Origin of the sequence: Corallococcus terminator (assembly GCF_049194865.1) — a bacterium.
In the GTDB taxonomy this organism is placed as follows: domain Bacteria; phylum Myxococcota; class Myxococcia; order Myxococcales; family Myxococcaceae; genus Myxococcus; species Myxococcus terminator_A.
The window spans coordinates 1-57,671 of sequence record NZ_JBLZWL010000037.1 but is presented as its reverse complement, the minus strand read 5'-3'; the positions used below and the strand labels follow the sequence as shown (position 1 = coordinate 57,671).

46 protein-coding genes (1 of these 46 running past the window's edge) are annotated in these 57,671 nt (G+C 69.4%); 28 read left to right on the top strand and 18 right to left on the bottom strand.

Annotation, left to right across the window (positions count from 1 at the left end):
• The 3 genes from ACN469_RS13895 to ACN469_RS13885 form a co-directional block, all read left to right on the top strand.
• Positions 1-198, top strand: partial view of a DUF2378 family protein gene (locus ACN469_RS13895; protein WP_498767983.1) — the final stretch only. It extends 360 nt beyond the left edge of the window; the window shows 198 of its 558 coding nt (coding positions 361-558); its start codon lies off the left edge, out of view; the stop codon is at positions 196-198.
• The gene (locus ACN469_RS13890; RefSeq protein WP_498767981.1) at positions 182-670 is read left to right on the top strand and encodes a hypothetical protein; all 489 of its coding nucleotides are present in this window, start codon (positions 182-184) and stop codon (positions 668-670) included. Before ACN469_RS13895 ends, ACN469_RS13890 begins: the two co-directional genes overlap by 17 nt.
• A gap of 70 nt (positions 671-740) precedes the next feature.
• Positions 741-1,217 carry an NUDIX hydrolase gene (locus tag ACN469_RS13885; protein ID WP_498767979.1) on the top strand — a complete coding sequence of 159 codons (477 nt, stop codon included), beginning with the start codon at positions 741-743 and terminating at the stop codon, positions 1,215-1,217.
• A 155-nt stretch (positions 1,218-1,372) separates the two neighbouring features.
• Here ACN469_RS13885 and ACN469_RS13880 read toward each other — a convergent pair whose 3' ends face one another.
• The 3 genes from ACN469_RS13880 to ACN469_RS13870 form a co-directional block, all read right to left on the bottom strand.
• Complete coding sequence (locus ACN469_RS13880) at positions 1,373-1,792, bottom strand: hypothetical protein (RefSeq protein WP_498767977.1); 420 nt, start codon at positions 1,790-1,792, stop codon at positions 1,373-1,375.
• 205 nt (positions 1,793-1,997) lie between these two features.
• Positions 1,998-2,564, bottom strand: a complete 567-nt coding sequence (locus ACN469_RS13875; protein WP_498767975.1) for an endonuclease dU — start codon at positions 2,562-2,564, stop codon at positions 1,998-2,000.
• Positions 2,565-2,670: 106 nt separating this feature from the next.
• Entirely contained in the window at positions 2,671-2,874 is a 204-nt protein-coding gene (locus tag ACN469_RS13870) for a cold-shock protein (protein ID WP_046710823.1), read from the bottom strand.
• A 280-nt stretch (positions 2,875-3,154) separates the two neighbouring features.
• Between ACN469_RS13870 and ACN469_RS13865 the strand changes: the two genes are divergently transcribed.
• A complete protein-coding gene (locus tag ACN469_RS13865) occupies positions 3,155-3,631 on the top strand; it encodes a hypothetical protein (RefSeq protein WP_498767972.1) in 477 nt (158 codons plus the stop codon).
• 70 nt (positions 3,632-3,701) lie between these two features.
• Here the strand turns inward: ACN469_RS13865 and ACN469_RS13860 are convergent, their stop codons facing one another.
• Together ACN469_RS13860 and ACN469_RS13855 are read right to left on the bottom strand one after the other, a co-directional pair.
• Entirely contained in the window at positions 3,702-6,224 is a 2,523-nt protein-coding gene (locus ACN469_RS13860) for a sodium-translocating pyrophosphatase (protein ID WP_498767970.1), read from the bottom strand.
• Between the two features lie 292 nt (positions 6,225-6,516).
• Positions 6,517-7,599 carry a hypothetical protein gene (locus tag ACN469_RS13855; protein ID WP_498767968.1) on the bottom strand — a complete coding sequence of 361 codons (1,083 nt, stop codon included), beginning with the start codon at positions 7,597-7,599 and terminating at the stop codon, positions 6,517-6,519.
• A gap of 840 nt (positions 7,600-8,439) precedes the next feature.
• Between ACN469_RS13855 and ACN469_RS13850 the strand changes: the two genes are divergently transcribed.
• The 5 genes from ACN469_RS13850 (at position 8,440) to ACN469_RS13830 (ending at position 18,023) form a co-directional block, all read left to right on the top strand.
• Positions 8,440-9,579: a PstS family phosphate ABC transporter substrate-binding protein gene (locus ACN469_RS13850; protein ID WP_498767966.1), complete on the top strand. Its 1,140-nt coding sequence runs from the start codon at positions 8,440-8,442 to the stop codon at positions 9,577-9,579.
• Between the two features lie 134 nt (positions 9,580-9,713).
• Positions 9,714-10,754 (top strand): Vgb family protein, encoded by a 1,041-nt coding sequence (locus ACN469_RS13845; RefSeq protein ID WP_498767964.1) that lies wholly within the window; start codon positions 9,714-9,716, stop codon positions 10,752-10,754.
• Between the two features lie 198 nt (positions 10,755-10,952).
• On the top strand, positions 10,953-13,727 hold the full coding sequence (locus ACN469_RS13840; protein WP_498767962.1) for a c-type cytochrome: 2,775 nt from the start codon (positions 10,953-10,955) through the stop codon (positions 13,725-13,727).
• A 53-nt stretch (positions 13,728-13,780) separates the two neighbouring features.
• Complete coding sequence (locus tag ACN469_RS13835) at positions 13,781-15,562, top strand: DUF4397 domain-containing protein (RefSeq protein ID WP_498767960.1); 1,782 nt, start codon at positions 13,781-13,783, stop codon at positions 15,560-15,562.
• Positions 15,563-16,436: 874 nt separating this feature from the next.
• A complete protein-coding gene (locus ACN469_RS13830) occupies positions 16,437-18,023 on the top strand; it encodes an IS1182 family transposase (RefSeq protein ID WP_498767958.1) in 1,587 nt (528 codons plus the stop codon).
• 362 nt (positions 18,024-18,385) lie between these two features.
• Here ACN469_RS13830 and ACN469_RS13825 read toward each other — a convergent pair whose 3' ends face one another.
• From ACN469_RS13825 to ACN469_RS13810, 4 genes are all read right to left on the bottom strand, one after another.
• Positions 18,386-18,709 carry a hypothetical protein gene (locus ACN469_RS13825; RefSeq protein WP_498767956.1) on the bottom strand — a complete coding sequence of 108 codons (324 nt, stop codon included), beginning with the start codon at positions 18,707-18,709 and terminating at the stop codon, positions 18,386-18,388.
• 46 nt (positions 18,710-18,755) lie between these two features.
• Positions 18,756-19,265 carry a hypothetical protein gene (locus ACN469_RS13820; protein ID WP_498767954.1) on the bottom strand — a complete coding sequence of 170 codons (510 nt, stop codon included), beginning with the start codon at positions 19,263-19,265 and terminating at the stop codon, positions 18,756-18,758.
• Between the two features lie 92 nt (positions 19,266-19,357).
• Positions 19,358-20,701 (bottom strand): short-chain fatty acid transporter, encoded by a 1,344-nt coding sequence (locus tag ACN469_RS13815; RefSeq protein ID WP_498767952.1) that lies wholly within the window; start codon positions 20,699-20,701, stop codon positions 19,358-19,360.
• Positions 20,702-20,794: 93 nt separating this feature from the next.
• Positions 20,795-21,508, bottom strand: a complete 714-nt coding sequence (locus ACN469_RS13810; RefSeq protein WP_498767951.1) for a hypothetical protein — start codon at positions 21,506-21,508, stop codon at positions 20,795-20,797.
• A gap of 175 nt (positions 21,509-21,683) precedes the next feature.
• On the opposite strand from ACN469_RS13810, the gene ACN469_RS13805 reads away from it, so the two are divergent.
• Positions 21,684-22,787 carry a hypothetical protein gene (locus ACN469_RS13805; protein WP_498767950.1) on the top strand — a complete coding sequence of 368 codons (1,104 nt, stop codon included), beginning with the start codon at positions 21,684-21,686 and terminating at the stop codon, positions 22,785-22,787.
• A gap of 95 nt (positions 22,788-22,882) precedes the next feature.
• Here the strand turns inward: ACN469_RS13805 and ACN469_RS13800 are convergent, their stop codons facing one another.
• The 6 genes from ACN469_RS13800 to ACN469_RS13775 form a co-directional block, all read right to left on the bottom strand.
• Positions 22,883-23,650 carry a DUF5131 family protein gene (locus ACN469_RS13800; RefSeq protein ID WP_498767948.1) on the bottom strand — a complete coding sequence of 256 codons (768 nt, stop codon included), beginning with the start codon at positions 23,648-23,650 and terminating at the stop codon, positions 22,883-22,885.
• A complete protein-coding gene (locus tag ACN469_RS13795; RefSeq protein ID WP_498767946.1) occupies positions 23,650-24,582 on the bottom strand; it encodes a three-Cys-motif partner protein TcmP in 933 nt (310 codons plus the stop codon). Before ACN469_RS13795 ends, ACN469_RS13800 begins: the two co-directional genes overlap by 1 nt.
• 121 nt (positions 24,583-24,703) lie before the next feature.
• Positions 24,704-26,134, bottom strand: a complete 1,431-nt coding sequence (locus tag ACN469_RS13790) for a proton-conducting transporter transmembrane domain-containing protein (protein WP_498767944.1) — start codon at positions 26,132-26,134, stop codon at positions 24,704-24,706.
• Entirely contained in the window at positions 26,131-27,513 is a 1,383-nt protein-coding gene (locus tag ACN469_RS13785) for a proton-conducting transporter transmembrane domain-containing protein (RefSeq protein WP_498767942.1), read from the bottom strand. Before ACN469_RS13785 ends, ACN469_RS13790 begins: the two co-directional genes overlap by 4 nt.
• Positions 27,500-30,706 carry a YbcC family protein gene (locus ACN469_RS13780; RefSeq protein ID WP_498767940.1) on the bottom strand — a complete coding sequence of 1,069 codons (3,207 nt, stop codon included), beginning with the start codon at positions 30,704-30,706 and terminating at the stop codon, positions 27,500-27,502. The genes ACN469_RS13785 and ACN469_RS13780 overlap by 14 nt, the downstream gene beginning before the upstream one ends.
• A 9-nt stretch (positions 30,707-30,715) precedes the next feature.
• Positions 30,716-32,362, bottom strand: coding sequence for a SulP family inorganic anion transporter (locus ACN469_RS13775; protein WP_498767938.1), 1,647 nt, complete (start codon positions 32,360-32,362; stop codon positions 30,716-30,718).
• Positions 32,363-32,466: 104 nt separating this feature from the next.
• On the opposite strand from ACN469_RS13775, the gene ACN469_RS13770 reads away from it, so the two are divergent.
• The 5 genes from ACN469_RS13770 (at position 32,467) to ACN469_RS13750 (ending at position 36,469) form a co-directional block, all read left to right on the top strand.
• On the top strand, positions 32,467-33,063 hold the full coding sequence (locus tag ACN469_RS13770) for an RNA polymerase sigma factor (protein ID WP_498767936.1): 597 nt from the start codon (positions 32,467-32,469) through the stop codon (positions 33,061-33,063).
• Entirely contained in the window at positions 33,060-33,674 is a 615-nt protein-coding gene (locus ACN469_RS13765) for a hypothetical protein (RefSeq protein ID WP_498767934.1), read from the top strand. The genes ACN469_RS13770 and ACN469_RS13765 overlap by 4 nt, the downstream gene beginning before the upstream one ends.
• 113 nt (positions 33,675-33,787) lie before the next feature.
• A complete protein-coding gene (locus ACN469_RS13760) occupies positions 33,788-35,224 on the top strand; it encodes a DUF7125 family protein (protein ID WP_498767932.1) in 1,437 nt (478 codons plus the stop codon).
• 25 nt (positions 35,225-35,249) lie between these two features.
• On the top strand, positions 35,250-35,624 hold the full coding sequence (locus ACN469_RS13755; RefSeq protein ID WP_498767930.1) for a response regulator: 375 nt from the start codon (positions 35,250-35,252) through the stop codon (positions 35,622-35,624).
• Positions 35,625-35,647: 23 nt separating this feature from the next.
• Positions 35,648-36,469, top strand: coding sequence for a hypothetical protein (locus ACN469_RS13750; RefSeq protein WP_498767928.1), 822 nt, complete (start codon positions 35,648-35,650; stop codon positions 36,467-36,469).
• Positions 36,470-36,471: 2 nt separating this feature from the next.
• Here ACN469_RS13750 and ACN469_RS13745 read toward each other — a convergent pair whose 3' ends face one another.
• A complete protein-coding gene (locus ACN469_RS13745; protein ID WP_498767926.1) occupies positions 36,472-37,878 on the bottom strand; it encodes an FHA and sigma-54 interaction domain-containing protein in 1,407 nt (468 codons plus the stop codon).
• Positions 37,879-38,071: 193 nt separating this feature from the next.
• Between ACN469_RS13745 and ACN469_RS13740 the strand changes: the two genes are divergently transcribed.
• Positions 38,072-39,193 carry an ADYC domain-containing protein gene (locus tag ACN469_RS13740; RefSeq protein ID WP_498767924.1) on the top strand — a complete coding sequence of 374 codons (1,122 nt, stop codon included), beginning with the start codon at positions 38,072-38,074 and terminating at the stop codon, positions 39,191-39,193.
• Here ACN469_RS13740 and ACN469_RS13735 read toward each other — a convergent pair.
• Positions 39,182-42,454, bottom strand: a complete 3,273-nt coding sequence (locus ACN469_RS13735; RefSeq protein ID WP_498767922.1) for a protein kinase domain-containing protein — start codon at positions 42,452-42,454, stop codon at positions 39,182-39,184. The two genes, ACN469_RS13740 and ACN469_RS13735, sit on opposite strands and share 12 nt — an antisense overlap.
• A gap of 45 nt (positions 42,455-42,499) precedes the next feature.
• On the opposite strand from ACN469_RS13735, the gene ACN469_RS13730 reads away from it, so the two are divergent.
• The 12 genes from ACN469_RS13730 (at position 42,500) to ACN469_RS13675 (ending at position 57,472) form a co-directional block, all read left to right on the top strand.
• On the top strand, positions 42,500-42,685 hold the full coding sequence (locus tag ACN469_RS13730; RefSeq protein WP_498767920.1) for a hypothetical protein: 186 nt from the start codon (positions 42,500-42,502) through the stop codon (positions 42,683-42,685).
• Between the two features lie 43 nt (positions 42,686-42,728).
• Positions 42,729-43,529, top strand: coding sequence for a hypothetical protein (locus tag ACN469_RS13725; RefSeq protein WP_498767918.1), 801 nt, complete (start codon positions 42,729-42,731; stop codon positions 43,527-43,529).
• A 260-nt stretch (positions 43,530-43,789) separates the two neighbouring features.
• Entirely contained in the window at positions 43,790-49,144 is a 5,355-nt protein-coding gene (locus tag ACN469_RS13720) for a HAMP domain-containing protein (protein ID WP_498767916.1), read from the top strand.
• Positions 49,141-49,974: a CheR family methyltransferase gene (locus tag ACN469_RS13715; RefSeq protein WP_498767914.1), complete on the top strand. Its 834-nt coding sequence runs from the start codon at positions 49,141-49,143 to the stop codon at positions 49,972-49,974. Before ACN469_RS13720 ends, ACN469_RS13715 begins: the two co-directional genes overlap by 4 nt.
• Positions 49,971-50,525, top strand: a complete 555-nt coding sequence (locus ACN469_RS13710; RefSeq protein ID WP_498767912.1) for a chemotaxis protein CheB — start codon at positions 49,971-49,973, stop codon at positions 50,523-50,525. The genes ACN469_RS13715 and ACN469_RS13710 overlap by 4 nt, the downstream gene beginning before the upstream one ends.
• A complete protein-coding gene (locus ACN469_RS13705) occupies positions 50,522-51,622 on the top strand; it encodes a response regulator (protein ID WP_498767910.1) in 1,101 nt (366 codons plus the stop codon). Before ACN469_RS13710 ends, ACN469_RS13705 begins: the two co-directional genes overlap by 4 nt.
• Positions 51,623-51,652: 30 nt before the next feature.
• On the top strand, positions 51,653-52,057 hold the full coding sequence (locus ACN469_RS13700) for a hypothetical protein (RefSeq protein ID WP_498767909.1): 405 nt from the start codon (positions 51,653-51,655) through the stop codon (positions 52,055-52,057).
• A complete protein-coding gene (locus ACN469_RS13695; RefSeq protein WP_498767907.1) occupies positions 52,050-52,310 on the top strand; it encodes a DUF5985 family protein in 261 nt (86 codons plus the stop codon). The genes ACN469_RS13700 and ACN469_RS13695 overlap by 8 nt, the downstream gene beginning before the upstream one ends.
• A gap of 17 nt (positions 52,311-52,327) precedes the next feature.
• Positions 52,328-52,594 (top strand): DUF5985 family protein, encoded by a 267-nt coding sequence (locus ACN469_RS13690; RefSeq protein WP_498767906.1) that lies wholly within the window; start codon positions 52,328-52,330, stop codon positions 52,592-52,594.
• Positions 52,595-52,677: 83 nt separating this feature from the next.
• The gene (locus ACN469_RS13685) at positions 52,678-53,847 is read left to right on the top strand and encodes an alkaline phosphatase PhoX (protein WP_498767904.1); all 1,170 of its coding nucleotides are present in this window, start codon (positions 52,678-52,680) and stop codon (positions 53,845-53,847) included.
• Between the two features lie 57 nt (positions 53,848-53,904).
• Complete coding sequence (locus tag ACN469_RS13680) at positions 53,905-54,843, top strand: aldo/keto reductase (protein ID WP_498767902.1); 939 nt, start codon at positions 53,905-53,907, stop codon at positions 54,841-54,843.
• 202 nt (positions 54,844-55,045) lie between these two features.
• A complete protein-coding gene (locus ACN469_RS13675) occupies positions 55,046-57,472 on the top strand; it encodes a sensor histidine kinase (protein WP_498767900.1) in 2,427 nt (808 codons plus the stop codon).
• Here ACN469_RS13675 and ACN469_RS13670 read toward each other — a convergent pair.
• Positions 57,441-57,671, bottom strand: a 231-nt coding sequence (locus tag ACN469_RS13670) for a hypothetical protein (RefSeq protein WP_498767898.1), incomplete at its 5' end; no start/stop codon positions are given. The two genes, ACN469_RS13675 and ACN469_RS13670, sit on opposite strands and share 32 nt — an antisense overlap.

The window sequence follows — 57,671 nt, the reverse complement described above, 5'->3', positions numbered from 1 at the left end:
GCCCGCGTCGCCGACGTGTCCTCCGCCGAGGTCGACCTCTGGATGAACGAGGCCGGCCCCATCCGCTACTTCACCCAGGGCGCCGTGCTCGCGGGCCTGCGCGCCACCGGCGCCATCCAGCCCGTCGTCACCGTGCGCGACTTCTCCTCCGCCGACGTCACCTACCGCTGCACCTGGCGCGATGGGCTCGACGCCTGAGTCGCCCGGCCTGCTCGCCGTGGACCTGGGCCTGCGCTCGGGCCTGGCCCTCTACGGCCGCGACGGCCGCCTGCGCACGTACCGCTCCCAGAACTTCGGCAGCCAGTCCCGACTGAAGCGCGCGGTGCCCGCCGTGCTCGCGGACACCGGACCCCTGTCCTTCCTGGTGCTGGAGGGCGGCGGACCCGTCGCCGACGTCTGGGAGCGCGAGGCCTCCCGTCGCGCGCTGCCCGTGCTGCGCGTCTCCGCCGAGGACTGGCGGGAGCGGCTGCTCTACGCGCGAGAGCAACGCAGTGGAGGCCAGGCCAAGGACGCCGCGGACGGCCTGGCCCGCAAGGTCATCGACTGGTCCCACGCCCCCAGGCCTACGTCGCTGCGCCATGACGCCGCGGAGGCCATCCTGCTGGGCCTGTGGGGCGTGCTGGAGGTGGGCTGGCTCCCCCAGGTCCCCGCCGAGGTGCGGGCTCGTTAGGAAGGCCCCTCGCGCCGCGCGCCGCCGTCTCCTGGTATGACAGCCAGATGCCCTGGACCTGGAGCCGCCGGTGAAGCGTTGGGTGGATGCGCTCGCCCGCACGGGCTACCGAGGTGCGTACACGCTGGCACGGGTGTACTGGTTCGTGCGCAACCCCCGGACGCAGGGCGTCTTCGTGGGCGTCTGGCACGAGGGCCGGGTGCTGCTCCTCCAGAACTCCTACAAGCAGCAGCTCAGCATGCCGGGCGGCGGCATGGAGCGGGACGAGTCCCCCGCCGAAGCCGGCGCGCGCGAGCTCCACGAGGAGGTGGGCGTGCGCGTGGACCCCGCGTCGCTGCGGCCCGCCTTCGAGGCGGTGGGCACCTCCGAGAACAAGGAGGACCATGTCCGCTTCCTGGAACTGGACGTGGACTCCGAGCCCACGCTCACCATTGATGACCGTGAAGTCACGTGGGCCGCGTTCATCGACCTGGACACCGCCCTGAGACTTCCTGTCTCTCCGCTGGTGCGGGCATACCTGGAGCACGCGCGTCCGCGCCGGAGGTGATTCACCCGCATGTCCGCGTGCGACAGGCGAGGCTGTCTCGATGCAGGGCTTCGCCATCCGGCACGGGGCCGTTCAGTCGAGACAGCCTTTGAAGACAACCGCGCGCGACGCGACAGGGCGTCGAGGAGGGGGTCGCGCGCGGGAAGAGTGAGACGTCAGCGAGCGTGGGCGGCGGCCGGCTCGTTCACCAGGAAGTGGCGGGTGCGGGCCTTGGTGAGCTGCCGCTCCGCCTCCTCCAAGGACACACAATCCACGGTGATGTCGTCGTTGGGCGCGGCCTCGAAAGCCACCCGCGTCGTCTGCAGCCGGGCGATGGTGGAGTCCGACACATGCGCGCACATCAGACAGCCACGCTGACGACCGTAAGCCACCACTTCTCCGAAAATCGTGGCGGACTCCGGTTCCAGCGCCTTCAAGCCCCGCATATCCGCCAGCACCAGGTGCCGGCCTCCTGCATACGCATCCGTCGCGGCCCGGTAGGCCGTGGCGAAATCCTTCATTTCAGTGGGTCGGACAAAGCCCTTCAACCGAACGGTGACCGTGCGACGGTTCGTATCGTTGGAGACTTCGAACATGCGCCCTCCCTCCTGGGGAGGGTCGACAATAACAAACATCCGGGCCCGCTCGATACACCCCCCCGCGACTCTGTCAGCCCTGGAATAGTGGAAAGGAATTGTGTCGCGCTGGACCCGGCCCGGCGGAACATTGCCGCCACTCCACAGCGCGTTCCACGCCAACGCGAATGCTGCACGCCGGATGTGAAATCGAGTCCGGGCTGACTCAGGCGCGCTGACTGCTCTCGCCGGTGATGACGGCCGAGCCGATGAGGTGCGCCAGCCGCAGCGCCTCCGGGACGCGGCCCTTGTCCGTCACCAGGGCGAGCGCGTCCGCGACGAAGGAGGGCTCCGCGCCCCGCACCTGGAAGGTGAAGCCGCCCAGCTGGTGGATGTCGCCCGCACGGCGCAGCTTCGCCCAGCGCGCGTCCGCTCGAGGCAGGCGCCGCAGCGCGCGCTCCACCGCGTCCAGGTCAGGAGGCCGCCGCATCACCGCCACGCAGGGCTTGCCCAGGCGCGCCGCCAGCTCCGGCAGGTCCACGACGTTGAAGCCTCCGAAGGCGATGCCATCCAGCAGCACCAGGTGGAGCTGCGGCAGGAACTTGCCGCCTTCCAGCAGCCGACACACCTCGCGCGTGGCGTTCCACCCGTCGCGCCGCACGCGGCCCCAGACGAGCCCCTCGAAGCGCGTGCCCGCGCACACCACACCCGCCAGCTGCACGGCGGAGCCAGCCCGGCGAGCGAAGGGCGCATCGTCGAAGCCGATGACTCGGGGGAAGCGGGGCAGGCGCATGGCCTCTGTAGCCTCGCAAGCCCACGCGCCGCCGAACAGCAAAAGGAAGAAGCCCGACCCCGCGCGCGCGGATGCCGGGCTTCAGGGACCACCGCGTCGGGACGCCTCAGCCGGCGCGCACGTTCTGCGCCTGCAGGCCCTTGGGGCCGCGGCCGACCTCGAACTCCACCTTCTGGCCTTCCTGCAGCGTGCGGAAGCCATCCATGTTGATGGCCGTGTGGTGGACGAACACGTCCTCACCGCCACCGTCCTGCACGATGAAACCAAAGCCCTTCGCATCGTTGAACCACTTCACGGTACCAGTTGCCATGTATCGCGTTCTCTCGGTGGTGCGGCACGCCGCGGTTATCGGCCTTTGAGAATCTAGAGGCCGTAAGGCGGGACGTAGTTTGCCCGCGCCGACCGTCCGAGTGGAAGCCCCCTTGGCTGCTTGCCAGCAGGCACTCCTACATGGATAGGCGCCGCGCGCTCCGGGGGCCGAGTGCCTACCGTCATGGAAGCCCCTGGCCTCCCTTGGAAAGGCATGTGCCATGAATCCCACCCTTCCCCCGATGTCCGCCCCACCCCAGAGGGAGCCGGGCCCCCGCCGGATGGCGCGGCACGTCGCGGACAAGAGCGCCCGGGCGGGCATCCTCTCCCGGCCCCTCTTCGAGCGACTTCCCCTGCGCCGGTGGGTGCCCTCTGAAGTCCACACCCTGCTGGACTACCGGGGGGGCGTGGCGGCGCTGGTCTCAGGGCAGCTGTCCAAGGACAGGCGGGCGCGCCGGGCGGGGAGGGTGTTGGGGGCGACGGCCATTGGCGTGTCCCTGTTCACCGACGCCCGGCTGAGTCTGGCCAGGCTCATCCCCATCGAGGCGCACGAAATCTTCGACTACGTCCACGGAACGGCGTCAGTCCTGGCGCCCTTTGTCCTGGGGTACGCCCGGAAGAGCCCCATGGTCGCCACGCTGCATGTGCTGCTGGGGCTGTCGTCGCTGGCCGTGGCGCTGGTGACGGACTACCGCTGCCAGACGGGCATGCACCTGGGCGGGGAGTCGAGGACGGACCCGGAAGGCATTGGCGCGTGAACAGCGAAGCGGCGGGGCCTCGAGAGGGCACCCCGCCGCTTCAATCACTTCAGGGACGTGGAGGGCCGGCTCAGGCCGTCTTCACGGCCGCCTGGGGCTTCGCGTCGGACGACGACGCGCCCTGGCTGACGCTCTGGATGCGCATCCCGTAGAAGCTGCGGTAGACGAACACCGTCGAGAGGACGAAGAACACCACCGAGAAGATGCGGGTGAGGTTGCCCTGGCCCGCGGCCTCCAGCTCCACCGCCAGCTCCACGGCCAGCAGGCCGAAGAGGGTGGTGAACTTGATGACCGGGTTGAGCGCCACGGAGGACGTGTCCTTGAACGGGTCGCCGACGGTGTCGCCGACGACGCAGGCCGCGTGCAGCTCCGTGCCCTTGGCCTTCAGCTCCACTTCCACCAGCTTCTTCGCGTTGTCCCAGGCGCCGCCGGCGTTCGCCATGAAGACGGCCTGGTAGAGGCCGAAGATGGCGATGGAGATGAGGTAGCCGACGAAGAAGTATGGCTCCAGGCAGGCGAACGCGAGCGTGCTGAAGAAGACGGCGAGGAAGATGTTGATCATCCCCTTCTGCGCGTACTGGGTGCAGATTTCGACGACCTTCTTGGAGTCGGCCACGCTGGCCTTCTCCACGCCCTCCAGCTTGATGTTGGCCTTGATGAACTCCACCGCGCGGTAGGCGCCGGTGGACACCGCCTGCATGGACGCGCCGGAGAACCAGTAGATGATGGCGCCGCCGGTGATGAGGCCCAGCAGGAACGGGGCGTGCAGCAGCGAGAGGAACTGCGTCTTCTCGGTGTTGAGCTGGCCGTCGGTGATGCCGACGAGCAGCACGATGATGGAGAAGATCATCGTGGTGGCGCCGACGACGGCCGTGCCGATGAGCACCGGCTTGGCGGTGGCCTTGAAGGTGTTGCCCGCGCCGTCGTTCTCCTCGAGGAACTGCTTGCCCTTCTCGAAGTCGAGGTCGAAGCCGAAGTCGCGCTTCACCTCCGCCTGCACGTTGGGGACGTTCTCGATGAGGGACAGCTCGTAGACGCTCTGCGCGTTGTCCGTCACCGGGCCGTAGGAGTCCACGGCGATGGTGACCGGGCCCATGCCCAGAAAGCCGAAGGCGACGAGGCCGAAGGCGAACACCGGGGCTGCGATCATCAGCTGGCCCACGCCCTCGCCGGGCACGCCGGAGCCGCTGAACCAGAACGCCAGGCCCATCAGGCCGGCGATGATGAGGCCCATCCAGTACGCGGAGAAGTTGCCCGCGACCAGGCCGGAGATGACGTTCAGCGACGCGCCACCCTCGCGGCTGGCCGTGACGACCTCGCGAACGTGACGGCTCTCCGTGGAGGTGAAGACCTTGATGGCCTCCGGGATGATGGCGCCCGCCAGCGTGCCGCAGCTGATGATGAGCGACAGCTGCCACCACAGCGACGGGTCGCCGTTCAGGTTGGGGATGAGCAGGTAGCTGACCAGGAAGGTCAAGGCCACGGAGATGAGCGACGTCACCCACACCAGCGCGGTGAGCGGGTGCTCGAAGTTCATGTGGTCCGCGTTCTTGTACTTGGCGGACTGGTACACGTTGTTCAGGCCGTAGGCGGCCAGCGACGCGAGCACCATGACGATGCGCATCACGAAAATCCAGACCAGCAGGTCGACGCGGAAGCCCTCGCCCACGGCCAGCAGGATGAAGGTGATGAGCGCCACGCCCGTCACGCCGTAGGTCTCGAAGCCGTCCGCCGAGGGGCCCACGCTGTCACCGGCGTTGTCGCCCGTGCAGTCCGCGATGACGCCCGGGTTGCGCGCGTCGTCCTCCTTGATTTTGAAGACAATCTTCATCAAGTCCGAGCCGATGTCGGCGATCTTCGTGAAGATGCCGCCGGCGATGCGCAGCGCGGAGGCGCCGAGCGACTCGCCAATCGCGAAGCCGATGAAGCACGAGCCCGCGAAGTCCGCCGGGATGAAGAGCAGGATGGCGAGCATCAGCAACAGCTCGGTGCTGATGAGCACCATGCCGATGGACATACCCGCCTGCAGCGGAATGGCGTACGTGGGGTAGGGCTTGCCGCGCAAGCTGGCGAAGGCGGTGCGGCTGTTGGCGAACGTGTTGACGCGGATGCCGAACCAGGCGACGCCACACGAGCCGGCGATGCCCACGAGGCTCGCCACCAGGATGATGACCACGCGGTCCACGCCCATGTGGCGCAGGAACCCGAAGTAACCCACCATCACCACGGCGATGAGCGCCCACAGCACGGCGATGAACTTCAACTGCGTCATCAGGTACGTCTTGCACGTCTCGTAGATGAGCTCGGAAATCTCGAGCATCGCCCGGTGCACGGGCAGGTTCTTCAAGGTCGCGTACTGCATGAAACCGAACACCAGTCCGAGCACGCAGACCGCGATGCCAGACAGCAACAACTGGTGCCCGTTGATGCTGCCTCCAAAGAACGACCTGGAGGTGAAGTCAGGGAGAACGAGGTCCGCTTCACTGGCGTGGGCGGCGCTGGAGGCGAACACCGTCAGCAGCCCGAGGGCCCTGGCGGCGACACCAGTGACGCCCCTACGCAGGGCGTCCATCCGTGGAACAGTGCGTGTCATGGGGGTGCAACTCCTCACAGAGGCTCGACCGAAGCGCGGCCCACAACGCCGCGCCCCGGAGTGAACAGGGAGTGGTGTCGAGGGGTTGGCCGCCTGCGAGCGAAGATGCCGCGCGCCGACGCTTCAGCACAGCCTCGCCCTTCAAGGTGCAACGTCACACACCTGAAGGCGGGCTCGCGAATAGCATGGACAGGCGCCGGAAGTCGAATTGCGGGGTGTGATTGTGTCCACAACCCGAGCCAACCGTGAGGGGGACCGTGAGGCCCGCAACCCGTCAGGTGGTGTGTGTATGTCAGGGCTTCAGACGGAAAAGAAAGCCATCCTGGGGATGCGGGTAAGGGGTTCCCACAGGTTGGGTTCGCCGCAGCGCGACAGCGACCAGGGTATTGCCTGCTCCATCCACTGACACCGCGCGGGCGGTGGGGGGCAGGGGGCTGGAGAAGCCTCGCACCCAAAGGGAGTCTCCCTTTTCAGGCAGGAGGCGGGCGACATAGAGGCCGGCGGGGGAGGGCGCTCGGCCCAAATCCAGTCCGCCGTCATGGGTGCCGGTGAGCGTGAGCTGCCCCGCGTCATCCGTGGCGAGCGCGGTGGCGGTGGCGGCGAAGGAGCGCGCCCAGCGCTCATGGCCGTCCGCGTTGAAGGCCGCCACGAAGCCGTGATGGGCGCCCGCGTCATGGGGTTTGTTCTGAAAGTAGAAGCGGCTGGAGAAGGCGCCCGCCACGAAGACGCGGTCCGAGCCCACCGCCAGCGCGGAGACCGCACCGGTGGCGCCTCGGAAGTCCCGGCTCCACGCGTGTGTGCCATCCGGATGAAGTTTGAGGACGAAGGGAGTGCGCTGGCGCACGGTGATGAACGAGGCCCCGCCGAAGGACACCGCGCCCGCGTACGCACCTCCTATGTAGATGCCGCCGAAGGCGTCCACCGCCGTCGCGCGCGCCGTCACCAGGCCCTGGGGCCCGGCGGACCAGACGCGGCTCCAGCGCGTGTGCGCGTCCGGGCCCAGTCGCACCGCGAAGGCGCCGCGCTCGCCGTCGGGCGGCTCGCGCACGGCGTCGCCGAAGTCCCGGGCTCCGGAGAAGTCACCCACCACCACCACGCCCGCGTCGTCCCGGGCGACAGCGTGCACGGTGAGCGCGCCCTCTCCGGCGAAGCCCTTCACGTGCTCGACGGCGCCCTCGGCCGACAGGCGCGCGATGAAAGGTCCGTCCGGCAGGCGCACGTCGCCCCACTGGGAGCCCGACGCGGCGCCGCCCAGCCAGAGCTTGCCCTGCGTATCCATGACGAGTCCGCCCACGCGCGCGGCGGACGTGCCCTCACCCGGAAGCAGCCCATGCGCCCAGCGCAGGGCCCCGTCCGGGGAGAAGCGCGCCACCATCAAATGAGCTTTCGCCGCACCCTGGTTGAAAGGCAGGGGGCCGCCCCCCACGTCCAAAGGCTCTCGGTATGTCGCCGCGACGAGAACGTCCCCGTCGGGGGCCATCACCGCCTGTGGCGCTTCGCTGTCCCCGCTCGCCAACGGGCGCGACCACGCCACTGCCCCCTCGCCCTCGCCACGACCTTCCGCCCCCGCCGCCCTCACCACCCTCGAGTCCGGAGCACGTGGAGCCGCCAGGGCCTGCTCCCCGCACGCCACGAGGAGAGGACCCACCAGACACACCACGCTCACCCACCGCCACCCCGCCATGACCGCCCCGACCTCTCTCCCCCGCCACCCGCCCCCGACGACCCCCTGCCCTTCAACCGTGGGGAGGCTTCTGCAAGGCGATTGCCAGCCCTGCTTCCTGAAGGCTCTTCCCTCTGGGAGCGATGGGGACCCAGGCCTGGGGGGCAAGAAATGTGTCCGCTCTCCTGAAAAAATCCCTGTCCACCAGCCAACATGGGAGGAAAAACGACGCGCCCGGCCGGAAGGCAGACAGGCCCGTGGCACTCCAGGGAGGAGCAGGCGGGCGGCGGGCGTGGCGCGCGGCCCTCATCTGTCCTGGAGGTGACAGGTGCGGCGCGGGCCGAGTTTCCGGCCTCGCGCACATCCGAGGGGCGGGTCGGATGTCACGTTTCGATGAAAAACACGGTTGTGCAACGGATTGGCTGTTGTCACCCGGCGGCGCGGGTGTGACGTGGCGCTGGCCAAGATTTGACAGAGTTGAGTCGGTGATTGTCTGTCCATTCAGGCACCTTGCGTTGCGTTGAATCCAACACAGCATCCAAGGAGCCGTCCATGCACCGCAACAGCATGAAGTGGGTGATGTCCGCCACGTTCGTGGCCATGTCCATCGTGGGTTGTGGAGGTCAGTCCGGAGCAGGGGCGCAGGCCATCGACGCGGCGGAGCAGAAGGCGTCGCTGGCCATCCCGAACTTCTATGGTTCGGACACGCTGAAGGAGGCCCTCATCGCGTCCACCCTGCAGTCGGGTGCCGGGCTGATCATCGAGGGCAAGGGCTCCGGCGTGGGCGAGGCCTGCCTGCGCAACGGCGTGGGCTCCAGCGGCTTCTGCAGCGCGGCGGCGCAGACGCTGGCCCCCATGTCGCGTGACTTCGCGGCGCCGAAGACGGCGTCGGGTTCTGCCTGTTTCACTGGCACGGCGACGGGCGCCTGCTGCCCTGGCGAGCGCAGCAACACCATCGCTCTGGACGCGGTGAGCGCGTTCGTGAAGTCCACCCGATTCTCCGCGCTCCCCAACACGGGCCTCACCACGGAGCAGCTGCGTCGCATCTTCTTCGCCACCGACAGCTCGGGCGTCGCCATCACCGGCGCGTGCCCCACCAATTGGAATCAGGTCGACGTCAGTCAGCCGTCCGCCACCATCGTCAAGTACCGCCGCGATGACCTCTCCGGCACCACGGACACGTTCAAGTCGCTGCTCAAGGGTGGGACCTTCTGCCCTGGCATCACCGTCATCGTCGACGGCTCTGTCTCCAACCCCACCCCGTGCACGTCCTTCGACAGCGCCACCACCTGCATCGGCAAGCTGACGGAGAACGACGCCAACGCCATCGGCTTCGCCGGTGACTCGGCCACTCGGGCAGGCAACGCGAAGCTCTGGCTGAAGGCGGTGGCCCCCATCACCCCGACGACCGCGGGCTACGTGGAGCCCAGCATCCCCAACGTGCGCAAGCTGATCCAGGCCGGCGAGACGAACGCCTACCCGCTCTCCCGTCGCATCTTCCTGAACGAGAACATCAACCGCACCAAGTCGTTCGACGAGGCCACCCTCTACGAGTGGATCTACGTCACCAACACGGCCGACTTCGAGGAGATCCTGACGCAGCAGAACTTCATCGCCTGCAGCGAGGTCGGGCCGCTGGACTGCGGCGGCGATGGCCTGGGCCGTGGCGCGGGGCTCTGCTCCGGCCTGTGATGTGACGTCAGGCTTCGACCACCGTTGTCACTGAATGCTTCGGGCCGGAGGGCACCTGTCTGCCTCTCCGGCCCGTCTCTCGTGGAGGGAAGCCCCCTCCGCGCCCACCTGTGTCAGACGAAAGCCCCAACCCCATGCACTCGCAACTTCGCGTCCTGTTCCGCTCCTCGCTGTTGCTCCTCTCCACCTCCTGGCTCGGCGCCCCCGCGCTGGCGTCGGACCTCCACGCGGCGCCCTGGGTGTGCCGTGATTCCCGTGGCGCCGTGGGCGACGTCGAGGAGATTTCCCTGCCCACCGGCGCGGGCCCGCTGAGCATCACCCTGGGGCCCGACCTGGCGCTCTGGTACACGCAGGCAGGCTCCGGAAAGATTGGCCGTTCCACCCGCGCGGGCGGGGTCTCCGAATTCGCCCTGCCCACCGCGGGCGCGGGCGTGCAGCAGATCGCCTCGGGCTTCGATGGGAACCTCTGGTTCACCGAGCTGGCCGCCAACCAGATTGGCCGCATCACCCCGTCGGGCGTGGTGACGGAGTTCCCGCTGCCCAACCGTGGCGCCAGCCCGGCCGGCATCGCCGCGGGCCTGGACGGCAATGTCTGGTTCACGGAGGTCGTGGGCAACCGCATCGGCCGCGTCACCCCCTCGGGTGAAATCACCGAGTTCGCGCTGCCCACCGCAGCCGCCCAGCCGCGCGCCATCACCCAGGGCTTCGATGGGAACCTGTGGTTCGTCGAGCAGGCGGCGAACAAGGTCGGCTCCATCTCCTTCGAGGGGGTCATCACCGAGTTCGCCCTCCCCACCGAGCGCTCCTCGCCGTCGTCCATCGTCGCGGGCCTGGATGGCAATCTCTGGTTCACCCAGCAGGCCGCCAACCAGATTGGGCGCATCACCCCGGACGGCGTGGTGACGGAGTTCCCGCTGCCCACCGCCGGAAGCCAGCCGAACGCCATCGCGCTGGGACCGGATGGCCAGCTCTGGTTCACCCAGCTCGCGGGTAACCGCATGGGTCGCATCACCCACTCCGGCACCATCACCGAGTTCGCGCTGCCCACGCCCGGCAGCCGCCCGTCTGGCCTCGTCATCGCGCCTCCGGGCAAGTGGTGCCTGGATGCGCATGTCTGGTTCACCGAGCGCGGCGGCCACAAGCTCGGCAAGCTGCGCGCCATCGCCGTTCCCTGACGTTCCAGGGCGTGACGATTCCGAGACATGCTCCCGGATGTGCGGGCTGTGTCTGATTTTGTTGCAAGGACTTGTCATTCCCTGACGGAGCCCGCGACTAGGGTGCACCCATCCTGGCAGGTCACCCGTGTCTGAGATGACTCGGGAGGCCTGGGGGCGACCACGGTGCATCCAAGTGGATGCGGGAGGGACATCAACATGGGGATGACACGGATGGGGCATGCCCCAGGCCGAGTGCTGGTGGTGTGTCTGTCGTTCTTCCCGGCCTTGCTGGCATGTACGTCAGAGCCGGCGAGCGTGGTGGAGGTGCCCGTGGTGGTGCCTCCCTTCCAGCGCGGCTGCACCCCGGCGCGCTCCAGCGAGAAGATTCCCCTCAGGCGGGCCGCCACCCGGGAGCCGGTGACGGAGAACTTCGACAACCTGCTGGCGCGGGTGGGGACGCAGTGTGCCTCCTGTCACCTGCCTCCCAACGTCCAGGGAGGCTTCCAGTACACGGCGGACCTGGAGGGGCTCAAGCGCGACGGCGCGCGGATGGCCCTGAAAGCCTCTCAAGGAGAGATGCCGCCCAGGGCCTCGCCCCAGCAGCTCAAGGAGGCGGTGGAGCTGTCCTGCGCGCTCAATGCCTGGCTTGCCCGGGGCTCGCCGACGGGCACGTTCCCCGTCGTCTGCGAAGCCAGCTCGGAGGGCGGCGTCACGGTGACGCGGGAAGTGGGCGACTCGATGACGGACCTTGGAAACTGCATCCCCCAGGTCGCCAAGGACTATCCGCTGGGAAGCGACCCGGAGAAGGACACCTTCTTCGCCGGGCTCACCCGGCTGCCCCGGCTCCTGTCGGAGACCGACAGCGGTGTGATGACGTTCGACGCGGACACGCTGGCCGACCACGGCACGGTGGCCTTCGCGCCCACCTATCCACTCTTCTCCGACAACGCCAAGAAGCTGCGATGGGTCCACGTGCCACAAGGACAGTCCATCCGGTACGACGCGGAGACGCAGAAGTTCCACATCCCGCCCAACACGCGCTTCTACAAGACGTTCTTCAAGGCGGTGTCGGACCGGCAGGGCCAGCGGCGCTACCGGAAGATGGAGACGCGGCTCATCATCGTCCGCGAGCCCTGGAACCAATCCCTCTTCGGGACGTACCTCTGGAACGAGGACGAGACGGTGGCGGAGCTGCATGACCTGCGTTACCGCGACAACGAGCCCTTCTCCGACCGCGTGCTCGTCTACAAGGCGTATGAGATTGGCGGCGCCACGCGCAACTACGCGATTCCGGGTGCCCACCGGTGCATCCAGTGCCACACCGGCTCCGAGGCCCAGAACTTCATCCTCGGCTTCACCCCCTTGCAGCTCAACCGCCGGGCCCCTGGAGAGGCCGGGGTGGATGCGAAGGCGCTGATTGACGAGGACGAGCTGAGCCAGATGGACCGGCTGGTGCGCTACGGCGTCATCACCGGCGTGCCTGAATACCGCCAGTTGGAGGCGCTGGAGACGTCCCTGCCCCGGCTGGAGCGCTTCGCCGAGGCGGCGCAGGCGGAGCCCTCCTCGCCGGAGGCCTTGAAGGCCACGCTGGAGCTGCAGGGCTACTTCGTCGGCAACTGCGGCCAGTGCCACAACCCCAACGGCTTCGCGGTACAGAGCAACCCCGCCATCGCCTCGCTGGACCTGTCCGCGGGTGGAGTCCTGTTCGGCTGGAAGCCGTGTGGCGTGAAGGAGAGCAACGGCCAGCGTGTCTATGTGGACTGCGAGGTGAAGAGCTACTCGCAGGACCTGCTGCTGCGCACGCCCTCCAGCACGCTCTATCAGCGCGTGGCGAGGGACACGGATGCCCGCGTCATCCACATGCCCACCAACGTGCCGGGCAAGGACTGCCGGGCCTCGCTGCTGGTGGCGCGCTACATCGCGGCGCTGGAGTGGCCCGCCGACAAGCTCCTGCCCCCCGCCCAGCAGGCCGAGGCCCGCCAGGCGCGTCTGCGCGAGGCGGACACGGTGGTGGCCGGCGCGTGTACGGACCCCGTGGACGTGCAGTGGATCGCCGAGGACTTCACCGACAAGGTCCCCTACGAGCCGCGCAACCCGGCCTGGAAGGAGGCGATTGGCCGGGGGGAATTCGAGTACCTCACCCGGTACGCCATCACCGAGCGCCACGAGCAGCTCGCCAAGAAGCTCTTCCCCACCAACTGGTGGTTGCCCAAGCGCACCTGTCGCTTCCCGCCGCGCGACAGCCCTCCGGCGGGGCATGACCCCTGGAATGACTCGCGCGACAAGTGGATGGTGAACGCGCTGGGCAACCCCCGGGCCCCGTGGGGCGAGCTCTACTACACGACGCCGGGCGCGACGGCCTTCCAGGGCATCTGCTCCAACTGTCACGGCCGCGCGGGAGATGGACAGACAGGCGCGGCGAAGGTGCTGGTGTCGCTCAATGGCGGTCGGGTGGCCAACCTCGTCACCGGCCTGTTCGGCGTCACGAATGGCATCTCCCACCTGGGGCGGTTCGACAGCATCAACCCGCATGGTGGCGCGCGCTACCTGGCGTACATGGCCTCGGGTGGGACGGCTGTCCAGTTCACCCCGGAGTTCATGAGCGCGTGGATCAAATACGGAGAGGTGGACATCGACTTCTCCCCGCGCACGTCGGACTGGAGCAAGTGGGGCGCGAACATGCTGGGCGCCGGGCGGGGGGCCTGTGACCTCATCCGCACGGGCAACTTCGGCACGGCGTCCGCCGAGCCTCCGAGCGGCAACCGCAACGCCATGGGCGGCGTGCGCATGTGGGAAGAGGTCTGCTCGCTCGACAACCCGCTGACGGACGTGGTCCGGGCGGGACAGGAGCCCGCGCTGAGCGAGTGGCTCCAGCGCGCGCAGTTCAACGTCGGGGTGATGGCGTACTTCTACCTGCGCGACGAGCTGTCCAAGGGGCCGAGTGCCATCTACCCCCTGCGGACCGAGTGTGAGCGACAGGTGACGCCATGAGCCGGGCCGTCCCTGTGAGTCCTTCAGCGAGTCGATTCCTCCGGAGCGTCAACGTGAAGAGAAACGTCCTGGGTTCGTGGCTGTTGATGGTGGGACTCGCCCTCGGGGTGGGTGTCACAGGCTGTGGAGATGACGAAGGGCCGTCGGACTCGGGGAACGTCGACGCTGGGCACGACGCGGGGCGCGACAGTGGAACACCTCCGGTGGATGCGGGCTGCGACGGGGGGCCGGGCGGCTGCGATGGCGGTCACCCCCCAACGGATGGCGGCGAAGACGCGGGCCCTCCCGATTCGGGCCCTCCTGATGCGGGGCCTCCTGATGCCGGCCCTCCTGATGCGGGGCCTCCCGAGTACCGAGCGCACGTGCGCTTCATCAATGCGTTCGTCGGAGTGAAGAACAACCCCACGGACGTGTCGGACCGGCCGTGGGAGCCGTTCCACGTCACCCTGCGCGTGGGCGACGCGGAGCCGTTCCCGGTGGTGAAGGCGGGCGCGGCGGCGGTGTCTGGGTTCCGGGAGGTCATCCTGACGGGCCCCACCCAGAGCGTGCGCGTGGTGGCTCGAGACGCGGAGGGCACGGCGGAGACCCCGGACCTCGCGGCCCTGGCGGAAGTCACCCTGGCGGATGGCGACCACGTGACGGTCGTCGGTGCCGGCTCTCTGCTCCAGGTCGGACAAGAGCGCCCGGACAAGCCCAGGCTCGTGGTGCTGAGCGACAACAAGCTGGCCGTCGCCGCGCCGACGGGAGAGGTGCGCGTGCGCTTCATGTCCGGCGACCGGGTCGTCTCGGCCACGGCCAGGCGCCGCTTCGCGAACGAGGCGGGCACTCCCTATGACAACAACAGCGTGGATGCGTACTCGGCGGACCCCGTCGAGCAAGGCTTCGCGGTTCCCGCTGAGACGCCGCGCGTGGTTGTCATTGGAACCTCGCCCACCTTCGCACCCGCCCAGAGCGGCTGGCTGTATTACTCCCTGCCGGAAGGGACGCTGAAGGAAGGCAAGGCGTACTACGCCATCAACACCGGCGAGGACCGACGTACCCTCGGGGACGAGGGCGCCCCCGCGCTGCTCCTGGTCACCGCGAAGGAGGACACGTTCGTGCGCGTCCAGCGCGGCCCGCTCGTGTACCTGTTCCACGGCCTCTTGCCAGCCACCGTCGGAGGGACGTCGCCGCAGCTCCAGGCCATCCACGGCTCGTCGAACATCGCGACCGGCATGACCTACGGCACCGCGCCGAAGGTAGGGGACCTGCCGGTGTCGACCACGGGCGTCTCGCTGCGAGTCACGGTGAATGGCCAACCCGGGCAAGGGGTGCTGACGGCCGATACCGGTCCGTTGGAGGCGGGTCGTCGCTACCTGGGCGTGCTGTGTGGCCGGGTGGAGGCCTCGCCGTCGCTCACCCTCGTGAAGGACGAGTTCTCGGCGGCGGGCGCGCAGTCTGCCTTCCTGCGCTTCATCCACTGCTCGGCCAGCTCACCCACGCCGCTCGACTTCGGCTCCTATTCGTTCCAGGCCGACGGCTCCAGCCTGGACGCCTTCACGCCGCTCTTCACGGGGGCGACGCTCGCCGCGGCCACGCAGCCCGTCACGGGCGTGGCGTTCTCTCCGCCCGCGTCCACGACGACGCCGGCCTACACCTGGCTCGGCTTGAGGACCCCGGACGCGACGCCCATTGAGCGCACCATCCGGGGCCGCGTGCTCGGCACGCCCACCTTCCTCATCCTCATCGGGGAATGGGGAGGCGCGCTGACGTATCGCGCCGTCAACACCCGGGTGAACACCTGGAGCGTGTCAACGCCCAATGACACGCAGTTCAGTCCGTTGCCGGCGCCGTGAGCCGGAACACCGGACGCTGAAAACACCGACGCCCGCTCGGGGCCACTGCTGTCCACCGGCGGGCGTCGCGTGCTTCGCGCAAGACTTGGTTGGGACTCACCTGGCAAGCATCGCACCCGACAATGCCCCATCGAGGGCGCTGGCACCCGCTATCCGACTCATCTAGGGCGACTCTACACACAATCATACGCCCCCCCCCATTTCAGGGGCGACACACCTTTTCATTGCACCTATACCCAGCCAACACACAGCAAGCATCTATTGCCCAAGCTGTCACACAATGCCAGTCTATGATGGCCGCCCAGTCAGGTTGACCCCTACATCCGGATGAGTCCCCATGACACGACAGCTGACGTATGCACTACTCCTGACGTTTCTCACTGCTGCATGCGGCAGCAGCGAAACAGCAGACGCCCCCAATGTCTGGCAGGGCCAACGCAGAGATGCCGTACTCCCTGCTGGCGATCCTCTTGTCGGAACGTGGTGTAAAACGTTGGCGTGGTGCATCACCATCACCACGTCCGGCACAGGAACAGTGTCGAGCGGGGGGGACGGCGGTTGCTGGAGTTCGCCCGACCTCGTATTCACGGGCCTCGCCCCGAGCGGCACGCCAGGGAAATACTACGGAACCCGCATCATGGACCCCGGCAGTCCTTGTGGCCCCTATCCAGACGAACCCGTAGAGGTCCACATCGTAACCTCTGGGGGCTCGACCTACATCACTGAGGAAACGCTTGTTACCTGGCGATGGGGAACGTGGCATGCGCTCTAGAGCGCCGATCAGGAATCAGCCCGAGGAAAATCGATCGCTTACGAGCACGGTCGACGCGGGCTGTCGCCGAGTGCTCAGGTCACCTCCTCACGGAGGTGCCACTTGGACCGATGGAAGCCCACGATGGAGTGCAGTGCCCGCGAGCAGAAGCTCCTGAAGCTCGCCGGCAAGAGTCGGAAGCTCTTCGTCTTTCTGCGCGAGCACCGGCACGAGTTGTTCGACGACGCTTTTCAGGCCGAGTTGGAGTCGATGTATCGACAGACAGGCCAGGGTGAAGCCGCGCAGCCGCCTGCGCTGATGTGCATGGGCCTGTTGCTACAGGCCTACCTGCAGACTTCCGATGCGGAAGCGGTGCGTCTGTCGGCGAGCGACCGCTGCTGGCGGTTGGTTCTCGGAACGCTCGATGATGAAGAAGACGCGCCCGCGTTTTCGCAGGGCGGGCTGCAGCAGTTCCGCGAGCGCCTCATCGCGCACGAGATGGACCGTCGGCTGCTCGAGCACACCGTCGAGGTGGCGAAGCGGACGAAGGGGTTCGATTCGAAAAAGACGCCGAAGACGTTGCGAGTGGGGGTCGACAGCCGCCCTTTAGAGGGAGCCGGGCGGGTTGAGGACACCATCAACCTGCTCGGCCACGCAGGCCGCAAGGTGGCCGAGTGCATGGCGCTCGCGCTCGGCACTGACGTCGAGGAGGTGTGTCAGCAGGCCGATGCACCGTTGCTGAGGGCCAGCAGCATCAAGGCCGGCCTCGACATCGACTGGAGTGCGCCCGACGCGAAGCTCGACGCACTCAATCGCCTGTGCCGACAACTCGACCGCCTCATGGCCTGGGTGGCGAAGCAGTCGAAGTCGTGCGTCGAGGCGCCGCTGACGCGTTACATCGAAGCGCTCGCGCAGGTGCGCGAACAGGACCTCGAGCCTCGCCCCGAAGGAGGCGTTCAGATTCGACAAGGCGTGGCAGCCGACAGGCGCATCTCCATCGAGGACGCCGACATGCGCCACGGGCGTAAGAGCAAGAGCAAGCGCTTCAATGGCTACAAGCAGCACGTCGGCATCGACCTCGACACCGAGCTCGTGGTGGCCTGCGCCGTGTCACCCGCCAACCGCCCCGAAGAGGAGGCGACGGACGCACTGCAGGAAGACATGGCCCACCAGGACCTCTATCCCGACGTTCTGCTCGTCGACAGGGCATACCTCAACAGCACGATGGCCGAGGACGTGCTGGCCAGCGGCGGCGACCTCGTCTGCCGGCCGTGGCGAGGAGCCAGCGCGAAGCCGGGACTGTTCGGCAAGCGCGACTTCAAAGTGAACATCCGCGACGGTACCCTCACGTGCCCCGCGGGTGAGGTGGAGCCCTTCGAGCCCGGCGCCGTCGTGCACTTCGACCCGGAAGCCTGCGGACCGTGCAAGCTGCGCCCCAGTTGTACCCAGGCCGCATCCGGTAAGGGGCGCAGCGTCACGATGGGCGATGACGAGCGGCTCCAGCATCGCCTTCGCTCACTTCTGCAGTCGCGCGCGGGCCGCGCACAACTCCGCGAGCGGGTCGGCGTCGAGCATCGCCTGGCTCATCTCGCCAACCGCCAGGGTCCGAAGGCCCGTTACCGAGGCACGCGCCGCAACCTCTTTGACCTCAGGCGACTCTCGGTCGTCCAAAACCTTGAGGTCGCCGCGCGCTTCCAGCTCGCGGCGTGACCTAACCTGTTCGGCGCTCTAGCTCTTGGCCCAAGTTGCTCGCCCAGTAGTTGTGGGCGGATGGCCTGCTCCAGTGCGCAGGAGCGGGCCATCGTGCCCTGCTGACTTGTCCAGAACCACTTCGCCCGAACGCAGCCAGGGGCGCAGGCGCTGGCGAACAAAGCGCACGAGGACGCGCTCGTTGATGGCACCTCGGTGCGCCATCAGCTTCGGCCGACATCCCACTCGCGCGCCATGGAGGTATTGCAGAAGGACTCGTCGAGGAAGACGAGTCGTCGGACATCTACACGCTCAAGAGCGCGGAGAGGACTCGGCGGCGACGAAGGACTTTTCTTGTGTGAGAAGCCCAGCCGATGCAGGGCTCATTGCATGGAGGGTCGACTGGTGACGACACCTGTGCGTACAGCGAGCGCCTCCATCAACTCGTGCACCATCGCGTCCGGTTTCTGCGCGACCAGCCGCTTGAGTTGCGTGGCCACCTTGCCCCGAATCGGCGAGAAGTTCCCGCCGCCTCGGGGCCGTGGCACGACGTCGTCCGTTTTCCGGTGCAGTCTCAGCACGCGCCTGACAGTGGCTTCCCCAATGTCCAGCAGGTGGGCGATCTGCTCGGATGACAGGCCCTCATCATGAAAGCGCGCACGATGGCCCGCCGAAGCTTCTCGGGCGTGGAATGTCCTTCGCTCCATGCCCAGAGGAGGTCAAACCCCGGCGATGCGTCAAACGAGCCCTGGGTTAGTTCACCTTGACCTGCAGCTCCTTGAGGACCTGGTCACCGCGCATCACCGTGATGCTCCAGGTGCCCGGCTTGTTCAGCCGCACGCCCGTCCACTGCCGCGCGCGCCAGCCGTCGCCCTTGAGCTTCACGTCCTTCGTCTCGCGGACCACGTTGCCCTGCTTGGTCTGCACCATGACGTCCTCGACGGAGTCGCCCTGGGGCACCAGGTAGGCCTGCCACAGCATCACGGTGGTGTTCGCCTTGACGCCCTCGGCGCCCACCTCGGCGGTGCACTCGTACTTGTTGGGGCCGTCCTTGGCCACCTCCGTACAGAGCTTGGCCTCCACCAGCACGGGACCCTGGCCCTGGCCCTTGTAGAAGTAGTTCCAGGTGTCACGCACCGCGTCGGCGCTCGGCGCCTTCACGGACTCCTTGGCCGGAGCGTCCGGCGCCGCGTCCTGCGCCAAGGCCATCGACGACATCCCCAGCACCGCGCACACCATGCTCCGCGTCAGAAGCTTCTTCATGTTTCGGGGTCCCCTCGTTGGGTGAGTTCGACGGGCCTTCCCCGGCCCGCGCCGGCCCTGTCTAGCACGAAAGCCAACACCCTCGCCCAGCCTCACCCGAGCAGGAAGAAGGCCAGCGTCACCAGCGGCAGGTACACCAGGAAGGCCACCAGCAGGAAGCCGAGGATGTCCTTGAACTCGAGCCGCGCGACGGCCAGCAGCGGCAACGCCCAGAAGGGCTGGATGAGGTCGGTGGCCATGTCGCCCCAGGCATAGGCGAGCACGACCTTCTCCGGCGCGACGCCCAGTCGACTCGCCGCGTCGAGGAGGTAGGGCGCCTCGATGGCCCACTTGGAGCCGCCCGAGGGGACGAAGTAGTTCACCACGCCGCTGTAGAGATAGACGATGGCGGGGAACGTCTCCTTCGTGGACAGCGACACGAACAGCTCGCCGATGCGGTCCGTCAGGCCCGTGGTCTTGAAGATGCCGTAGATGCCCGCATAGAGCGGGAACTGGAGGACGATGCCGTGCAGCACGCCTCCGGCTTCTTCCGCCGCCTTGATGAGCCGCGCGGGCGTGCCGTGCAGCAGCACCGCGAGCACCAGGAAGGTGAAGTTCACCACGTTGAGGTTGAGCGCGCGCCACCCGCCGTTCAGCCACAGGTAGCGACCCAGCCACAGCAGACCCAGCACGCCGAAGATGACGTTGAGCAGCCGCGCGTGGTCCAGCCAGATGGCGAAGCTCTTCTCGGTGGGGCGCTCGGGCGGGACGAAGTCTCCCAGCTTCTCCAGCACGGCCGGGTCCACGCGCACCACGTGCTCCGGCTTGGGGTGCAGCGCCCACGCGAGCAGCGTCAGGCCCGCGACGACGGACACGGTGAGCCCGACGTTGAAGGTGGAGAAGAGCGTCCGGTCGATGGGGATGAGGCCGATGCTCTTCTCCAGGAAGTGTCCCGGCGTGGCCACCAGCAGCGGCGCGGAGGCGGACAGGCCCGCGTGCCACGTCGCGCCCAGGCCGAAGTACGCGCAGGCGACGAGCAGCCGGTAGTCCACGTCCGGCCTGCGCCGCGCGACGAAGCGCACCAGCATGGCGCTGGCCACCAGCGACAGACCCCAGTTGATGTACGCCAGCGCCATGGAGACGAAGGCCATCAGCGCCACCGCGCCGCGCGGCGTGCGCGCCAGGCCCGCCGCCTTCTCCAGCAGCGCGCGCACGGGCGTGGTGAGCGCCAGCAGGTAGCCGGTGAACATCACCAGCGCCATCTGCATGGAGAAGGTGAGCAGCTCCCAGAAGCCTCCGCCCCACGCGTCCAGCACCTTGGGCGCCGGCGCATCCGCCCAGCCCATGGCGAGTCCCATGGTGAGCAGGCTCAGCAGGACGGCGATGGAGAACGCGCTGGGCACGAAGCGCGCGGAGAAGCGGCCGAGGGCTTCGGCGATGCGGACGAGGGTCTCCACGCGGGCGGGCGCTCCTGGATGGTGTGCCCCTCGTTCTATGGCATCCCCGCACGCCGCGACCACTGTTGTCCGCGCGGCGCCTGACTCACCGCGCTACGGCTCGCCGCTGCCGCCGTAGGCCTGGGTCTGCGCGTCGAGCTGCTCCCACGTGGCCTGGGCCTGCTCCTGTTCCGCGATGTTCGAGTCCACCTGCTCCGCGGCGCTCCGGGCCTCGGCGCGGGCCTCCTCCAGGTTCCGCGCGAGCTCGTCGCCATCCACATCTTGGGCTCGGACGTCGCCGGTGCGCTGGAGGGTGAGGAAGCGAGTCTGCGCCAGCTCCGCTTCCGCGACCTTGAGCTCACGCTCGCGTGCCTGGACTATCGACTCGCGCGTGGCGATGGTCTTCTCGCGCAGGGCCGTCTCCGCCTTCGCGGCGGCGAGCTCCGTGTTGGCCTGCGCCAGGTCGTTCTGCGCCAGGTCGATGGCCTCTGCCTGCCCCAGCTCCTGGGCTGCCGACAGCGCGTCCACCGAGGCCTGCTGGCTTGCCTCCGCGGCCTTCTGTCGCCCCTGCGCCACCTGCAGGTCTCGCTGGCCGTCCTCCACGGAGACCTTCGCCCGCGCCTGTTGTTCCTCCGCCGTGCTCACGACGAGCTGCGCCTGGCGCACGTCGTCCATCTGGTCGGACGGCACCCTCGCCATCCAGGAGTCCTCCACCTTCGCGGTCTCCACCTTCTTGTGGGAATGGCTGGAGCTACAGCCAGCTCCCAGCCCGAGAAGGAGGGCCGCGACGACTCCTCCCAGGGCTCTTCGTCTGCTCGCCTGAATCATGATGACCCCTCCGGTTCCACGTGGCCTCTGCTTCACGGTAGGCACGTCCGTGAGTGATGCCAGACACCCCTGTCGCATCGGCACGCGGCGAGGTGGCGGGCGCTTCCGGGGTCACCTGTTCCCCGCAACGGTCCTCTGTTAGTTTTGGAGGCCTAGGCAGACAACTGGGACTTCGATGAAATCTCTCCTGATTCCGCTCGTGGCTTCGTGCGTGGTGGTGCTGGCCTGTCGCGAGAACAAGGTCCCTGGCGACTCCCCGGGTGCCGACTCGCCCGAGGCAAAGGAGGTCAAGGTGGAGCTGAAGGTCCCGCCCAACGGAAAGCTCGTGGCTCACAAGCTGTATGACGACAAGTTCATGGAGATGGCGATGATGCCGCTTCCGGACAACTGGATTGTCAACAGCGGCAAGGCGTTCATCAGCGGCCCGGGCAACGTGCATGTCTACATGCTGCCGCTCAAGAACTTCATGTTCTCCGGCGACCCGATGATGCAGCAGGTGTACGCGCGCAGCGGCCAGCGGATGCGGCCCTTCCACTCCATCGAGCAGGTCATCCAGCAGGACCTGGTGCCGGTCGCCAAGAAGGACGGCGCGAAGCTGGTGAAGCAGTACGACGCTCCGCAAATCGCCGCCGCCGACAAGGGCTTCTCGGACCTGCTCTACAAGGTCGGCCCGATGCGGCAGCTGTTCCTCGCGAAGGTGACGGAGTGGTCCGACAAGAGCGGTGACCCGTACATGATGGTCACCCATCTGACGGCGACGGACATGGGCAACATGGTGAACTGGAGCTACTACACCCATGCGCTGGACGCTCCGAAGGAGCGGTACGAGCAGAGCAAGGAGGTCGTCCTCAACGCCCTGGCGAACACCCGCTACAATCCCGAGTACGTCCAGGCGTACAACCAGAACGAGATGGCGCGGGAGCGGGCGAGCTGGGCGGCGCACAACCAGCGCATGCAGGCGAACAAGGCGGCCTTCGAGGCGCAGCAGCGCGCCTTCCATGAGAAGAACGACGCCATCAACCAGGCGATTGCCTCCAACTACGCCAACAGCAACGCCGCCTCGGACCGCAACCACCACCGGTTCTTGAACTACATCAAGGACGAGGAGACGGTCCGCAACCCCAAGGATGGCAAGCGCCACCAGGTGGAGTCGGGCGCGAATCAGTACTGGATGAATGGCAATGGCCAGTACGTGCCGTCGAAGGACCCGAACTACAACCCGAACCGCGACCCGAACCTCAACCACCAGGAGTGGACGGAGACGGAAGTCGAGGAGTAGGGCTGCGGGCTGCACAGCCCCGTTACTTTTGGCGCAGTCCGAGGAGGATTCCCTCTCGGGGACACACAGGGTCCCCTAGGAGCGACCGAGTCGTATCAGCCCATGACTGGCAAGGAGCGCGCCGCGCGTGGTGCGCGCACGACGGGAAGCGGAGTCACCTCCGGCATCTCGTCGTAGGTGCGACCGTCAAGGATGCGCCCTGCTTTCTTCTTATTCTTGCCGCCCCATTGCTTGAAGAAGAACGCGACATCAGCGCGAGTGCACTGGTCGCGAATGTCTATTGCCCATGCCGGGTCCATTGGACGCGCGCGTTGGCCCGACTCGCCACCAACGATGACCCAATCGATATTCTTGAGCTTCAGCTTCGGCAGTGGACCAAGGAGCGGTTCGAGTGACAGGAACTTCACATGTGCCCCCGTCGAGCGCAGGTCGTCGATGCGATCGACATAAGTGGCGTTCTCCACGCTTACGCCCATCCACACGTTCGTGGGCCAGTCGATCTCCGGGCTCAACTCCGCTAGGCGATCAGCGCGCTTGGTGAGCACCTGGAAGCGATGCCAGTAGGCGCGGCGCATGACGTCGAAGACTCGCTGGATGTATTCGACCGGCACATCCTTGTGGAACAGGTCGCTCATCGAGTTCACGAAGATCGTCTGTGACTTCTTCCACCGGAGAGGCAACTCTAGCATCTTCGGTTGCAACGCGAGTTTGAAGCCGTCCTTGTAGTTCGGCTGTCTCATTGCTTGAAGCCGTTTTGCCATGAGCTCCGCGTAGCAGTACTTACAGCCGGGGCTGATTTTGTTGCACCCCGTCACAGGGTTCCAAGTGGACTCGGTCCACTCGATGCCGGATCCGAGCGCCATCAACGCACATCCTTGAGTAGGTGGTTGGCAATGCGTAGCGCGATGTCCTTGCCGCGCTCATTGCCGACCGCGAAGCAGAGGAGGTACAGCGGATTATTTGCCGAATTCCAGAGTACGCCCGGCTCCTCAGCAACGCCTGCGAATACCTGCTTCAGTCGGTTGTTGAAGTAGCGTGCCATGACGTCCATTGACGCCTTGACCTGGACTTGGGCGTCACCGAATAGCGTAGGCTGGGTCTCAACCTTGTAGAACTCGCCGTACCAGTCCGTCGTGCCGAGGAAGGCGTTCATACGCTGGCGCCACGAGTCGGGGAGCTTGCCCGACTTCGGTGCCAGTCGGTTCATCCCCATTCCCAGCGGTACAAGCAGCCATAGATCGATGGCCTTTGTCGCCGCGACGGCCTCAATCGTCTTCCACTCGACCTGCATGCCGTAGGGATCGAGGAACAGCACCGCGCGCCGCGACTTCCACTTGTCGAGCGGCGCGCAAAGTCTTTGGATCACTTCGTTCGCTTCCCCCTGCCGAACGTCAATGCCGTCGGCGAGCGCGGGAAACTCCTGCTTCAGGGACTCGAGTTGCTGACATCGCTCAGGGCTTCGCTCAATGAAGATATAGCTCTCAAACCGAGGCTCGACCTGCAGCGCTAGCTTCGCTGAGCCTTCAAGGAGCTTCTGTGGTGCGGGCTCATTGAGGTCGGGGAAGAGCAACGGGCCCGGTGCGGTGCTCGTGTCGCGCTCCCGCGCCGTGCGCGTGCCGGTACCCGCGAACGCGTCGATGTACGCCTTACGGAATGCGTTGTCGGCAGATGGCTTGTCCTTAAGCGCCTTCGTGTATGCCTCAAGGTACTCCTTGAGCACGTCCAGCTTCGTCTGGGTCCAGTCCCCGCCGAAGCGGTGGGCCTTACCTTTGGATGTCGCTCGCGAACGTGCCATGCGCCAATACTGCTCCCTTGTTCAGCAAAAATCGAGAGCACTAACCTCGCCATAGGGTACATGAGGTCACGAGAACACCGAACTAGAAGGTCGCTGCTGGACTATTCGCTCACTCAGTTCTTCAAGGAGGCGGAGCGGTATCTGCCCTGAGCTGGAGCATGGGCGAGCCTGGATGCGGCGCTGGTGGAGGCTCAGCCACGCAGAGGAGCACCAGCAGGGCCAGGGTCGTCCAGCGCTCGCGGGGAAGCAGGTCCTCGGTGGAGGGCGTGCCGCGTGGTCGCGGGCCGAGGAAGGCGCGCTGGAAGGCTCGCAAGAGGGTGATGGCATTGAGCGCGAGCGCTGGCAGCAACGGCAGCGCGAGCAGGGGATGCGCTCCGAGCGTCCCGCGCAGCAGCAGGTCCTCGCTGAGGAAGCCGCGCGTGCCAGGAAAGCCCAGCGCGCCGAGGCCGAGCAGCAGGAAGGTGGTGGCCATGCGCGGAGCTCGGGCGATGAGCCCGTGCCGTGCGTCCAGGTCCGTGGTGCCGGTGCGCGCCTCGATGGCGCGGACGAGCAACTCCAGGCCCGTGAAGGCGATGCCCATGGAGAGACATTGGAGCCACGCACCAGAACGTCCAGCGGGGCCCCCCAGTGACACCCCCGCGAGCAACAGCCCGGACTGACTCACGAGCAGGAAGGCCAGCATGCGGCGCAGGTCCGTCTGGACGAGCGCGAGCAGCGCGCCATACAGCGCGGCACCAGCGCCCAGGCTTCCCAGGACGGGAGCCACCGCGTCCCACTCCGATGGGAGGAGCGGGCGCACCACCTGCGTCAAAAGGTGGAGGCTCGCGGCGAGGTTCATCCAGAGGACCCCGAAGCCGAGCGGTCCTCGCGTCAGCACCACGGGCAACCAGGAGTGGAAGGGCACCACGGCCAGACGCGCGCAGACGCCGATGAGGAGCAAGGCGCAGAGTCCTGGACGCCAGCCGTGAGGCAGGAGGCTCGCGAGCTCCTCGGGGGAGAGGAATGGGGTCCTCGTCCCCCCGTGCCAGCCCAGCATCGCCAGCGTCAGCAGGACGGGCAGGGTGCCGAGGAGCAGATACACCCGGACCGCGCGCCCGATGGAGGGTGCGTGTTGCCCGCGAGCGACGTGGGTCGCCAGCGGTGCCGCCATGGACAGGAAGAAGAGGAGCCGCGGAAGCACGTCGTGTGCACAGAAGAAGCCCAGCGTGGCGCTCTCGGTGAGGAGCAGCGCGGTGAGGACTCGCCGGTGGGAGTCCTGGCGAGGGCTCGCGATGAGGGTGACGAGGGTGAGCAGCGCGACGAGTGGCAGTGCTCGCGCGCTCGGCTCATCCACGCCGAGGTGGAAGGCCGCGTTGAGCCAGGGCGCCGCGAGGATGGTGTCGGCTGGAGTGCCTCCGGCGAGGTGTGGCGCGGCGATGGCGGCCACCAGCGTCAGGGCCGCGATGCCCGTGGCGATGACGCGAGCCCTCGCGGGTTGCCGTGACACGGTGAGCATCACAGCGCCCACGAGCGGGAGCGACACCAGCAAGCAGAGGAACAGGGTGGGATTCATGCGGCCCCCGGGGTGGGACTGCTCGGCGCGGACTCGGTGGGACGTGGCGCGGGGGTGACTTCCGGGCGCGGGGCCGCCGAATCGAGCACACCCACCCAGCGGCGCTCCGCTCCATCCAGCCGCTGACCCAGGCGCAGCACGGGCTGCACCAGCCAGCGCTCGCACAGCACGTCGAGCGCGAAGCGCTCCAGCGCCAGTCGATAGAATCGCGTCGGCAACAACAGGTGCGCCGTGACGATGGACGGTGCACGCGCGTTCTGGAGCGCCGTGCGTCGGGCCTGGACATCTCGCAGGGCGGAGGGTGCGCGGAGGAGCTGGAGACAGCGCAGACAGGCATGCGCCACCAGGTGGACGAGCGCGAGCGTGTACAGCCCCAGGCCCACCTCCACGAACATCAGGCCCACTTGTGTCAGGACGCCATGGGCCAGCGCGCTCTTCACATCCGTCTGCACTCGCCACACCACGGTGGCGTGAAGCGCGGTGAGCAGCCCCACCACCACGAGCGCGCCCTTCGCCAGCGGTGCCTGCTCCAGCAGCGGTGCCGCGCGCAGCAGCAGGTACAGCCCCGCATGCACGGAGAGCGCTCCATAGAACAGCGCGCTGGACGGCGTGGGGCCTTCCATGGCGCGAGGCAGCCAACCACCGAAGGGAAACTGCGCGGACTTCCCCATGGCCGCCAGCAGCAGGCACAGGCTCAACGCGGTGGCCGGAAGCGCGGCGAGGTGCGGCCCCTCGTGAGGTCCGAACGCGCCGCTCCACTCCGTCGTGCCCGTCAGGTGGTGCAGCAACACCAGTCCCGCCAGCAGGCCCACGTCACAGAGTCGATAGGTGCCGAAGGCCCGGAGCCCCGCGTTCAGGGGCGCGGACCGCTCGTGGAAGAAGCCGATGAGCAGCGCCGACGCGAGCCCCACCCACTCCCAGCCCACGAAGAGCAGGTCGAGGCTCCCGCCTCCCACCAGCAGCAGCATCCCCGAGGAGAACATCGCCAGCAGCAGGAAGAACCGCGCGAAGCCCGGCTCCCGGTGCAGGTAGCTCACCGAGAAGCGGCCGATGAGCAGCGTGAGCAGGCTCGTCAGGAGCCACATCGTCGCCGAGAGCAAGTCGACCTGGAGCGTCACCTCGAAGCCCGACTCGCCCGAGGAGAGCCATGGACACGGCCGCACGACTCGCACGGCCTCGGGTTGAGACAGCCAATGAAAGACAGTGGCCACCGCGCAACCCCAGGACAGCCACAGCGCTCCCATCACCAGACGCGCCACCCAACGTTCACTCGGGGCACGGTGCAGGAACATCACCGTCCCCAGATCGAGGAAGGCGAGCAGGGGACTCAACGGCACCATCGCCGCCAGCCAGGTCCAGGCAAGCTCAGGCAGAGGCATGACGGTCTGCTCCCGAGGGACGCGGCGCTGGCGCGCGAATGAGGGCCGGTGGCAGGAAATCGCGGTGGCCCTGGTACCAGTGGGGCGAGGAGGCCACCTCCGGCAATCGGGTCTCTGATTGCGTGAGCGACTGGAAGCCATGTCGCGTGAAGCGCTGCTGTTCACCCGTCACCGGGTCCACGCTCACGAGCTGCACCCACTCCTGGCCGATGAGCTCCTGGAGCGCGGGCTGGCGCGCGAGGATGGAGGACAGCACGCGGGTGCTCGCCTCGACGATGAGGAGCAGTCGCATCGGCTCGTGAAGCTCAATCATCTGTCGAGGCAACCCCGTGCGCAGGTCGCCCTCCGCGCCGTCCATGACTCCGAGCAGGCCCGTGAGGTTGTGGGGCAGCTTGGTGCCGCAGCCGTGGCGCTCGTTGTCGACGCAGGAGAAGTAGTACTCCAGGCTGATGCCCGCGCCGACGGGGCCCGCCGCCAGGAGGATGCGCTCGACGATGGCGCCGCTCGCGTCCTGGCTCGCGTCGTAGGAGATGAGGAAGGCCCTCCGGTCCAGGAACAAGCCTCGTGTGAGCGCCCTGCGGCCCACGATGCACGCGGCGTTGGTGACATGCCCCAGCTCGGGCCGAGGCTGCCCGAGGTCCTCCGCGCGCGCCTCGACATGCCGGAGCGCCGCCGGGGCGGACAGCCCGAGGGGCGCGGACTCGAAGCGTCGACAGCGCTCCTGGGCGGACAGCGCACGCGCCCGGTCCAGGGCCGCGCGCAGCACCACCAGTTCCTCCCGCGCGGACTCCGGAAGGGCCTGCGTGTCATACAGCGTCACTTCGTCGGTGGTGGTGTTGTGCAGCCCGCCGATGAACCAGGTGGCGTCCGGGATGCGGAGGCCGCGCTCCCGGAGCCTCGCGCGGACCTCGGGACGATTCGCCATCTCCGCGAAGAGGCGCGCGTTCGGCCCGCCATGCCGGCCGCCGCATGCGCCGCAGTCATAGGCCGCCTGATGCGGATTGTTGACGCTCACCGCCCCATGACCGAGCACCACCACCAGCGGCGCGAAGTCCTTCACCAGTCCCAGGCTCTCCAGCGCCGCCGCCACCCGCGCCGCCTTCTCGTCCAGGGTGAAGCCCCGAGGCTTGAGCGTCGGTGAAGCACGGTGAGCCTCGGGCTCGCGCAGGCTCGTGAGTCGGGTGGACGGTCTGGGCAGACACCTCTCGGAGAGGGCCCGCCTCAGCCGACCCCGTGCTCTTGGAAAGAGGAGGTGCCAGGGCAGGACCAGCGCGGACAACAGGCCGAGCAGCGGCACGAAGAGCCAGGAGAGCTCCAGGGCGTGGGTGCCCTGTTGAAACAGCTGGTCGATGCGTGCCCACAGGCTCCGTCGCCTCGCACGGGTCTCCGCCAGGGGTTGGTGCTCCGCGCTCGCTTGCTCCTCCACGACGTGCGCCGGGGTGACGACCACGGGACACAGCGCGACGTGGCTGGCGTCGTCCAGCCCTCGATAGTCGAAGGCCACGCCGAAGAAGCCGGCGATGCCGAACGTCTCATGTCGCGCGTCCAGCTCCTCGAAGTGACGGCGGAAGGATTCCTCCCGGTCATCCATGCAGCACATCATCTGGAAGCGTGGAGCCGTCACCGTGCGCTCGGACTCCGGGCGGAGGCGGTTGCTCGCGAGACCTCGACACACCTCGCTTCGATAGTGATGCTCGTAGGCCTCCTGCCACACGCGGCGCCGCGCGCTGGCGTCGAAGCCCTCCAGTCCCGCGAGCAGCTCGCGCCGGGCTCGGAGGGGAAGCCCCGCCACGTCCATCGCGGACAGCCCCAGGAGCTGTGCCCACTGGAAGAGTCGCCAGCTCGCGGCCTGAGTGGACTCGAGGGCAGGCCTCGCGACTTGCGACAGCCCCGACAGCGGACCGGTGTCGTCGAGTCGCCGCCGAGCGACCTCGCGCAGGGCACGTCGCTCCAGGGTGAGCCGCACCGCGACGAAGTCCAGCAGCCGCGCGGGTGGCGCTCCCTGTGCGCGGTCTCCGGGGTGGTGCTCCAGTCTGTGCATCATCCCCGCCCAGCCCGGCAGCGCGAGCAGCACGCGGACGAGGTAGGGCTCCCAGTCGGCCTCGGCCACTGCCAGTTCGTCGAGTACGCCGAGCACCGTGTGCTCCGGTTCGGCCACCAGGTCGTCTTCCAGTCCGTCCAGCCAATCGGGTGCGACGCCGACCCCGTCGCGCATCATCGCCACCCAGGCGGCGTGCAGGCCGTGCTCCCGACCCGGCAGGTTCCAGTGCGCAATGCCTTCATCCAGGAAGGCCGCGCAGGCACGGATGAGCAGGGGATGAACCAGGTCATTCACATCCTCGCCCGTGGTCTCGCGCAGCAGCTCGCGATGGCTGCGCGGCTCGGCCATACCCTCGCCCGTGGTCTCGCACTGTGGTTCACGATGGCCGTGCGGTTCCGTCGTTCGCGGAGGGTCGCTCCGCTCGTCGGATACTTTCGTCGTGCGACAGGCGGACCATAGGGCTCGCACCGCGAAGGTCTCAGGCGCGTGTTCCAGTCGCTCACGAAGCGAGCGCGGGCTGCCGTCTCCTCCGAAGACCGTGGCCAGCTCGGTGGTGACTCTCGACGCCTCCGCGCGCACGGTGGAAGCGAGGTCGGGGTCGAGCAGCGCGCACGCCAGCTCCGTCATCGTCCAGTCCCGTCCCACTCGCTCCATCCACGCGAGCACCCCCTCGGTCGAGCGGTGGAGCAGCGCCTGTCGCGTGGTGGAAGGCAGGTCCGCGCGGAACCGGTCCGCCGCGGAGCGTTCCTCCAGCTTCCAGCGAAGCGACGCCTCGGACTCCTCCTCCACCGGATGAAGCAGGGCGAGCAACGTCAGCGCCGTCGCATCCCATGACACTTTTCCCGGTGGTGTGACGCGGGGAGCGCCTGGCTCCGCGAGCACCGCTCGCAGGTCCTCGTCGGTGATGCGGCCCTGGCGGTACAGCTCCAGGAAGCGCTCCTCGGACAGATATCCCTCCGCGCCGAACGTCTGGCTCGCGGTGGCCACCGCCTCGTGGAAGGGGAGATGTTGGAACGCGTGCAGCGTGTTGTGGTGCACGAACACGCCGATGGGGCCCTGGGCGGGGAGGACGTGGCTGGCGCGGGCAAGCGCGGCGCGCAGCCGTGTGCCTCGGTCTTCCGAGGGCGAAGTCAGACAGGTGGCGTGGCTCATGGCTTCGCCTCAGGGCGTGAGACCCAGGTCGCCGGCCGGCGCCTTCTTGCGCGCGGAAAGCGGATGCGAGGACATCCCCCGGTGTCGTTCCAGTCCGAGCACCTGGAGCTGTCGCCCCTCCCGTGCGCGCTCCACCTCCAGCTCGTGCAGCCGCTGCATCACCGTGTGGTCCACCAGTCGGGCTTCCGTCAGGTCCACCTCGATGCGCGGTGCCTGGGCGTGACGGTTCAGCAGCTTCTTGAACGCCAGGAAGTTGGTGAACACCGCCGCGCCGCGCACGCGCAGCACCACCCGGTCCGCGCCCACCAGCTCGTCAATGTCAGGGCGGAACAGCTCCCTGAGCGAAGCTCCATTGAGCAGGTGCACTCCCACCTTCAAGAAGATGCCCGCGGCCACGCCCACCAGCAGGTCCGTGGCCAGCGTGACGACCAGCGTGAAGCAGAAGATGAGCACCTGCTCCGCGCCCACGCGGTACGCCTTCACCAGCTCCCCCGGCGACGCCAGTCGGACGCCCGTGAAGATGAGCATGCTCGCGAGCGCGGCCAGCGGAATCCGGTGGATGAGCCCCGGCGCGAAGGCCACGAACAACAACAGGAACAGGCCGTGGAAGAAGTTGGACAGCCGGCTCTTCGCCCCATGGCCCAGGTTGGCGGAGCTGCGCACCACCTCCGAAATCATCGGCAGTCCCCCCAGAAGCCCCGCCACCAGGTTGCCCAGGCCCGTGGCGAACAAGTCCTTGTCCAGGTCCGAGCGGCGCTGCTCCGCGTCCAGCAGGTCCACCGCCTTCACCGTCAACAGCGACTCCACGCTGCCCACCAGCGCGAACATCACCACGTACTTGAACCCCACCCCGGTCAGCACGCCGGAGAAGTCCGGGAAGGTGAGCGCCGTGAGCAGGTTGCCCGGCAGGTTCACCAGGTGGTTCGGCCCCACCGAGAAGACGGCGTGCGAGAAGGTGAACGTGTGCGCGTGCTCCAAATCGAACCCGAGCCCCAGCGGCACCGCGACGGCCAGCACCAGCAGGGGCGCCGGTATCCGCCGCAGCCACGTCACCCGCCGACTGAGCGCCGCATGGCCGAACAGCAGCCCCAGGCCGAGCCCTCCGATGAGGGCGATCTCCGGATTCAGCCGCGCCACGCTGCCCGGCACCTCCGCCAGCAACCCCAGCGGCGCCCGCGCCACGGGAGCGACTCCCAGCAGCACGTGGACCTGCCGGGCGCAGATGGTGACGCCGATGGCCGCGAGCATCCCGTGCACCACCGCTGACGGGAACAGGTCCCCCAGCCGTCCCGCGCGCAGCGCCGCGAAGAGCATCTGGAGGCACGCCGCCACGACGATGGTCCCCAGCGCCCGCCGGTAGCCGAGCACGCCATCCCCTCCGCCCAGCTCCGTCACCGCCCCCAGCGCGATGACGATGAGCCCCGCGGCGGGCCCCTTGATGGTCAGCCGCGCGCTGCCCGCCCAGGACGACAGCAGACCCCCCACCACCGCCGTGAGGATGCCGGCCACGGGCGGAAAGCCGCTCGCCATGGCGATACCCAGACACAACGGCAACGCGAGCAGGAAGACGAGAAAGCCCGAGACAAGGTCTTGCTTCCAGGGCGCCTGCCCCTGGGTCTCATGAGAATGACTGACATTGGACTGCGAGCCTCGCATGACGCCGCCCCCTCGACAGCGAGAGATGGAACGAGGCGCGCTCCGGTTCCCGGACTTGCATTACTTCTGGTTTATCGGGGGATGGGGCCGTGTCTGGATTGAAAATGAAACAGAGTGAGTCGCTCGCGGCGCCGAGCGCGCGGGAGGGCTTCGAGGCCGCCGTGGAGCCGCTGCTGCCCCGGCTCCACCGCTTCTGTCTGGCGCTGTGTCGAAGCCGACAGGAGGCGGAGGACCTGCTGCAGGACTCGCTGGTGCGCGCGTTCCTGCACCGGGACTCCCGAGGCTCCGGCTCGTGGCTGGGGTGGCTGTGTGGAATCGCCCGGCACCAGTTCCTGGAGCAGCGGCGCTCGCAGGCGCGGCGACGCTCGTTGCTGGACTCGGTGCTGGAGGGGGCCTCGTCGGTGCTGGGCTCGCTGTTCGCGGGTGGCGTCGAACAGCCGGACCCGGAGGCGCGGCTGTGCGGCGCGGAGGAGGCGGAGCTGGTGCTGGCGTGCCTTCACGCGCTGCCGGAGAAGTTCCGCCTCGTCGTGCTGCTGTGTGACGTGGAGGACCTGGACTACGAGGAGGTGGCGCGGGTGCTCGGGCTGCCGCTCGGCACGGTGAAGAGTCGACACTCCCGGGGGCGCGCGCGGCTGGGGGTGTTGTTCATGGCGGCCTCCCACCGTCAGGCTCAGCCCTTCAGCGAAGGAGGCCGTCCATGAGCGCGGAGGATGAGGGCAGGCCACCTCCGCTCCCCGAGGAGGTCCGCGCGGCCCTCGGGGCCCTTCGGGCCGAGAAGCCCTCGCACCACCTGAAGGCCCGGCTCCAGGCCGCGCTCGTCCGGGCCGAAGAGGCCGACGCGTCGCCCGTGACGGAGCCTCGTCCCCGCCTCTCCCTGGCGCATCACCCCGCCACGCGCGTGCTGGTGGGCGCGGTGCTGACGGGGGCGCTGGTCCTGCTGCTGCTCCCTCGCCCCCCGTCCGGTCCGGAGCTGCTGCCGGCCCGGGAGGTCGCCTTCCAGCTCCCAGGTGAAGGAGCGGGCTGGCTGGAGCTGCCCTGGACCCATCGCGTCCACTCCGGAGAGCCCGCCACCATCCGGCTGGTGACGTCGCCGCCCCTGGCGGTCCAGCCTCATCCGCGCGACGTGCTCTCGCAGGGGCTGGTGGACTGCGACGAGGACCGCTGCGTCCACGCCTTCACCGCTCGGACCGGAGACGCCGCCACGCTGTTGAGGGTGCGCATCGACAGGCCAGGGCGTTACGAGTTCAGGGTGTCGCATGCCTCGGACGTCCGGCACGTCCAGGAGCACTTCGTCGTGGTCGCCGACCCCTGACCTATCCCCCTCGCACGCACCCCTGTAAGCAATCCAGGGGCGCGGACGCCGGGTTTTGCGGTATGAGCCCCTCTATGTCTCCTTCCGAGCAAGCGCCGCGACAGGACGCGCGCGTGACCACCGGTGTGCCTGGCCTTGACGGCGTGCTGGGCGGTGGCCTTGTCACCTCGGGTGTCTACATCGTCGTGGGTGAGCCGGGCGCGGGCAAGACGCTCTTCGCCAACCAGCTCTGCTACCACCAGGGCCGTGGAGGGGCTCGATGCCTCTACGTCACGCTGCTGGCCGAGTCGCACGCTCGCATGCTCGCCAACATGCGCGACATGTCCTTCTTCGACTCCGCGCAGCTCCCCGAGAGCGTCTACTACGTCAGCGGCTTCCGCACGCTGGAGGAGCAGGGCCTGCCCGGGCTGCTGGAGCTGTTGCGGCGCGAGGTGCGCAACCACAACACCAGCATCCTCATCCTGGACGGCCTGGTGCAGGCGCAGGAGGCGGCCGGCAGCAGCCGCGACTTCAAGAAGTTCATCCACGAGCTGCAGGTGTCCGCGAGCCTGTCGCGCTTCACCGCGCTGATGCTCACCAGCTCCAACGGCCCGACTGTCCACCCGGAATACACCATGGTGGACGGCATCCTGGAGCTGCGCGAGCGCACCCTGGGCGTGCGCTCCTGGCGCGAACTCCAGGTCCGCAAGTTCCGGGGCGGCGCCACCCTGAGCGGCGTGCACACCTTCCGCATCTCCAATCAGGGGCTGGAGGTCTTCCCCCGGCTGGAGGCGCGCATGAGGCGCACCCAGCCACCGGACCCGGGCAACGAGCGGGTGCACTTCGGCGTCCCGTCGTTGGATGCGCTCTTCCCAGGAGGGCTGGCGAAGGGCTCCACGTCGCTGATGCTCGGGCCTCCCGGCAGCGGCAAGACGCTGATGGGAAGCAGCCTGCTCGCCGAGGGACTGAGGCAGGGCGAGAGCTGCCTGTACATGGGCTTCTACGAGTCGCCCGAGCGCCTGCTCCACAAGGTGGCTGCCGCCGGCATGGACATGGGTGGGGCGGTGAAGGAGGGGAGGATGCACATCCTCTGGCAACCCCCTGCCGAGTCCATCCTGGATGTGCTGGCGGACCAACTCTTGAGCGCGGTGCAGCGCCACCAGGTGACGCGGGTGTTCGTGGATGGGTTGAGCGCGATGAGCCAGGCCGCTCCGGACAGCTCGCGGATGAACTCGTTCTTCGCGGCGCTCACCCAGGAGCTGCGCATGTCGTGCGCGACCACCTTCTTCAGTCTGGAGACGCCGCGCCTCTTCGGGCCCGCGCTCGACATGCCGCTGGAGGTGGGCCCCTCCGCCGTGGCGGAGAACCTCTTCTTCTTGCGGCACTTGGAGCTGGAGGGGCGCCTTCGTCGGCTGCTGACCATCTTCAAGCTGCGGGACACCGACTACGACCCGTCCATCCGGGAGTTTCGTATCTCCCGCCAAGGAATCGAGGTGCTGCCTCCCTTCGACGTTTCCCTGGACACCCTGTTGACGGGCCTTGCCCGACACCGGACCGGTGGCCATCCCTGATTCGTGAGGAGCGAAGCCCGCCCGTATGGAGACGGTCCTGGTGGTGGATGACGAGCAGGGCATCCTGGAAGCCCTCGCGGACCTCCTGAGGGAGGAGGGCTACCGCGTCCTGACGGCCTCTCATGGCCGCGAGGCGCTGGAGCGCATGAGCGAGCTGCGCCCGGACCTGGTCCTCACCGACTGGATGATGCCGGTGCTGGACGGCCCCGCCCTCATTGAACGCATCCGCGCGGAGCCGAACTGGGCCGGCGTGTCGCTGCTGGGCATGAGCGCGGTGGACGTGGGCCCCCTGCGGGCCCAGTACCCGGGCGTTCCCTTCCTCCAGAAGCCCTTCGACATCCCCGCGCTGATGAAGCAGGTCCGCAAGGCGCTGGATGGCAAGCGCGCCGCCTCCGGCTGACGCGAAGGCATTCGGCACCCCCCATGTTCCATCTGCTCAAGCTCGGTCCCGTGCCGCTCTCCCAGGGGAGCACGCAGGTCTATCTGCGCATCACCGACAGCGGCGAGCCGTCCCAGCCCGTCTTCGAGCAGGACGACGCGGCGGGCCTGCGGGTGTTGCTGGAGGGCCTGGAGGACCTGAGCGGGGTGCGGTGTGAGCCCGCGCTCGAGGAGGCCGGGGCGGCGCTGGGCGTGGCGGTGGAGGAGCCCCCGGCGGCGGCGCTCTCGTCGCGCGCGGCCATCGCCACGTTCCTGGCCTGGGGGCAGCGAGGGTTGTCCGCGCTGGGCTCGGACAAGGCGCTGCTCTTCGTCCAGGCGGCCACCGAGTTCTGGGAGGCGCGGCCGTGGACGCACTGGGACGACAGCCAGCCCTTCGAGGTGGCGGTCTCCGGGCCGCTGAATCACACCTTCGAGGGGTGCGTCTTCCACATGGGTGATGGCCGGGCGGGGCTGGCGCTGTACTTCAAGCCCGGCGCGCTCCAGATGCTGATGGAGATGCAGGCGCGAGGGCAGGCCGAGGCCGCGCAGGAGCTGCCCGCCATCGCCGTCACGCTGGACACGACGCCGGCCTATGCCGTGGAGGCGCTGGCCGCCGCGAGCCGCGCGCCCCGGCTGCCCATGCCGCTGAAGACGGGGCGGGACGGCGTGGGCGTGCCGTCCTCGGTGGAGGCGCTGCTGCTGGTGGCCGCGCTGCGCGCCGTGGCTCGGCTGTCGCCCGAGCAGCAGGAAGTGCTGAGCAGCGTGGTGGCGGGGGATGCGCGCATGGAAGTCCATGTGCGGGCCCCGACGCCCCGGCTGCGGCACTGACGCTACGGCTGCTCCGGAGCGTCCAGGCCATGGCGCTCCATCAACCGCCGCAGGTGCGTGCGGTGCATGCCCAGCGCGCGCGCGGCGGCGGCGACGTTTCCGCCGTGTGCCTGGAGGGCCTCCACCACCCGTGCGCGCTCGGAGTCCGCGAGCGGTGGGCTCCGGACGACGACCGGCCGCCGCCGCGCGGGCCTCGGGAGGGGCGGCGTCTCCGGACGCGGGGGCGGGCCTGGGGGGGAGTCGGGCTCCGGCCCGGTGCCCTGGCTGAACGCGGTCCCCGCGGTGGGGCTGAGGTGGCACGCCTCGATGCGCGGCGCGGCCCGCAGGAGCGCCTCCTGCGCGGCGCCGCGGACCTCCACGCGAAGCTCGCGGATGTTGCCCGGCCAGGGACGGAGCAGGCAGGCCTCGAGGAGCGTGACGTGCGCGGGCAGGCCGACGCCCTGCTCCTGGAGGAAGCGGGCCACGAGCAGGGGCAGCTCCTCCGGGCGCCGCCTCAGCGGGGGCAGGGTGACCTCTGGCCTGCCGATGCGGAAGTAGAGGTCCTCCCGGAGCCGCCCGTTCGCCACCTGCGCGCGCAGGTCCTTGTTGCCCGCCGAGCACACGCGCAGGTCCACCTTCCGGGGGCGCGAGCCGCCCAGGGGCAGCACCTCCCGTGTCTCCAGCGCGCGCAGCAGCTTGGACTGGACGGCGAGGTCCAGCTCCGTCACCTCGTCCAGGAACAGCGTCCCGCCGTCCGCCGCCTGGAGGTAGCCGTCCGCGTCGTCCGCGCCGGAGTACGCGCCGCGCCGCGCGCCGAAGAGCAGCCGCTCGGCGAGCCCCTGGGGGATGGCCGCGCAGTTGACGGCCACGAAGGGCCCGGCCCGCTGGGGGCCGTGGTCATGGAAGGCCCGGGCCACGCCCTCCTTGCCCGTGCCGCTCTCCCCGTGGATGTGCAGGGCGAAGCCGTGCTGGGCCGTGCGCGCCACCTGCTCCAGCAGCCTCCGCATCGCGGGGCCCCTGACGAAGCCCTCGTCCCGCATGACGCCCTGGCGCGACAGCGGCCCCACGTCCTTGCCAGGCACGAAGAGCGAGTCCCCCATCCGGATGACCCGCTGGGCCTCGCGCGGGGTGTGCGCCACCAGGGGCGCGCCGTCCACGAAGGTGCCGTTCTGGCTGCCGAGGTCGGTGACGAAGAAGCGCCCGTCTTCGTAACGCACCCGCGCGTGGCTGCGCGACATGCGCGGGTCCGGGTCCGCGCCCAGCTCCGGGGCGCCGCGTCCCAGCACCAGCTCGTCCCCCAGCGGCAGGGCCACGGCCATCGCGGTGCCCGCTCCGAGCACCCGCATCAGCCCCGGCCTCGGAACTTCGCCCGCGCCCTCCTTGCCGTCGGCGGCGTCGCTCTGCTGGAGGGTCGACCGGTCCTGTTCCATGCGCGCCCATCCTACGCGGGAGCCCGTGCCATCAGGCACAGTGCCATCACCTGTGCCACCGCTCCGCGCCGCCGTGGCGCCGGGCCCGCGCCCTGGGACGCTCCCGAGGAGCCCGGCTGGCATGGCGCTCGCTATGGAGGCGCGTCCACGGGGCCCCGGCGGGCCCGACGTTTCACTTCGAGGAGACACCTGGATGAAGACCCTTTGCGCGTGGCTTGGCTGTCTGGCGTTGTTGCTGGGAATGGGGGCGTGTCGCCTGACGGGCCCGGGCCGCCCCACCGACGCGGCGACGCGGCCCGAGGTGATACCGGGCGGTGGGGGGAGCTGTCCCACCGGGCAGTGCGACCCGGACCCCAATGGACTGGGCATCTACGTGGCGGAGGGCCAGAGCTACTGCTTCTTCCACGAGGGGCGCGCGAAGCTGTGTCCCGAGGCCTTCGTCAACACACCCCAGGGCGTCATCATGCGGGTGCGCTCGTTGGAGCAGCCCCGGCGGGTGCTGGACATCCCCGTGCGGCTCACGCCCTCGGCGGCCCCGTCGCAGGCCGGGCACCCGGTGCTCCAGCAGGTCCACGCGAGCCCGACCGACTTCTTCTTCGTCGTCTCCGAGGGAGGGCAGGTCACGAAGGTCCGGGGTGAGGCGCTGGGGCGGCTGACGTTCCACTTCACGCTGCCCGTGGACGAGGTGGACGGCGACGTGGTGAACCGGGGCTACGAGCTGACGCTGCGCACGCTGAACGGGCGCCGCTTCCAGGTGCTCTACCGCGCGGCGGGCAGCGAGCCCTGGTTGCCCCAGTGTCGCGCTCCGGACAAGGCGCCCGTCGCCTCCGTCTTCCTGCCGGCGCGTCACGTGGACGGGCTGAGCGCCTTCGTCGACGAGCAGCTCGACTCCGTCACGATGGCCTGCGACACGGGGGCCATTGGCGCCTGTCTGGCGTGGGGCTACCAGCCCTGGGCGCCGGACACCTTCCAGCTCGACGCGCGCCGGGAGCACGTCTACCGGGCCTGCCTGCAGGCCAAGCGCGCCGCGTACTTCGTCGGCCAGGGGGACTTGAGGGCCTATACGACGAACGGCACCGACTTCCTGCGTCGGGACGCGCACGGGTTCGGCCCGCGCTCCAGCGGCCGGCTCGACGAGCTGGAGCACGTGGAGGCGCTCTGGGGGCCTCGGGGCGCGGTGTGTCTGAACCTGGAGAACCGTCGCCACGACTTCCCCATCCCGCGCACCAGCGTGCTGCCCGCCTGCGCGAGCGCGCCCCAGTGGAGCGCGGCGGCGACGCTCGCCACGGGAGTGGCCCGTCCGCTACCGCGCTGAGCGCTCCGGAGGGAGGCGGCCGAGCGCCGCCTCCGCGTCCCGCAGCGGCTCCGCGTATGTGCTCCGCAGCCAGGGGACGCGCTGGGTGGCGAGGGTGAGCGCGGCGTGGGCTTCGTGCAGGGCCTGGGTCCACGCGGGGCCGCGCTCGAGGGTCCGAGCCCGCGTCAGCAGCAGCGCGCCGCGCACGGCCCGGGCCTCCGCCCAGTCCGGGTCTCTTCGCAGCGCGAGGTCCACCTGCGTCAGTCCTTCATCGACCACGGCCGGGGCCGCCGTGTCCGCCGCCGCCTGGGCCCACCGCCAGCACGCGCGCGCCAGCGTCAGGTGGCTCTCCGGGTAGGGGTACAGCGCCACCGCGCGCCGGGCCTCGGCGAGCGCGCCGCGCAGGGAGGCGCGGCCCACGCGCCCGTCGCGCCGCTGCTGGTCCGCCGCCGCCAGCGCCAGCTCCGCGCCCAGGCTCCGGCAGTCCGCGCACGAGGGAGACAGCCGGGAGGCCTCCGCCAGCGCCAGCCGCCCGGCGGCGAGGGGCTTCGTGGCGTCGCGGCCCTCGCGCAGCGCGTGGAGCGCCTGGAGCAGGTGCGCGTCGGCCTGGTGGAAGGGGGCGCGGTCGGAGCGGGCGTTCAGCTCCCGGGCGCGCGCGGCGGAGCGCAGGGCGCGCTCCAGGGCCGGGCCGGGGTCGCCGCCGGTGTCGAGCAGGTGGCGCGCCCGCGTCAGCTCCGCCGAGGCGGCGTGTTCGTGCGCGGAGTGGAAGCGGTCGTCGACGGCGAGGGCGCGCTCGCTGGCCTCCAGGGCCAGCTGGACGTCGGCCTCCGGCGCGAGGCCGCGTGACAGCCGGTGGGACGCCATCGCCGCGTGCAGCTCGGCCAGGTTCGAGTGGGCGAAGAGGTAGCGCGGGTCCGCGCGGGTCGCCTCCAGGAACGCGCGCGCGGCGGCCTCGTAGGCGGGCAGCGGGTCCTGGCCGTGCTCCCGCTGGTGGTTGCCCCGCCAGCGGTGGACGAGCCCCAGGTCGTTGAGCGCCCAGGGGTAGAGCGGCTGGAGCTCGATGGCCCGGGACAGCCAGCGGAGGGCCGCGTCGAAGGACGCCTCCGGCGGCTGTCCGGCGCGCGCCCGCCGCAGCCCCGTCATGAAGTGGCCGTACCCCAGCGAGTCATGCGCGAGCACGTCGCGGGGGTTGAGCTCCACGGCCCTTTCCGCGGCGGCCATCCACGCGGTGAGCAGGGCCTGCGCGTCGCGCGCGTCAGGCTCCCCCTGGAAGTTCACCGCGCGGTACTGGTTCATCAGGACCTGGGCCTTCTTCGTGTGCCCGGCGGCGCGGTCCGGCGCCGCCGTCAGGCTCTTGTCCACGGCGGCCTCCGCCAGGTCGAGCGAGGCCTTGCGGGAGCGGCCCTCCCGCTTGTCCAGCTCCGACAGTTGCAGCCAGACCTCGGCGAGCGCCTCGTGGCTCCACGCGTCGCTGCGCCCCAGCTCCAGCGCCTGCTCGTAGCGCGCTCCCGCCTCGCGCAGGCCGGCGCGCGCGCCGCCATAGTCCCCCCGCTCCAAGAGGGACATGGCGCGGGCCAGGGAGACGTCCCCGGCGAGCTTGCGCGCCTCGGACAGCCAGGGGGCCTGGGCCATGGCCTCGCGCGCGGCCTCTTCCGCCAGGACATGGTCCTCGCGGTACAGGGCGATGAGCGCCTCCAGGTAGCGAGGGGACTCCAGCTCCAGGCCCCGGCTGCGCTCCAGCGACTGGAGGGCTGGCACCAGGTAGCGCGCCGCGAGCAGGGGCTGCTGGCTGGCCACCCACCCCGCGCCGCCGCCGCGTCGCGCGTCCTCCAGGGCCAGCCGGTAGCGCTCGCCGAGCGCGCGTCCCAGCGCGTAGTGCAGGCCCGGCGAGTCCACGCCCAGCTCCCGCGCGCGCGCCAGGGCTTGGTGGGCCTGCTCGAACTCGCGCAGCGCCAGGTGGCCGCGCCCCAGCGCCTGGAGCACGAGCCCCTCCTCCGGGGGGCCCAGGCCCTGGCCCCGCGCGGAGAGCTTCTCCAGGCGCTCGTGGGCGAGTCGCAGCTCGGGGCGGGTGTCGTGCAGCGGCAGGGCCTGGAACGCGCGGACGAAGGCCTCCAGCTCCTGCACCTGCTGGCCAAGCCGCTCGGCCAGGCGCACGCGCGCGTCCGTCTGGGCCCGCAGCTCGCGTTGCGCCAGCCAGGTGCGCGCCCCGAAGCCCGCGAGCAGCAGCGCGCCCACCAGCGACACGCAGGTGAGCGACACCAGTGCCCGCTGCCCTCGCGTGGCCCGTCGCAGCCGGTGCAGCGGGCCGGGACGCCGTCCGAGGATGGGCTCGCCGTCCAGGTAGCGCCGCAGGTCGTCCGCCAGCGCCTGGGCGGACGCGTAGCGCTGGCCGGGCTCCTTGTGCAGGCACTTGAGGCAGAGCGTCTCCAGCGCGACGTCCAGCGTGGGCACTCGCGAGCGCAGCGGCGGGGGCTCGTCATGGAGCACCTTCGACAGGGTCTCCATCCGCGTGGCCCCGGTGAAGGGGGGCGCCCCGGTGAGCAGCTCGTGGAGCGTGGCCCCCAGGCCGTAGACATCGCCGCGGTGGTCGATGCCGCGCACGTCGCCTCGCGCCTGCTCTGGCGCCATGTACGCGGGCGTCCCCATCACCGCGCCGCTGACGGTGAGGCCGTGTCCCCGCTCCGCCTCGTACGCGAGGCCGAAGTCCATGATGACAGGCGCCCACCCTCCGCCCTCCGTGCGGACCACCATGATGTTGGAGGGCTTGAGGTCCCGGTGGATGACGCCCAGCCGGTGGGCCTCGTGGATGGCTTCGGCGACGTCCTTCATCAGCCGGACCTTCTCCCGCACGGAAAGGTGCCGGGCGGCGGCATCCAGCAGCTCGCCCTCCACGAGCTGCATGGCGATATAGGCCCGCCCGGCGACTTCACCGACCTCGAAGACCTTGCAGACGTGGGGATGGTCGATGCGTGCCTGGGCGCGCGCCTCCTGCAGCAGGCGCAGGGCGCGCTCGGGGTCCGCGCCCCGGATGAACTTGAGGGCCACCTGACGCGAAAGTCGCCGGTCCTTCGCGCGGTAGACCTCGCCCATGCCGCCACGCCCCAGTAGCTCGAACAGTTCGTAGCGTGCCCAGTCGCGAGGGGGCAGGGCGTCCGGCGTGGCGAGGGCGGAGGGTGAGGCCTCCGCGGGTGGCGTCTCCGACGTGGACACGGGCGCGGGCGTGGGCGCCACCGAAGCCACGGTCGGAGCGAGGAGCGGCTCGTCTCTCCCGGAAGGCGCCATGGCCAGACGCTATCACGCGGCTCTGGAGTCGAGCCCCGAGGCCGCATGGCACAGCTCGCGTGCTGTGTCACCGCGCGCGCCTCGCTGTGCCATGAGCTGTGTCATCCGCTCATCGCGGGGCGCGCGCACGCGTGCTCCCGAGTGGCGAAGGTCATCGGCGAGGGAGGCGGCACGGGCCTTGCTCAAGCGGACCGCGACGAGGTGGCGCGAGCGGCACCCGCCGATGCGTGACCTCCGTCGTCAAACCCATCCCCATCAACAGGAAGACTCCATCATGTCGAAGTTGCGTCACACCGTGTTTGTCGCGCTCGCGATTCCCGCCGTGCTGTCGGGCTGTGGTCCCGAGGACCTGTCGGCCGAGCTGTCCCAGGAGGAGGCCGCGAAGCAGGTGCCCGCCGCGCAGGAGCTGGACACCCAGCCCCAGGCCCTGGTCCCGAGCTCCGAGTATACTTGGTCGCAGGGCAATGTCGCGAATCCCATGGGCATCACCTCGGGCAGGTCCTGCTTCCTCACTCGAGTGGGAGGCGACTTCGAGGGGAGTGGCGAGCGGGTGGACATCTTCCAGACGGGCGGCTCCTGGTATCTGGGTGGCAACTCGTCCCAGACGAGCATCAACGGCGCCGCGCGCTGCGTTTCCGCGAGCGGGGACACCACCGAGTATCAATGGACGCAGTCAATGAACTACCCCGTGAACATGGGCACGGCGACCAACCGCATGTGCTACCTGGTGGGGGTCGCCGGCAAGTTCAACGGCGGCGGGGAGTGGGTTCACGCCTATGTCAGCGGGGGGCAGTGGTACCTGAGCGGAGACTCCGGCCAGAGTGGCGTGCGCGCGCGCGCGCGCTGCATCACCGTCAGCCCCACGACGGGCTATACCCCTGAGATTTCCTGGAGCCAGGGCCAGGGCTCGGCGTACATGGGGCCCTCGTCGGGCATGGCTTGTGCCTTGACGTACGTGAAGGGCAAGTTCGAGGGCGGCGGCGAGTACGTCCGCATCTTCGACAGCGGTGGTTACTGGTACCTGGGCGGGGGTTCGAACCAGGTCAGCGTCGCCGCGAAGGCGCGCTGCTTCTAGGCCAGGGGCCACCAGGGCTCGGGCAAGCGCCGGAGCCCGGGCCCTGGTGGGCGCCGGATTTCACGCCGGGTCGTGTAGGTCCCGAGCCAAGTGTTGCCTGGCTCACGAAGCGGGGCCGCAGTGTCAGATGCCTGTCAGCCAGCCCTCCCGAGGGGACTATCCCCGCTCCGGGGAGTCGCGGGAGAACGGAGCCCTTCCGAAAGTTTCCGTTCCCGGCAGCCGAGGGCCACTCCTCGCGGGAACGCGCTGGGGCTCTCCAAATGACCGTGAAGAAGGTTGTCTCCCGCCGCGCCGCCGCGCCTCCTCCGCCGCCGCGCTCCGTGGAGGACGACTCGGACACCTTGGACTCGCGCCAGCTCCTGCGCGTGCTCACCGCCGTGCGCAAGGGCGACTTCTCCGTGCGCATGCCCGTGGACAAGGTGGGCAATGCCGGCAAGGTGGCCGACTCGCTCAATGAAATCATCGAGCTCAACGAGCGCATGGCGCACGAGTTCGAGCGCATTGGCAGCGTGGTGGGCAAGGAGGGTCGCATCACCCAGCGCGCCAACGTGGTGAGCGCCATGGGCTCCTGGGCGGACTGCGTGGAGTCGGTGAACACGCTGGTGGCGGACCTGGTGCAGCCCACCACGGAGATGGGCCGCGTCATCGGCGCCGTGGCGAAGGGCGACCTGTCCCAGACGGTGGCGCTGGAGGTGGATGGCCGTCCGCTCAAGGGCGAGTTCCTGCGCACCGCCCGGCTGGTGAACGGCATGGTGGAGCAGCTGGGCGCGTTCGCCTCGGAGGTGACGCGCGTGGCCCGTGAGGTGGGCACGGAAGGGAAGCTCGGAGGTCAGGCCCGGGTGAAGGGCGTGGCGGGCACGTGGAAGGACCTCACGGACAACGTGAACTCCATGGCCTCCAACCTCACGTCCCAGGTGCGCAACATCGCCGAGGTGACGACGGCGGTGGCCAAGGGCGACCTGTCGAAGAAAATCACGGTGGATGTGCGCGGTGAGATTCTGGAGCTGAAGAACACCATCAACACGATGGTGGACCAGCTCAACTCGTTCGCCTCCGAGGTGACGCGCGTCGCGCGTGAGGTGGGCACCGAGGGCAAGCTGGGCGGACAGGCCGTGGTGAAGGGGGTGGCCGGTACGTGGAAGGACCTCACGGACAACGTGAACTCGATGGCCTCCAACCTCACGTCCCAGGTGCGCAACATCGCCGAGGTGACGACGGCGGTGGCCAACGGAGACCTGTCGAAGAAAATCACCGTGGACGTGCGCGGCGAGATTCTGGAGCTGAAGAACACCATCAACACGATGGTGGACCAGCTCAACTCGTTCGCGTCCGAGGTGACGCGCGTCGCGCGCGAGGTCGGCACCGAGGGCAAGCTGGGCGGACAGGCCGTGGTGCGCGGCGTCGGTGGCACGTGGAAGGACCTCACCGACAACGTGAACTCCATGGCCTCCAACCTGACGTCCCAGGTGCGCAACATCGCCGAGGTGACGATGGCGGTGGCCCGCGGAGACCTGTCGAAGAAAATCACGGTGGATGTGCGCGGCGAGATTCTGGAGCTGAAGAACACCATCAACACGATGGTGGACCAGCTCAACTCGTTCGCGTCCGAGGTGACGCGCGTCGCTCGCGAAGTGGGCACGGAAGGAAAGCTGGGTGGACAGGCCGTGGTGCGCGGCGTCGGTGGCACGTGGAAGGACCTCACCGACAACGTGAACTCGATGGCGTCCAACCTGACGGCTCAAGTGCGCAACATCGCCGAGGTGACGACGGCGGTGGCCAACGGAGACCTGTCGAAGAAAATCACGGTGGATGTGCGCGGTGAGATTCTGGAGCTGAAGAACACCATCAACACGATGGTGGACCAGCTCAACTCGTTCGCCTCCGAGGTGACGCGCGTCGCTCGCGAAGTGGGCACCGAGGGAAAGCTGGGCGGTCAGGCCATCGTGAAGGGCGTGGCGGGTACGTGGAAGGACCTCACGGACAACGTGAACTCCATGGCCTCCAACCTGACGGCGCAGGTGCGCAACATCGCCGAGGTGACGACGGCGGTGGCTCGCGGAGACCTGTCGAAGAAAATCACCGTCGACGTGCAGGGTGAAATCCTGGAGCTGAAGAACACCATCAACACGATGGTGGACCAGCTCTCGTCCTTCGCCTCCGAAGTGACACGAGTGGCTCGCGAAGTGGGTACGGAAGGAAAGCTGGGCGGACAGGCGGAGGTGAAGGGCGTGGCGGGCACGTGGAAGGACCTCACGGACAACGTGAACTCCATGGCCTCCAACCTCACCACGCAGGTGCGCGGCATCGCCAAGGTGGTGACAGCGGTCGCCAACGGTGACTTGAAGCGCAAGCTCGTCGTGGACGCGAAGGGTGAAATCGCGGAGCTGGCGGACACCATCAACGGCATGATTGACACGCTGGCGGTGTTCGCCGACCAGGTGACGACGGTGGCCCGCGAGGTGGGCATCGAAGGGAAGCTGGGCGGACAGGCGCGCGTGCCCGGCACGGCCGGCATCTGGCGCGACCTCACCGACAACGTGAATCAGCTCGCCGCCAACCTGACGACGCAGGTGCGCGCCATCGCCGAAGTGGCCACGGCGGTGACGAAGGGTGACCTCACGCGGTTCATCACCGTGTCCGCGCAGGGCGAAGTGGCCGCCCTGAAGGACAACATCAACGAGATGATCCGCAACCTGAAGGACACCACGCGGAAGAACACGGAGCAGGACTGGCTCAAAACCAACCTGGCCAAGTTCACCCGCGTCCTCCAGGGCCAGCGGGATTTGCTCACGGTGTCCAAGGTCATCCTGTCGGAGCTGGCGCCGCTGGTGGACGCGCAGCACGGCGTCTTCTACATCTCCGAGCGCGCCGAGGCCGGGGAGCAGATTCTCAAGCTGCTGGCGTCGTACGCGTACCGGGAGCGCAAGGGGCTCTCCAACACCTTCAGGCTGGGCGAGGGGCTCGTCGGCCAGTGCGCGCTGGAGAAGGAGCCCATCCTCCTGTCGGACGTGCCGGACACGTACATCCGCATCTCCTCCGGCCTGGGTGAGGAGGTGCCGCGCAACATCGTCGTGCTGCCGGTGCTCTTTGAAGGGGAAATCAAGGCCGTCATCGAGCTGGCCTCGTTCCACCGCTTCAGCGACGTGCACCTGGGCTTCCTGGCGCAGCTCACGGAGTCCATCGGCATCGTCCTCAACACCATCGCCGCGAACATGCGCACGGAGGCGCTGCTCAAGCAGTCGCAGGCGCTCACGGACGAGCTTCGCAAGCAGCAGGAGGAGCTGACGGAGACGAACAAGCGCCTGGAGCAGCAGGCCACGTCGCTCCAGCAGTCGGAGGAGCTGCTCAAGCGGCAGCAGGAGGAGCTGCGCCGCACCAACGAGGAGCTCCAGGAGAAGGCGAAGCTGCTCTCCGAGCAGAAGACGGAGGTGGAGCGGAAGAACGGCGAGGTCGAGCAGGCCAAGCGCGCGCTCGAGGAGAAGGCGGAGCAGCTCAGCCTCACCTCCAAGTACAAGAGCGAGTTCCTGGCCAACATGAGCCACGAGCTGCGCACGCCGCTCAACTCGCTGCTCATCTTGAGTCAGACGCTCAGCGACAACGTGGAGGGCAACCTCACCGGGCGGCAGGTGGAGTTCGCCCGGACCATTCACGCCTCTGGCGCGGACCTGCTGGAGCTCATCAACGACATCCTCGACCTGTCGAAGATTGAGTCCGGCACGATGACGGTGGACGTGGGCCCGCTGCGCTTCAGCGACCTGCGCGAGTTCGTGGACCGCACCTTCCGGCAGGTGGCGGACAAGAAGGGCCTCCAGTTCGACATCGACCTGGCGCGGGGCATGGCCGGCGAGGTGGAGACGGACGCCAAGCGGCTCCAGCAGGTGCTCAAGAACCTGCTGTCCAACGCCTTCAAGTTCACCGAGTCCGGCTCCGTGTCGCTCGACATCGGCATGGCCCAGGGCGGCTGGACGGCGGACCACCCGGTGCTCTCCGCCGCGCCCTCGGTGGTGGCCTTCTCCGTGCGAGACACGGGCATCGGCATCCCCAAGGACAAGCACCACATCATCTTCGAGGCGTTCCAGCAGGCGGACGGCTCCACCGCGCGCAAGTACGGCGGCACCGGCCTGGGCCTGTCCATCAGCCGTGAAATCGCGCGGCTGCTCGGCGGCGAAATCCGACTGGAGAGCGAGCCGGGCCAGGGCAGCGTCTTCACCCTGTACCTGCCGCTGGACTTCGTCGCGGACCGGCCGGGACAGGAGTCCTCGCGCACGGTGCCCGCCGCCGCCGCCCTGGCCCACACGGCCTCGTTGGTGCCGCCGCTCCACCTGGAGGAGGTGGCGCCCCCTGTCTCCCTGGCGTCGTTGGGCATCGACGATGACCGGCAGTCCATCCAGCCCGGAGACAAGGTGCTGCTCGCGGTGACGCACGCGCCGGACCACGCGGCGCGGCTGCGAGTGGCGGCGCAGGGCGCGGGCTTCAAGGTGCTGGTCTCCACGGAGGTGGAGGGCGCGCTGGACGCCGTGCGCAACGCGCGGCCCGTGGCCGTGGCGGTGGACCTGGACCTGCCGGAGATGGCGGGCTGGGTGGTGCTGGACAGGCTCAAGCACGACGCGGGGACGCGCGCGCTGCCCGTGTACACGGTGTCCGACGCGGACCACCGGGAGCGCTCGCTCAACCTGGGCGCCATCGGCCACCTGCGCGCGGCGGCGGACCCGGCGGCGGCGGCGGCGGCGCTGGCCTCCTTGCGCGCCTTCGTGGAGCGCAAGGGGCGGGGCCTGCTCATCGTCGAGGACGACACCGTGCACCGGCAGACGCTGCTGGAGCTGTTGGGCAGCGAGGACGTGCAGACGGTGGCCGTGGGCACGGCGGCGGACGCGCTGGCCGCGCTGGCCGAGCGTCGCTTCGACTGCATGGTGTTGGATTTGGGCCTGCCGGACCTGCCCGGCACGGAGCTCATCCGCCGCGTGCGAGAGGCGCATGGCGCGGGCGGGCCGCCCATCATCGTCTACACGGGCCGCGAGCTGTCCCGCGCCCAGGAGACGGAGCTGCGCCGGGTGGCGGAGGCCATCGTCGTCAAGGACGCGCAGAGCCCGGAGCGACTGCTGGAGGAGACCAGCCTGTTCCTGCACCGCTCGCCCGCGAACCTGTCCGAGTCCAAGCGCCGCATGCTGGAGAAGGCGCGCGAGAGAGACCCGCTGCTCGTCAACCGCAAGGTGCTGGTGGTGGACGACGACGTGCGCAACATCTTCGCCCTCAACACCGTGCTGGAGCGCTACGGCATGAACGTGGCCTTCGCGGAGAGCGCGCGCGAGGGGCTGGCGCAGCTGGAGACGGACCCGGACATCGAGCTGGTGTTGATGGACGTGATGATGCCGGAGATGGACGGCTATCAGGCCATGCGCGCCATCCGCCGCATGGAGCGCGTGGCGCACCTGCCGATCCTGGCCCTCACCGCGAAGGCGATGAAGGGAGACCGCGAGAAGTGCCTGGATGCGGGCGCGTCCGACTACATCACCAAGCCGGTGGATATCGAGAAGCTGCTCAGCCTGCTGCGCGTGTGGCTGCACGCGCCGCGAGGCGTCTCGGCGCGAGGCCCTCGCACGGAGGTCTCCGGGTGAGCGCGGCAGCTTCGGCCGCGGCCCTGGAGGCCCTGGAGGCGGACCTCCTCCTGGAGGGCGTGGCCCGCCATTGGGGCTTCGATTTGCGCAGCCACTCCCGGCCCCAGCTGCTGCGGCGGCTGCGGCGCCACCTGCGCGAGGAGCGCCTGGAGTCCTTCTCCGCGCTCCAGGCCCGCGTGCTGCACGACGGCGAGGCGCTGGAGGGGCTCTTGCGCGCGCTGTCCAGCACGCCGCCGGGCCTCTTCATGGACGCGGCCTTCTTCCGCGACTTCCGCGCGCGCGTGGTGCCGGTGCTGCGCACCTGGCCGTCCGTGCGCGTCTGGCACGCGGGCTGCGGCACTGGCGAGGACACCTATGCCCTGGCCATCCTGCTGCACGAGGAGGGGCTGTGGGGCCGCTGCCGGCTCTACGCCTCCGACGCGAGCGAGGGCCTCTTGGCGGACGCGCGCACCGGCGTGCTGCCCCTGCCCGGCGAGGACGACGCGCGCCGCCACGCGGAGTCGGGCGGAAGGGGCTCGCTGTCGGACTACTACACGCGCGACGGCAACTGGGCGCTGCTCCAGCCGAAGCTGCGCGACGGCATCTTCTTCACCCAGCACAACCTGACCATCGACGGCTCGTTCAACGAGTTCCACGTCATCCTGTGCCGGGACACCCTGCTGTCCTTCAATCGCGCCCTGCACAACCGCGTGCACGCGCGGCTGTACGAGAGCCTGGCCCGCTTCGGCTTCCTGTGTCTGGGGCGCAAGGAGTCGCTCGCGCGCACGCCGCACGTCGCCGCGTACGAGGAGCTGGAGGGCAGTGGCCACATCTTCCGGAGGGTGACATGAGCGTGGGCCTGCTGGTGGTGGGGGCGCCCCGGAGCGCGGGAGCGGACCTGGAGACGCTGCTGTCCGTGCTGCCAGCGCAACTGCCGGCGCCCGTCGTCGTCGTACTGCACCGGGGGCCGCATGACGTGCTGGCCGCGCCGCTGGGCCGCCGCTGCGCGCTGCCGGTGGTGGAGCCGGACGACAAGGACGACCTGGTGCCCGGCCGCGTGTACCTGGCGCCGTGGGGCTATCACCTGCTGGTGGACCGGGGCAGCGTGGCCCTGTCCGTGGAGTCCCCCGAGCACGGCTGTCGTCCCGCCATCGACGCCCTCTTCGAGTCCGCGGCGGACAGCTACGGCGCGGCGGCGGCGGGGCTGCTCTTCTCCGGCCATGAAGATGGCCACGAGGGCCTGGGGTTCCTCCAGGCGCGCGGCGGACGCGTGGCCGTGGTGCGAGGCGAGTCCGAGGGCGGCGAGGGGCAGGAGGGCGAGGTGGAGCGCCTGTTCCTCACCGAGGTGGGAGGATGGCTGACGCGGCTGGCCTATGTGTCGCGCGGCCGGGTGCAGCCATGAGCGCCGCGTCCTCGCGTGGCCCGGTGCTCTCCGTGGAGCCCGTCAGCATCCTCCTGGTGGATGACCAGCCGGAGGGGCTCCTGGCGCTGGAGGCGACGTTGGCGCCGCTGGGGCAGAAGCTCATCACCGCGAAGAGCGGCCGCGAGGCGCTGCGCCACCTGCTCACCCAGGACTTCGCCGCCATCCTCCTGGATGTCGTCATGCCAGGCATGGACGGCTTCGAGACGGCGAGCCTCATCCGCGAGCGCGAGCGCAGCCGCAACACGCCCATCCTCTTCCTCACCGCCCTGTCGCGCGGCCAGCTCCCGGAGCTGCGCGCCTACGCGGTGGGCGCGGTGGACTACCTGCTCAAGCCCTACGAGCCGGAGATCCTCCGCTCGAAGGTCGGCGTCTTCGTGGACCTGTTCCGCAAGACGGAGCTGGTGCGGCGCCAGGCGGAGGCGCTGCGCGAGACGCAGCGGCGCGAGCACGAGAGCGAGCTGGCGGAGGCCCACCGGCGCATGGAGGCGGAGCGGGCCCGCGCGCGCGAGGAGCACCTGCGCCGGGAGATGGAGTCGCACCGCAACCAGCAGCGCTGGCTGGAGGCCGTGCTGACCGCGCTGCCCACGCCCCTGGCCCTGGTGGAACCGGGCAGCGGCCAGACGCTGCTGGCCAACCGGGCCGCCCAGGGACTGGCCGGTGGGTGTCTGGCGTATCGCGAGGCGCCGGGCCTCCACGAAGGCGTCATCGTCCGAGGCCAGGATGGAAGCCCGCTGCCACGAGAGGCGCAGCCGCTGATGCGCGCGGCCCGGGGCGAGACGCTCCAGGGCCTCCACGTGGACTGGGAGCTGGGCGACCAGCGCGGCGCGGTGCGCGCCTTCAGCACGCTGCTGCCGAAGATGTACGGGCGACCGGAGACGGTGCTGCTGGCGCTGCTCGACGTGACGGGCCCGAGCGCCACCCAGCAGCTCGTCGAGGGACTGCGACACCTGGTGCCCGCCGTCCCCACGCCGACGGAGCAGGGGGCCGGGCAGGGCCTCATCCCGGCGAAGCCGAGCGAGCCGGCGAAGGAGCTGCTCGCGCTCGAAGCTGAACACGCCCGTGCGGGAAAAGGTTGACGCACAAAATAACGTGGGCATGGTGGCTTCGTGAGCGACACCGGACTCCCCCCGCGGGTCCAGCGCTTCATCACGACGCACATCGACTCGCTGGAGAAGCTGGAGGTGCTTCTCTTGCTCCGTGCCCATCCGGCGCGGGAGTGGACCGCGTCATCGGTGAGCCTGGAGCTGCGCATCACAGAACCCTCCGCGGCGGCGAGGCTGACGGACCTCACCGCGCGCAAGCTGCTGGTGAGCGACGGCGGCGCCGTGCCCGTCTATCGTTTCAGTCCCGCGAGTTCAGAAGACGCGCAGGCGGTGACAGAGCTGGCGGCGGTGTACGGTACGCGGCGGGTGACGGTCATCTCCTTCATCTTCTCCCGCCCGCTGGACAAGGTCCGGGGCTTCGCGGAAGCCTTCGTGCTCAAGAAGGACAAGGACGGCGGCAATGGCTGAGGCGGTCTACATCCTCTGTGCCTTGACGAGCGTGGCGTGCGCGGTGCTGCTGTTGCGCGCGTGGAAGAGCAGCCAGTCCCGGCTGCTCCTGTGGAGCGGGCTGTGCTTCGTGGGCATGGCGGTCAGCAACGTGCTGCTCTTCGTGGACCTGGTGATTCTGCCGACCACCATCGACCTGTACATGCCACGCCTGCTGGCCGGGCTGGTCAGTGTCTCCATCCTGCTTTACGGCCTCATCTGGGATGCCTCGTGAGGTAGGGTCGCTCGCCCATGCTCAGGTCCATGCTCAACGGCGCGATGGCGATGGGATGGCTGGCGTGCGCCTTGTTCTTCCTGCGTTTCTGGAAGCAGTCGCACGAGCGCCTGTTCGCCTTCTTCGCGGTGTCGTTCGGCTTGCTGGGTGTGAACTCGGCGATATCCGCGCTGATGGACTCGCTGGACGAGCGCCGCTACTACCTCTACGTGGCGCGGCTTGTCGCCTTCCTCATCATCCTCTACGCCATCTGGGACAAGAACCGCGCTGGTCGACGCGGCTGATGTCGCGGGCCTCACGCTCGCGCCGCGTTCAGTGGTGAGGGGCACGGTGGGTGGTTTTCCTGCGCATACAGGAGAACCCGCACATGCGCCTGAGTCGCCGTGGCTTCCTTCGTCTCTCCGCGCTCGGAAGTGGAGCGCTCGCCTGGGGCCCCTCGTTCTGGAGGGAGGCCTATGCGGCGCCGGCCCAGCCGGGCGTGAGTCCCTACGGGGCCATCTCCGGGAGCCCGGACGTCAACGGCCTGCGGCTGCCGGCGGGCTTCACCTCGCGAATCGTGGCCCGCTCGGGACAGTCGGTGGGGAACACGGGCTACGTGTGGCACCCCGCGCCGGACGGTGGCGCCTGCTTCGCGCGGCCTGACGGCGGCTGGGTGTACGTGTCCAACAGCGAGGGCAACCCCGGAGGCGTAGGAGCGCTGCGCTTCAACGGCGGTGGGAGCGTGGTGGCGGCGTACCGCATCCTGTCCGGCACGCGGATGAACTGCGCGGGGGGGCCGACGCCCTGGGGCACGTGGCTGTCGTGCGAGGAGCACAGCGGCGGGCGCGTCTGGGAGTGCAACCCGGTCAAGGCCTCGCAGGGCGTGGTGCGTGGCGCGTTGGGGACGTTTCCCCATGAGGCGGTGGCGGTGGACCCGGACGGTGGCCGGCTCTATCTGACGGAGGACCAGCCGAGCGGGCGGCTGTACCGCTTCACTCCGTCCGCGTGGCCGGTGCTGGCGGCGGGCACGTTGGAGGCGGCCCACGTGACGGGCAATGCGCTGACGGGGAACGCGACGGTGAGCTGGGTGCCGTGCGCGGCGAACAAGTCGGCGTCGCTCCAGCCCGACGTGGCGGCGCGGACGACGGTTTTCAACGGCGGCGAGGGTTGCTGGTACGACAGCGGCGTCGTCTACGTCACCACCAAGGGTGACAACCGCGTGTGGGCCCACACCCCGGCCACGGGCAAGCTGGAGGTCATCTACTCCGCGTCCCTGTATCCGGGCTCGCCGCTGTCCGGCGTGGACAACGTGGTGGTGTCCCGCTCGGGTGACCTCTTCGTCGCGGAGGACGGTGGCAACCTGGAAATCTGCCTCATCACCCCGGGCCCCCAGCGCATCGTCGCCAGCTTCCTGCGCGTGCATGGCCACCCGGGCTCGGAGCTGACGGGGCCGGCCTTCAGTCCGGATGGACGCAGGCTGTACTTCAGCTCGCAGCGCGGGACGACGAACTCCATCAACGCGGGCGTGACGTTCGAGGTCTCCGGACCCTTCCGCTGAACCTTCCCGCGCCACGCGCCTTGACGACGAGGGAGGGCCTCTTGCACAACCGGAGGCATGTCAACGCCTCCGCTTCCCCGCTTCACGCCCCGCCGCGCGCTGGGGCGCACCGGCTTCGTCGCCACGGCGGTGGGCATCGGTGACATCGCGGACCGCGCGGCGCCCCGCGAGTCGCTCGTCGCCACGCTGCGCCGCGCCCTGGACGCGGGGCTGAACGTCATCGACACCGCGCCCAACTACGAGGAGGGGCTGAGCGAGGAGGTGGTGGGCGAGGCGCTGCGCGGCCGACGTGAGGGCGTGTTCCTCATCGACAAGGTGGACGTGCTCGACGCGCCGGTGGCGCCGCAGGTGGAGGCCAGCTTGAAGCGGCTGGGCCACGCGACGGTGGACCTGTTCGCCTTCCATGCCGTGTCGGAGCTGGCCGCGTGGGAGCAGCTGGCCGCGCCGGGTGGCGGGCTGGAGCAGCTGGGCCGGTGCGTGAGCGCGGGACAGGCGCGCTTCCGGGGCATCTCCAGCCACCATCCGGACGTGCTGCGCGCGGCGGTGGGCTCCGGGCTGTGTGACGTGGTGATGTTCCCGCTGGGGCCCTTCGTGGACCCGCGCTACGTGGAGGACGTGCTGCCGCTGGCGCGCTCGCGCGGCGTGGGGGTGGTGTCGTTCAAGACGTTCGGCGCGGGCAAGCTCCTGGGCGACACGGAGGGTTATGGCCGTCCGCTGGAGGCCCGGCCGCGCGGCAAGGTGGGCTCCGGCGGACGCGAGGACCGCGACGCGCCGCTCTTGCCGCACCTGAGCGTGGAGGAGTGCGTGCGCTACACGCTGTCGCTGGACCCGGACGTCATGTTGATGGGGATGAGCCACCCCAACGAGCAGGACGCGGCGCTCGGCGCGGCCCACTCGGCGCGGCCCTTGTCGATGGAGGAGCGGGCCGACGTGCGCGAGCGCGCGAAGGTGGCCATCGACGGCAAGGGCGGCGTGTGGTGGAACCCGCCAGGCTGAGTCCACCGTCTCCCAGTCCCGAGTCATTCCGTACGAGCGGCACTCGAAGCGGCGCGTGCGAATGGGACTCAACGTCTCACGGGTTTGACACTGGACAGTCCCCCTGTCCGCGAAGACAGGCGGCATTGTTGGCGCATCCGAGACGTCTTTAGCTCGGGGTCCGATGTCGCGCGGCGCTTCTCTTCCATCGTGGTCTTCCTTCATGTCCGCCGAGCCCGGTTCCTCCCCTGACGCGGCCTTCGATGACGCCGGGCAACCCCGAGGCGTCGCGACGTCCTCCGAGCTTCAGGCGCAAGCAGTCTCAGCGGAGTCCGCGCGCCTGGTCTTCCTGGCCCGCGCGGGCGAGCTGCTGGGAGAGTCACTGGAGTGGCGCACGGTGCTCCAGCGCCTGGCGGAGCTGGCGGTGCCGGTGCTGGCGGACTGGTGCGCGGTGGATGTCATCGCCGAGGACGGGCGCGTGGAGCGCGTGGCCGCGGCGCATCGGGAGCCGGAGAAGGTGGCGCTGGTGCACGAGCTGGCCCAGCTGTGGCCCGTGGACCTGGTGTCACCGGGTGGCATCTCCGAGGCCCTGCGCACCGGACGTCCCGTCGTGCTGCCGGTGGTGCCGGACGAGCTGCTGCCGGGGCTGGTGCGAGCCAGGGAGCAGCTCGACAGCGTCCGGCACCTGGTCAGTCGGGCGGCGCTCATCCTGCCGTTGGTGGCGCGAGGACGGGTGCTCGGCGCCATGTCGCTGGTGCGAGGAGACAGGGTGGCTTCCTTCGACGCGCCGGACGTGGAGGTGGCGATGGAGCTGGCCCGCCGCGCCAGCCTGTCCATGGACAACGCGCTCCTGTACGAGGAGGCGCGAGCGGCCCAGTCCTTCTCTTCACGGCTGCAGACGGTGACGGCGGCGCTGTCCCGCGCGGCCACGGCCGAGGACGTGGCGCGGGTGCTGGTGCGCGAAGGGCTGGAGGTCGCGGGCGCGACGCGGGTCGTCCTGGTGGAGCTGACCGACGACGGCTGCCTGCGCGCGCTCGGCGCCATCGGCTACTCGCGGGATTGGATGGATGCCATTGACGGGCAGCGGGTGTCGGGCCTGCCCATGCTGGCGCTCGCGATGGAGCGGCGCGAGGCGCAGTGGTTCTCCCGCCTGGAGGACCTCCTCCCCCTGGCGGGCATCGTGGAGCGCGACCTCTCCGCGCTGGGCGAGGGCGCGCGCGCCATCCTCCCGCTGCTGACGGAGCGGGGCATCCTGGGCTTCGTGGGACTGGCGTGGAGCGCGCCGCGCGTGTTCGCGCCGCTGGAGCGCACCTTCCTGGAGGCGCTGGCCCACCAGTGCTCGCAGGCGTTGGAGCGCGCGGCCTTGTACGGGACGCTGCGCGAGCGCGGAGAGCGGCTGCATCACGCGCTGCAGATGGGCAAGGAGGCCGAGGAGCGGCTCTTCTTCCTGCTGGAGGCGAGCCGCGCGTTGGCGGAGCACCTGGACGACGTGGAGTGGACGCTGGAGCACGTGGCCCGCGTGGCCGCGAGCAGCGTGGCCTCCAGTTGTCTGGTGGAGCTGGTGGGGCCGGACGGCTCCCTGCGGTGCGTGGCGTCCGCGCACCAGGAGCCCTCGCGGGATGCCTCCGTGCTCTCCGTGCTGGGCGGAGAGGGCGTGCTGTCCCTGTCGCGCGAGTGCTTCCAGTCGGGTGAGCCGCGCTTCGTGCCGGACGTGGACGCGGCCCTGTGCGAGCGGCTGTCGGAGAGTTCCGAGCACCAGCGCGCGCTCCTGGAGGCCTTGAGGCCCGCGTCGCTGCTGGTGGTGCCGGTGCGCACGCGCGGGCGCACGCTGGGCGTCATCACGCTGGGCACGTCGCCGCCGCAGCGTCCGCTGGCCATGTCGGACGTGTCGATGATGGAGGAGCTGGCGCGGCGCGTGGCGGTGGCGCTGGAGAACGCGTCGCTGTACCGGGACGCGCAGGCGGCCGTCCGGCTGCGCGACGAGTTCCTGTCGGTGGCGAGCCACGAGCTGAAGACGCCGCTGACGAGCCTCAAGCTCCAGCATGGGCTCATCGACCGGTCGCTCGGCTCGGACTCGCGGGAGAAGGTGGCGCCCCGGCTCTCCACGGCGATGCGCCAGGTGCAGCGGCTGGCCTCGCTGGTGGACCACCTGCTGGACGTCAGCCGCGTGTCGCTGGGACGGCTGGCGCTGGAGCCCACGGAGGTGGACCTGGGCCAGGCGGTGCTCGACGCGGTGGAGCGGATGGAGGAGGTGTTCGCCGTGGCCGGGTGCTCGGTGCGCGTGGATATCCCGGAGCCGCTCCAGGGCCGGTGGGACTCGCTGCGGCTGGACCAGGTGCTGGTGAACCTGCTCACCAACGCGGCCAAGTACGGCGCGGGCAGGCCCGTGCAAGTCACCGCCTCGACGGCGGACGGGGACCAGGTGCGGCTGTCGGTGCGCGACGAGGGCATCGGCATCTCCGAGACGGCCCTGCCGCGCCTCTTCGGTCGCTTCGAGCGCGCGGTGTCGGAGCGTCACTACGGAGGGCTGGGCCTGGGGCTCTACATCAGCCGACAGATTGTCGAGGCGATGGGCGGTCGCATCGAGGTGGAGAGCCGCGAGGGCGTGGGCTCCGTCTTCACCGTCCACCTGCCTCGCGCAGCAGGGTGAGCGCGCGCTCCAGCACCTCGTCGCGTCCGGCGCGCAGGCCGCGCACGGTGGGGTGGACCTCCACGTCCGGGCGCAGTCCCACGCCCTGCACCGCGCGGCCGTCGGGCGTCTCGAAGCGCTGACCGGTGAAGAGGACGCAGACGTCGCCGGGCAGGCAGACGTTGGTGGTGTCGCCCACCGCGCCCGCCGTGGCGCTCCC

Coding starts and splice junctions, on each gene's coding strand:
- ACN469_RS13890 (WP_498767981.1), top strand. CDS start 182: ATGGGCTCGACGCCTGAGTCGCCCGGCCTGCTCGCCGTGGACCTGGGC.
- ACN469_RS13880 (WP_498767977.1), bottom strand. CDS start 1,792: ATGTTCGAAGTCTCCAACGATACGAACCGTCGCACGGTCACCGTTCGG.
- ACN469_RS13875 (WP_498767975.1), bottom strand. CDS start 2,564: ATGCGCCTGCCCCGCTTCCCCCGAGTCATCGGCTTCGACGATGCGCCC.
- ACN469_RS13870 (WP_046710823.1), bottom strand. CDS start 2,874: ATGGCAACTGGTACCGTGAAGTGGTTCAACGATGCGAAGGGCTTTGGT.
- ACN469_RS13865 (WP_498767972.1), top strand. CDS start 3,155: ATGGCGCGGCACGTCGCGGACAAGAGCGCCCGGGCGGGCATCCTCTCC.
- ACN469_RS13860 (WP_498767970.1), bottom strand. CDS start 6,224: ATGACACGCACTGTTCCACGGATGGACGCCCTGCGTAGGGGCGTCACT.
- ACN469_RS13855 (WP_498767968.1), bottom strand. CDS start 7,599: ATGGTGGCGCGCTTCTCCCCGGACGGGGCCCTGCGCTGGGCGCATGGG.
- ACN469_RS13850 (WP_498767966.1), top strand. CDS start 8,440: ATGCACCGCAACAGCATGAAGTGGGTGATGTCCGCCACGTTCGTGGCC.
- ACN469_RS13845 (WP_498767964.1), top strand. CDS start 9,714: ATGCACTCGCAACTTCGCGTCCTGTTCCGCTCCTCGCTGTTGCTCCTC.
- ACN469_RS13840 (WP_498767962.1), top strand. CDS start 10,953: ATGGGGATGACACGGATGGGGCATGCCCCAGGCCGAGTGCTGGTGGTG.
- ACN469_RS13825 (WP_498767956.1), bottom strand. CDS start 18,709: ATGGAGCGAAGGACATTCCACGCCCGAGAAGCTTCGGCGGGCCATCGT.
- ACN469_RS13820 (WP_498767954.1), bottom strand. CDS start 19,265: ATGAAGAAGCTTCTGACGCGGAGCATGGTGTGCGCGGTGCTGGGGATG.
- ACN469_RS13810 (WP_498767951.1), bottom strand. CDS start 21,508: ATGATTCAGGCGAGCAGACGAAGAGCCCTGGGAGGAGTCGTCGCGGCC.
- ACN469_RS13805 (WP_498767950.1), top strand. CDS start 21,684: ATGAAATCTCTCCTGATTCCGCTCGTGGCTTCGTGCGTGGTGGTGCTG.
- ACN469_RS13800 (WP_498767948.1), bottom strand. CDS start 23,650: ATGGCGCTCGGATCCGGCATCGAGTGGACCGAGTCCACTTGGAACCCT.
- ACN469_RS13795 (WP_498767946.1), bottom strand. CDS start 24,582: ATGGCACGTTCGCGAGCGACATCCAAAGGTAAGGCCCACCGCTTCGGC.
- ACN469_RS13790 (WP_498767944.1), bottom strand. CDS start 26,134: ATGAATCCCACCCTGTTCCTCTGCTTGCTGGTGTCGCTCCCGCTCGTG.
- ACN469_RS13785 (WP_498767942.1), bottom strand. CDS start 27,513: ATGCCTCTGCCTGAGCTTGCCTGGACCTGGCTGGCGGCGATGGTGCCG.
- ACN469_RS13780 (WP_498767940.1), bottom strand. CDS start 30,706: ATGAGCCACGCCACCTGTCTGACTTCGCCCTCGGAAGACCGAGGCACA.
- ACN469_RS13775 (WP_498767938.1), bottom strand. CDS start 32,362: ATGCGAGGCTCGCAGTCCAATGTCAGTCATTCTCATGAGACCCAGGGG.
- ACN469_RS13770 (WP_498767936.1), top strand. CDS start 32,467: ATGAAACAGAGTGAGTCGCTCGCGGCGCCGAGCGCGCGGGAGGGCTTC.
- ACN469_RS13765 (WP_498767934.1), top strand. CDS start 33,060: ATGAGCGCGGAGGATGAGGGCAGGCCACCTCCGCTCCCCGAGGAGGTC.
- ACN469_RS13755 (WP_498767930.1), top strand. CDS start 35,250: ATGGAGACGGTCCTGGTGGTGGATGACGAGCAGGGCATCCTGGAAGCC.
- ACN469_RS13750 (WP_498767928.1), top strand. CDS start 35,648: ATGTTCCATCTGCTCAAGCTCGGTCCCGTGCCGCTCTCCCAGGGGAGC.
- ACN469_RS13745 (WP_498767926.1), bottom strand. CDS start 37,878: ATGGAACAGGACCGGTCGACCCTCCAGCAGAGCGACGCCGCCGACGGC.
- ACN469_RS13740 (WP_498767924.1), top strand. CDS start 38,072: ATGAAGACCCTTTGCGCGTGGCTTGGCTGTCTGGCGTTGTTGCTGGGA.
- ACN469_RS13735 (WP_498767922.1), bottom strand. CDS start 42,454: ATGGCGCCTTCCGGGAGAGACGAGCCGCTCCTCGCTCCGACCGTGGCT.
- ACN469_RS13730 (WP_498767920.1), top strand. CDS start 42,500: ATGGCACAGCTCGCGTGCTGTGTCACCGCGCGCGCCTCGCTGTGCCAT.
- ACN469_RS13725 (WP_498767918.1), top strand. CDS start 42,729: ATGTCGAAGTTGCGTCACACCGTGTTTGTCGCGCTCGCGATTCCCGCC.
- ACN469_RS13720 (WP_498767916.1), top strand. CDS start 43,790: ATGACCGTGAAGAAGGTTGTCTCCCGCCGCGCCGCCGCGCCTCCTCCG.
- ACN469_RS13710 (WP_498767912.1), top strand. CDS start 49,971: ATGAGCGTGGGCCTGCTGGTGGTGGGGGCGCCCCGGAGCGCGGGAGCG.
- ACN469_RS13705 (WP_498767910.1), top strand. CDS start 50,522: ATGAGCGCCGCGTCCTCGCGTGGCCCGGTGCTCTCCGTGGAGCCCGTC.
- ACN469_RS13695 (WP_498767907.1), top strand. CDS start 52,050: ATGGCTGAGGCGGTCTACATCCTCTGTGCCTTGACGAGCGTGGCGTGC.
- ACN469_RS13690 (WP_498767906.1), top strand. CDS start 52,328: ATGCTCAGGTCCATGCTCAACGGCGCGATGGCGATGGGATGGCTGGCG.
- ACN469_RS13685 (WP_498767904.1), top strand. CDS start 52,678: ATGCGCCTGAGTCGCCGTGGCTTCCTTCGTCTCTCCGCGCTCGGAAGT.
- ACN469_RS13680 (WP_498767902.1), top strand. CDS start 53,905: ATGTCAACGCCTCCGCTTCCCCGCTTCACGCCCCGCCGCGCGCTGGGG.
- ACN469_RS13675 (WP_498767900.1), top strand. CDS start 55,046: ATGTCCGCCGAGCCCGGTTCCTCCCCTGACGCGGCCTTCGATGACGCC.